This is a genomic window from Streptomyces sp. NBC_00028, from assembly GCF_045041065.1.
In the GTDB taxonomy this organism is placed as follows: Bacteria; Actinomycetota; Actinomycetes; order Streptomycetales; family Streptomycetaceae; genus Streptomyces.
Genome location: NZ_CP108293.1, coordinates 171,765 through 229,010 on the forward strand (window position 1 = coordinate 171,765; position 57,246 = coordinate 229,010).

52 protein-coding genes and 5 pseudogenes (2 of these 57 running past the window's edge) are annotated in these 57,246 nt (G+C 68.8%); 39 read left to right on the forward strand and 18 right to left on the reverse strand.

Going from position 1 to position 57,246, the window contains the following annotated elements:
- From OG885_RS00820 to OG885_RS00830, 3 genes are all read left to right on the forward strand, one after another.
- Nucleotides 1-838, forward strand: partial view of a hypothetical protein gene (locus OG885_RS00820; RefSeq protein WP_405724444.1) — the final stretch only. Its footprint begins 1,424 nt before the window's first position; 838 of the gene's 2,262 nt are visible here — the last part of the coding sequence; its start codon lies off the left edge, out of view; its stop codon occupies nt 836-838.
- A gap of 2 nt (nt 839-840) precedes the next feature.
- Nucleotides 841-2,262, forward strand: a complete 1,422-nt coding sequence (locus OG885_RS00825; protein ID WP_405724446.1) for an OmpA family protein — start codon at nt 841-843, stop codon at nt 2,260-2,262.
- Nucleotides 2,263-2,661: 399 nt separating this feature from the next.
- On the forward strand, nt 2,662-2,811 hold the full coding sequence (locus OG885_RS00830) for a hypothetical protein (protein WP_405743189.1): 150 nt from the start codon (nt 2,662-2,664) through the stop codon (nt 2,809-2,811).
- Here the strand turns inward: OG885_RS00830 and OG885_RS00835 are convergent.
- Nucleotides 2,769-2,959 (reverse strand): annotated as a pseudogene (locus OG885_RS00835) (IS5/IS1182 family transposase); the annotation flags it as partial. The gene OG885_RS00830 and the pseudogene OG885_RS00835 sit on opposite strands and share 43 nt — an antisense overlap.
- Before the next feature lie 259 nt (nt 2,960-3,218).
- On the opposite strand from OG885_RS00835, the gene OG885_RS00840 reads away from it, so the two are divergent.
- Nucleotides 3,219-3,911: a response regulator transcription factor gene (locus OG885_RS00840; RefSeq protein ID WP_405724448.1), complete on the forward strand. Its 693-nt coding sequence runs from the start codon at nt 3,219-3,221 to the stop codon at nt 3,909-3,911.
- Nucleotides 3,908-5,356 carry an ATP-binding protein gene (locus tag OG885_RS00845; protein WP_405724450.1) on the forward strand — a complete coding sequence of 483 codons (1,449 nt, stop codon included), beginning with the start codon at nt 3,908-3,910 and terminating at the stop codon, nt 5,354-5,356. The genes OG885_RS00840 and OG885_RS00845 overlap by 4 nt, the downstream gene beginning before the upstream one ends.
- A 220-nt stretch (nt 5,357-5,576) precedes the next feature.
- Here the strand turns inward: OG885_RS00845 and OG885_RS00850 are convergent, their stop codons facing one another.
- Both OG885_RS00850 and OG885_RS00855 read right to left on the reverse strand, forming a co-directional pair.
- A complete protein-coding gene (locus OG885_RS00850) occupies nt 5,577-7,727 on the reverse strand; it encodes an MMPL family transporter (RefSeq protein WP_405724452.1) in 2,151 nt (716 codons plus the stop codon).
- A gap of 86 nt (nt 7,728-7,813) precedes the next feature.
- Entirely contained in the window at nt 7,814-8,053 is a 240-nt protein-coding gene (locus tag OG885_RS00855; protein ID WP_405724454.1) for a hypothetical protein, read from the reverse strand.
- Here OG885_RS00855 and OG885_RS00860 point away from each other — a divergent pair.
- Nucleotides 8,052-8,315 carry a hypothetical protein gene (locus tag OG885_RS00860; RefSeq protein WP_405724456.1) on the forward strand — a complete coding sequence of 88 codons (264 nt, stop codon included), beginning with the start codon at nt 8,052-8,054 and terminating at the stop codon, nt 8,313-8,315. The two genes, OG885_RS00855 and OG885_RS00860, sit on opposite strands and share 2 nt — an antisense overlap.
- Nucleotides 8,222-8,662, forward strand: a complete 441-nt coding sequence (locus tag OG885_RS00865) for an MBL fold metallo-hydrolase (RefSeq protein WP_405724458.1) — start codon at nt 8,222-8,224, stop codon at nt 8,660-8,662. The genes OG885_RS00860 and OG885_RS00865 overlap by 94 nt, the downstream gene beginning before the upstream one ends.
- 884 nt (nt 8,663-9,546) lie before the next feature.
- Here the strand turns inward: OG885_RS00865 and OG885_RS00870 are convergent.
- Entirely contained in the window at nt 9,547-9,921 is a 375-nt protein-coding gene (locus OG885_RS00870) for a VOC family protein (RefSeq protein WP_405724460.1), read from the reverse strand.
- A gap of 562 nt (nt 9,922-10,483) precedes the next feature.
- On the opposite strand from OG885_RS00870, the gene OG885_RS00875 reads away from it, so the two are divergent.
- A complete protein-coding gene (locus tag OG885_RS00875) occupies nt 10,484-11,257 on the forward strand; it encodes a hypothetical protein (RefSeq protein ID WP_405724462.1) in 774 nt (257 codons plus the stop codon).
- 176 nt (nt 11,258-11,433) lie between these two features.
- Here the strand turns inward: OG885_RS00875 and OG885_RS00880 are convergent, their stop codons facing one another.
- Entirely contained in the window at nt 11,434-12,171 is a 738-nt protein-coding gene (locus tag OG885_RS00880) for an SDR family oxidoreductase (protein WP_405724464.1), read from the reverse strand.
- Between the two features lie 92 nt (nt 12,172-12,263).
- Here OG885_RS00880 and OG885_RS00885 point away from each other — a divergent pair, with 92 nt between their 5' ends.
- Nucleotides 12,264-13,124 (forward strand): LysR family transcriptional regulator, encoded by an 861-nt coding sequence (locus OG885_RS00885; protein WP_405724466.1) that lies wholly within the window; start codon nt 12,264-12,266, stop codon nt 13,122-13,124.
- Nucleotides 13,125-13,238: 114 nt separating this feature from the next.
- On the opposite strand, the gene OG885_RS00890 is transcribed toward OG885_RS00885, so the two are convergent.
- Entirely contained in the window at nt 13,239-13,478 is a 240-nt protein-coding gene (locus OG885_RS00890) for a transposase (protein ID WP_405724468.1), read from the reverse strand.
- Between the two features lie 102 nt (nt 13,479-13,580).
- Here OG885_RS00890 and OG885_RS00895 point away from each other — a divergent pair, with 102 nt between their 5' ends.
- Nucleotides 13,581-13,919, forward strand: a complete 339-nt coding sequence (locus tag OG885_RS00895) for a hypothetical protein (protein ID WP_405724470.1) — start codon at nt 13,581-13,583, stop codon at nt 13,917-13,919.
- A gap of 210 nt (nt 13,920-14,129) precedes the next feature.
- On the opposite strand, the gene OG885_RS00900 is transcribed toward OG885_RS00895, so the two are convergent.
- Together OG885_RS00900 and OG885_RS00905 are read right to left on the reverse strand one after the other, a co-directional pair.
- Complete coding sequence (locus OG885_RS00900; RefSeq protein ID WP_405742520.1) at nt 14,130-14,885, reverse strand: class I SAM-dependent methyltransferase; 756 nt, start codon at nt 14,883-14,885, stop codon at nt 14,130-14,132.
- Between the two features lie 273 nt (nt 14,886-15,158).
- Complete coding sequence (locus OG885_RS00905; protein ID WP_405724472.1) at nt 15,159-15,929, reverse strand: alpha/beta hydrolase; 771 nt, start codon at nt 15,927-15,929, stop codon at nt 15,159-15,161.
- A 448-nt stretch (nt 15,930-16,377) separates the two neighbouring features.
- Between OG885_RS00905 and OG885_RS00910 the strand changes: the two genes are divergently transcribed.
- Entirely contained in the window at nt 16,378-17,316 is a 939-nt protein-coding gene (locus OG885_RS00910) for a hypothetical protein (protein ID WP_405724474.1), read from the forward strand.
- A gap of 153 nt (nt 17,317-17,469) precedes the next feature.
- Nucleotides 17,470-18,348 (forward strand): LysR family transcriptional regulator, encoded by an 879-nt coding sequence (locus OG885_RS00915; protein WP_405724476.1) that lies wholly within the window; start codon nt 17,470-17,472, stop codon nt 18,346-18,348.
- A 1,470-nt stretch (nt 18,349-19,818) separates the two neighbouring features.
- Here OG885_RS00915 and OG885_RS00920 read toward each other — a convergent pair.
- Entirely contained in the window at nt 19,819-20,235 is a 417-nt protein-coding gene (locus tag OG885_RS00920; protein ID WP_405724478.1) for a PASTA domain-containing protein, read from the reverse strand.
- Nucleotides 20,236-20,803: 568 nt separating this feature from the next.
- Here OG885_RS00920 and OG885_RS00925 point away from each other — a divergent pair.
- The 3 genes and pseudogenes from OG885_RS00925 to OG885_RS00935 all read left to right on the forward strand — a co-directional run.
- Nucleotides 20,804-21,727, forward strand: coding sequence for a restriction endonuclease (locus tag OG885_RS00925; RefSeq protein WP_405724480.1), 924 nt, complete (start codon nt 20,804-20,806; stop codon nt 21,725-21,727).
- A 539-nt stretch (nt 21,728-22,266) separates the two neighbouring features.
- Nucleotides 22,267-23,157 (forward strand): annotated as a pseudogene (locus OG885_RS00930) (IS110 family transposase); the annotation flags it as partial.
- Between the two features lie 8 nt (nt 23,158-23,165).
- A pseudogene (locus OG885_RS00935) lies at nt 23,166-23,445 on the forward strand (transposase); the annotation flags it as partial.
- A gap of 28 nt (nt 23,446-23,473) precedes the next feature.
- On the opposite strand, the gene OG885_RS00940 reads toward OG885_RS00935, so the two are convergent.
- On the reverse strand, nt 23,474-24,349 hold the full coding sequence (locus tag OG885_RS00940) for an SDR family oxidoreductase (protein ID WP_405724482.1): 876 nt from the start codon (nt 24,347-24,349) through the stop codon (nt 23,474-23,476).
- A gap of 145 nt (nt 24,350-24,494) precedes the next feature.
- Here OG885_RS00940 and OG885_RS00945 point away from each other — a divergent pair, with 145 nt between their 5' ends.
- Complete coding sequence (locus OG885_RS00945; protein ID WP_405724484.1) at nt 24,495-24,899, forward strand: winged helix-turn-helix transcriptional regulator; 405 nt, start codon at nt 24,495-24,497, stop codon at nt 24,897-24,899.
- Nucleotides 24,900-25,125: 226 nt separating this feature from the next.
- On the opposite strand, the gene OG885_RS00950 is transcribed toward OG885_RS00945, so the two are convergent.
- Together OG885_RS00950 and OG885_RS00955 are read right to left on the reverse strand one after the other, a co-directional pair.
- Entirely contained in the window at nt 25,126-25,728 is a 603-nt protein-coding gene (locus OG885_RS00950; RefSeq protein WP_405724485.1) for a gamma carbonic anhydrase family protein, read from the reverse strand.
- A 51-nt stretch (nt 25,729-25,779) separates the two neighbouring features.
- Nucleotides 25,780-26,517, reverse strand: coding sequence for an SCO6745 family protein (locus OG885_RS00955; protein WP_405724487.1), 738 nt, complete (start codon nt 26,515-26,517; stop codon nt 25,780-25,782).
- A gap of 79 nt (nt 26,518-26,596) precedes the next feature.
- Between OG885_RS00955 and OG885_RS00960 the strand changes: the two genes are divergently transcribed.
- On the forward strand, nt 26,597-27,529 hold the full coding sequence (locus tag OG885_RS00960; RefSeq protein ID WP_405724489.1) for a LysR substrate-binding domain-containing protein: 933 nt from the start codon (nt 26,597-26,599) through the stop codon (nt 27,527-27,529).
- A gap of 312 nt (nt 27,530-27,841) precedes the next feature.
- Entirely contained in the window at nt 27,842-28,420 is a 579-nt protein-coding gene (locus OG885_RS00965; RefSeq protein ID WP_405724491.1) for a dihydrofolate reductase family protein, read from the forward strand.
- A 15-nt stretch (nt 28,421-28,435) separates the two neighbouring features.
- On the opposite strand, the pseudogene OG885_RS00970 reads toward OG885_RS00965, so the two are convergent.
- A pseudogene (locus OG885_RS00970) lies at nt 28,436-28,639 on the reverse strand (transcriptional regulator); the annotation flags it as partial.
- A 327-nt stretch (nt 28,640-28,966) separates the two neighbouring features.
- Nucleotides 28,967-31,810, reverse strand: coding sequence for an AfsR/SARP family transcriptional regulator (locus OG885_RS00975; RefSeq protein WP_405724493.1), 2,844 nt, complete (start codon nt 31,808-31,810; stop codon nt 28,967-28,969).
- 188 nt (nt 31,811-31,998) lie between these two features.
- Here OG885_RS00975 and OG885_RS00980 point away from each other — a divergent pair, with 188 nt between their 5' ends.
- Both OG885_RS00980 and OG885_RS00985 read left to right on the forward strand, forming a co-directional pair.
- Complete coding sequence (locus tag OG885_RS00980) at nt 31,999-32,928, forward strand: hypothetical protein (protein WP_405724495.1); 930 nt, start codon at nt 31,999-32,001, stop codon at nt 32,926-32,928.
- 72 nt (nt 32,929-33,000) lie between these two features.
- Complete coding sequence (locus OG885_RS00985; protein ID WP_405724497.1) at nt 33,001-33,483, forward strand: hypothetical protein; 483 nt, start codon at nt 33,001-33,003, stop codon at nt 33,481-33,483.
- 570 nt (nt 33,484-34,053) lie between these two features.
- Here the strand turns inward: OG885_RS00985 and OG885_RS00990 are convergent.
- From OG885_RS00990 to OG885_RS01000, 3 genes and pseudogenes are all read right to left on the reverse strand, one after another.
- Nucleotides 34,054-34,308, reverse strand: coding sequence for a hypothetical protein (locus tag OG885_RS00990; RefSeq protein WP_405724499.1), 255 nt, complete (start codon nt 34,306-34,308; stop codon nt 34,054-34,056).
- The gene (locus tag OG885_RS00995; RefSeq protein ID WP_405742522.1) at nt 34,278-34,652 is read right to left on the reverse strand and encodes a hypothetical protein; all 375 of its coding nucleotides are present in this window, start codon (nt 34,650-34,652) and stop codon (nt 34,278-34,280) included. Before OG885_RS00995 ends, OG885_RS00990 begins: the two co-directional genes overlap by 31 nt.
- A gap of 195 nt (nt 34,653-34,847) precedes the next feature.
- Nucleotides 34,848-35,459, reverse strand: a pseudogene (locus OG885_RS01000) (transposase); the annotation flags it as partial.
- Nucleotides 35,460-35,811: 352 nt separating this feature from the next.
- On the opposite strand from OG885_RS01000, the gene OG885_RS01005 reads away from it, so the two are divergent.
- From OG885_RS01005 to OG885_RS01025, 5 genes are all read left to right on the forward strand, one after another.
- Complete coding sequence (locus OG885_RS01005) at nt 35,812-36,816, forward strand: sugar ABC transporter substrate-binding protein (RefSeq protein ID WP_405724501.1); 1,005 nt, start codon at nt 35,812-35,814, stop codon at nt 36,814-36,816.
- Entirely contained in the window at nt 36,816-37,895 is a 1,080-nt protein-coding gene (locus OG885_RS01010) for an ABC transporter permease (protein ID WP_405724503.1), read from the forward strand. The genes OG885_RS01005 and OG885_RS01010 overlap by 1 nt, the downstream gene beginning before the upstream one ends.
- 29 nt (nt 37,896-37,924) lie before the next feature.
- Nucleotides 37,925-38,794 carry an ATP-binding cassette domain-containing protein gene (locus tag OG885_RS01015; protein ID WP_405724505.1) on the forward strand — a complete coding sequence of 290 codons (870 nt, stop codon included), beginning with the start codon at nt 37,925-37,927 and terminating at the stop codon, nt 38,792-38,794.
- A gap of 178 nt (nt 38,795-38,972) precedes the next feature.
- Nucleotides 38,973-39,971, forward strand: coding sequence for a Gfo/Idh/MocA family oxidoreductase (locus OG885_RS01020; RefSeq protein ID WP_405724507.1), 999 nt, complete (start codon nt 38,973-38,975; stop codon nt 39,969-39,971).
- Nucleotides 39,972-39,973: 2 nt separating this feature from the next.
- Complete coding sequence (locus tag OG885_RS01025) at nt 39,974-41,011, forward strand: Gfo/Idh/MocA family protein (protein WP_405724509.1); 1,038 nt, start codon at nt 39,974-39,976, stop codon at nt 41,009-41,011.
- A gap of 28 nt (nt 41,012-41,039) precedes the next feature.
- Here OG885_RS01025 and OG885_RS01030 read toward each other — a convergent pair whose 3' ends face one another.
- Nucleotides 41,040-42,035 carry a LacI family DNA-binding transcriptional regulator gene (locus OG885_RS01030; protein WP_405724511.1) on the reverse strand — a complete coding sequence of 332 codons (996 nt, stop codon included), beginning with the start codon at nt 42,033-42,035 and terminating at the stop codon, nt 41,040-41,042.
- Between the two features lie 212 nt (nt 42,036-42,247).
- Between OG885_RS01030 and iolC the strand changes: the two genes are divergently transcribed.
- The 14 genes from iolC to OG885_RS01100 all read left to right on the forward strand — a co-directional run.
- Entirely contained in the window at nt 42,248-43,237 is a 990-nt protein-coding gene (iolC, locus tag OG885_RS01035; RefSeq protein WP_405742524.1) for a 5-dehydro-2-deoxygluconokinase, read from the forward strand.
- A 7-nt stretch (nt 43,238-43,244) separates the two neighbouring features.
- Nucleotides 43,245-44,114, forward strand: a complete 870-nt coding sequence (locus OG885_RS01040) for an aldolase (RefSeq protein WP_405724513.1) — start codon at nt 43,245-43,247, stop codon at nt 44,112-44,114.
- Nucleotides 44,111-44,986, forward strand: a complete 876-nt coding sequence (iolB, locus tag OG885_RS01045; protein ID WP_405724515.1) for a 5-deoxy-glucuronate isomerase — start codon at nt 44,111-44,113, stop codon at nt 44,984-44,986. The genes OG885_RS01040 and iolB overlap by 4 nt, the downstream gene beginning before the upstream one ends.
- Nucleotides 44,983-46,866, forward strand: coding sequence for a 3D-(3,5/4)-trihydroxycyclohexane-1,2-dione acylhydrolase (decyclizing) (gene iolD, locus OG885_RS01050; protein WP_405724517.1), 1,884 nt, complete (start codon nt 44,983-44,985; stop codon nt 46,864-46,866). Before iolB ends, iolD begins: the two co-directional genes overlap by 4 nt.
- A gap of 12 nt (nt 46,867-46,878) precedes the next feature.
- Nucleotides 46,879-48,381: a CoA-acylating methylmalonate-semialdehyde dehydrogenase gene (locus OG885_RS01055; RefSeq protein WP_405724519.1), complete on the forward strand. Its 1,503-nt coding sequence runs from the start codon at nt 46,879-46,881 to the stop codon at nt 48,379-48,381.
- A 24-nt stretch (nt 48,382-48,405) separates the two neighbouring features.
- A complete protein-coding gene (locus tag OG885_RS01060) occupies nt 48,406-49,353 on the forward strand; it encodes a TIM barrel protein (protein WP_405724521.1) in 948 nt (315 codons plus the stop codon).
- An 8-nt stretch (nt 49,354-49,361) separates the two neighbouring features.
- Nucleotides 49,362-50,777 (forward strand): sugar porter family MFS transporter, encoded by a 1,416-nt coding sequence (locus OG885_RS01065; protein WP_405724523.1) that lies wholly within the window; start codon nt 49,362-49,364, stop codon nt 50,775-50,777.
- Between the two features lie 27 nt (nt 50,778-50,804).
- A complete protein-coding gene (locus OG885_RS01070; RefSeq protein ID WP_405724525.1) occupies nt 50,805-51,821 on the forward strand; it encodes a Gfo/Idh/MocA family protein in 1,017 nt (338 codons plus the stop codon).
- The gene (locus OG885_RS01075; RefSeq protein WP_405724527.1) at nt 51,818-52,684 is read left to right on the forward strand and encodes a sugar phosphate isomerase/epimerase family protein; all 867 of its coding nucleotides are present in this window, start codon (nt 51,818-51,820) and stop codon (nt 52,682-52,684) included. The genes OG885_RS01070 and OG885_RS01075 overlap by 4 nt, the downstream gene beginning before the upstream one ends.
- Nucleotides 52,685-53,088: 404 nt before the next feature.
- A complete protein-coding gene (locus OG885_RS01080; protein ID WP_405724529.1) occupies nt 53,089-53,400 on the forward strand; it encodes a DUF6207 family protein in 312 nt (103 codons plus the stop codon).
- Between the two features lie 62 nt (nt 53,401-53,462).
- Entirely contained in the window at nt 53,463-54,392 is a 930-nt protein-coding gene (locus tag OG885_RS01085; protein ID WP_405724531.1) for an ABC transporter ATP-binding protein, read from the forward strand.
- Nucleotides 54,392-55,270: an ABC transporter permease gene (locus OG885_RS01090; RefSeq protein WP_405724533.1), complete on the forward strand. Its 879-nt coding sequence runs from the start codon at nt 54,392-54,394 to the stop codon at nt 55,268-55,270. Before OG885_RS01085 ends, OG885_RS01090 begins: the two co-directional genes overlap by 1 nt.
- A gap of 25 nt (nt 55,271-55,295) precedes the next feature.
- Complete coding sequence (locus tag OG885_RS01095; RefSeq protein WP_405724535.1) at nt 55,296-56,675, forward strand: sensor histidine kinase; 1,380 nt, start codon at nt 55,296-55,298, stop codon at nt 56,673-56,675.
- Nucleotides 56,672-57,246: the 5' portion of a response regulator gene (locus OG885_RS01100; RefSeq protein ID WP_405724537.1), read on the forward strand. It continues 94 nt past the right edge of the window; the window shows 575 of its 669 coding nt (coding positions 1-575); it begins with the start codon at nt 56,672-56,674; its stop codon lies off the right edge, out of view. The genes OG885_RS01095 and OG885_RS01100 overlap by 4 nt, the downstream gene beginning before the upstream one ends.

Below are 57,246 nucleotides of genomic sequence, written 5' to 3' on the forward strand. Positions count from 1 at the left end.
GGCCCACGACGACTCGGTCGGCACGGCCGTGTACTGGCAGATCCAGGCCATCGTGTTCAGCACGATCACGCATGAGCTGATCAGCTCATTCGCGGTGACCGCGGTCATCAAGGCCAACACAGGCAACCTCGACACCTACGACGACCGCGGGCTGCTCGGCGCGATCGGCGCCTTCACCGTCGCCTACGACGCGTGGGCCAAGGCACAGGCCGAGGAGCGGCTGCGCGATGAGAAGCGGGCGGAGCTGGCCCGCATCGCGCGGGAGGAGCGGCAGCTGCGCGTTCTCGAGTCCTATGGCCTGCGTGAGACCGCCGACGCCGAAGAGCGGCTCCAGGCTCTGCTGGACCACCTCAACGACGAGCGGAACATCGACCACTACCGGTTCGCGGTGTGGAACGAGCGCTCCGGCGGCGCCGACGACGCGGTCATCGCGCTGGCACTCGGCGGACTGATCGACCCGACACCGGTCGGTATCGTCGGTGACCAACTGGCTGTCCCGGTGCGCCTTGAGCGGGAGCCGCGGCTGCAGGCCTTCTTCACCGACAGTGTCGCCGACCTGATCGAGGCGACCGTTCGCGACGAGCGGCGGCACATCCTGCCCACAGCCGCGCTGTACGCCGAGGCGGTGGTCGGCCAGTGCTGCGCCTGCGAGAAGGAGACCCGCGACCGCCGCACCGAGGAGAACCGCCGACTCGTGCTGGACAACCGGCTACTCGCCCTGGAGGCCGACCGGCTCGAGGCGCGTCTAGCGGCACACCCACCGCTGTTGGACAAAGACCTGCCGCCGGCCGCGCGCATCGACGTCACGGTGGGCGACCCGCCCGCCGGCACCGCCTGACCATGGTCAGCGACGAACAGGCCTGGGCCCGCGCGCACCCTGAGTCTCAGGTCGACGGCGGCGGCGACCGGCTGGTGCTGTGGAACTACCCCGTTGCCCGGGCGGACCTGGCCGCTGTGCACGAAGCGGCTGTCCGGCGCTTCGCCGCTGTCGGCATGCTCGCGCCGGGGCTTGCCTCCATCGAGTTCTCGGTACGTGGGCACGCCAGCGTCACCGGTGCGGAGGCCGCAAACGCCCAGCTGTCGCAGCGGCGGGCGGAGGGCGTTGGCGCATACCTGCGGGCGCTGGGGTTCAGTGCCGTCGAAGTCAGCTCGGCCGGATCGGCCGAGCCCGCGGATCCCGCGCCGACTGGCCAGTCCTTTGCCCGCAACCGCCGGGTCGAACTCACGAAGTTCGTGTCACGCCCGCCAGACCCAGTGGCCCCTCCGCTAACCCTCGGCGGCCAGCAGCCCTCCCCATCTCCGTTCGGCGGCGCACCGCCGGGCAACGGAGCGTCCGCCGCGTTCGAGGGCGCGTTCTCTGCCGACCTCGGCACCCTGACCACTGCGACAGTCGTTGTCGGAGTCAAGATCGAGGGCACGCTGAAGGGCAAAGTGTCATCGGGCCATGGCGCCGTGGGCTCGACCGCTGTGCTCAAAGACGGCAAGTGGAGCGTCAAGCTCGAGGAGAAGCTCAAGGGCGACCTCAAGGCCAAGCTCGGCGTGGACCCGGCGTCCGGCGGGAAGCCCGCGAGGATCAAGCTCGGCGTGCAGGCCGAGAAGTGGCTACTCGAACCCGAGGTGGGAGTGCAATCCGACCCGAAGTTCGTGTACTTCACGTTCACGCTGCTCAAGGCAAAGCTTCCGGACGTAAAATACGATGACCTCACCGTGACGCTCGAGTTCACCGGAAAGCTGAAGCTGGAGGTCGGCCCCTCCCCTGCGCTGGCCGCGCGCCTCGCCCCGCTGGTCGCACCGGCTGTCGAGGTGGTCGCCACCGGTGCCGCCGCCACCGCCGCGGTCGCCGGCGTCCTGGTGGTCGCCGCGGTTGTCATCGGCGGCACCATCTACGCGTCCGACGAGGCGGCGAGGGCCGGCCTCCTCTACGCGCAAGTACTCGCCCGCCGCGATGGTGCAGCGAGCCGGGCGGCGCTCGAGGCGCTCGGCACCGGCTCGCTTGCCGCCTTCAAAGAGCGCCAGTTGGAATGGCGCAAGCAGAATGCGGACTCGGGTGCCGCATTCGCCGCCGGAACAGCCGTGGTGGAGAGCCTACTGCGCGCGCTTGGCCCCGACGAGCGCAAGGCCCGCGCCGCCGCCTGGGCCGCCACCTATGCGAAGTCTGCCGGTGCCGACAGCTTCATCGTGGTCCGCGAGCGCATCTTTCCGCGGCTCGGAGGTTACGACCAGCAGGAGCACGATCTGATCGCCGAAGTCGGCCGGCTGTAACCCGAAATGGGCAGGTCCTGGCAGCCTGACCCTTCACCCCACGACTACGCGGGCCAGGTAGTCCTCGGCCATGCTGTCGCCGAGATGCTGCCGCACGGCGTCACCAACGTGCCCGAACAGCACATTTAGAGCCTGTCCGATGGGTCGCATGAGCTGGTCAGGGACGTGCCCTACTGTTCGCTGAACGAGGGGGCCGCATGGCACGCGATACAGCTGAGGCAGAGGCGGGGATGAACGGGATCACGTTTCCTGCCTGGCACGGAAAGCACTACGTGACGCTGGCTGAGCTTCTGGTTCGCCTCGGCAGCTTCGGCCTTGACCTTAACTGGCGCATCGAGTTCGACGAGATCGTCGACCCTCGCTGCGTCGAGCTGAAGAAACGGTCCAGCCGACGCCGGCATGGACACGTTGACTCTGTTGTCGCTGACGACCCCCTTCCTCCAGTTGATCGACGCCGAAGCACGTAGGTTCGCAGGGAACGAACTGGTGCTCGTCCTGACCGAGTTCGACAGTTCCTCCTGGGACGTCAGGGCTGCCGATGACGCCTGAAGGGCGAGCACGTGGATCTGCTGGGCTATCCCGAGCTGAGCCCAGTACTTGACGCGGCGTCCGATCACGCGGTCCGAGCAGGGCCGGCGATGCGTTCGTAACCGAACCCGTGCACCAGGGCGGCGATGACATGACCGAAGACGACCCGTCCCACACCCATTCGAGCTCGCATGACGGCAGGACAGGCACGAGCACCCTGGTAATCACTGACCGTAGACAACTCCATGCCCGCCAGGGCCCGTGCTTACCCGGTCTCCAGGGCGCCCGATGGACCACTCAACACGCCTGCTCCCGGCCGCCCTTAGATATCCGTAAAAGCGCGGTCCCCAGCGACGCTCTAAGTCTCGCCTCAGGTTGATCGGAGACAATGAGCGGCAAAAACATCGACTGGAAGGGGGCGGGCCGGCGTGCGGATCATGATCGCGGATGATGAAGCGGCCATCCGTGACTCGCTGGAGCGAGTTCTCCAAGTCGAGGGTTACGACACCAGCACCGTCGCCAACGGTCTCGCCGTGCTCGACGGGATCGTTGGGGCCGACGGCGACACGCTGGATCTGCTGATCCTCGACGTGATGATGCCCCGCCTCGGCGGGTTGGAGACGTGCCGGCGGTTGCGGGCCGCGGGCCGGGATCTGCCGGTGCTGATGCTGACCGCCCGTGACCAGGTCTCCGACCGGGTCACGGGGCTGGACGCGGGCGCCGACGACTATCTGCCCAAGCCGTTCGCCACCGAGGAGTTGCTGGCCCGGGTGCGGGCCCTGCTGCGCCGGCGCACGCCGTCCGACGAGGAGTCGCAGATCCTGTCGTTCGCCGACGTCCGGCTCGATCCCGACAGGTTCGAGGCGTGGCGGGGCGGCCGGCCGCTGCGCCTGACCCGGACCGAGTTCTCCCTCCTGCAGGTCCTCATGAGCAACGCGACCCGGGTCCTGACCCGCGACGCGCTGTTCGAGGCGATCTGGGGCTTCGACATGAGCGCCACCGCCAACAACCTCCAGGTATACGTGAGTTACCTGCGCCGCAAGATGGAGGCCGAGGGTGAGCCGCGATTGATCTACACGCTGCGCGGCCTGGGTTATGTGCTGCGGGAGACTCCTCCGTGAGCAGGCCCGCCGGCCGAGAACCGCGCCGGCTGACCCGATGGTGGCGCCAACGGTCCCTGCGGAGCAGGCTGACGGTGATCGCGGCGACGGCCATCGCGCTCAGCGTGTTCGTGGCCTTCCAGGTGGCCAGCGAACTACTGGGCTGGGAGCTGCGGGACGCCGCCGAGAACCAGCTGCGCGCCGACTCCCGCGTCCTGGCGACCAACGCCGAGCGCGCCGGTCTGGCGCAGGTCCAACTACCGCCGTATCCCGGATCCGGTCGGCTGGTGCGGGTCATCCTGCCCGACGGCTCGACCCGGACGCCGGCCGGCCAACCCGCGCTGCCCCCTGTCAGCGAGCACGCCGGGCGCGTGGCGCAGGGCGCGTCGGCCGACCTGATGGAGTCGAACGACAGCGAGGAGGGCTACCTCGTCTACACGCTGCGGGCGGGCGACGGTGCGGTCCAGGTGGCCCAGCTCGCCGACGACAGCCCGATCAACCAGTTCGGGTTCGGCATGCTGCTGATCGGGCTGCTCTGCGTGGTCGGCGGCGCCCTTGTAGGGCGGGCCGTGGCGCGGACCGGGCTGGCACCGATCGACCGGCTGACCGCCGCGGCGGTACGTGTCGCGCAGACCCGGGATCTCGACGCCGACATCCCGGATGAGGGCGGTGGGGAGATCCGGCGGCTGATCCAGTCGATCAACGACATGCTCGCCGCGCTCCGGGACTCCCGGCGGGCCCAGCGGCTGCTCGCCGAGGACGCCGCCCACGAGCTCAAGACCCCGCTCACCAGCCTGCGCCTCAACGCCGAGCTGCTGATCCGGCTCGATCGACGCGGCACCCTGGACAGCGCACTGCCGGCGGAGAGCCGGACCCGGCTGCTCAACGATCTCGGCGCCCAGGTGGCCGAGTTGGGCACCCTTGTCGCCGAACTGACCGACCTGGCGCGCGGTGACGTCAGCGACGAGAACACCGAGGTGCTCGACCTCGCCGACGTGGTGGCGGCCGCTGCGACCCGGGCACGTTCCCGCGCGCCCGACATCGAGGTCGCGCTCGACGTGACCTCCGCGTGGGTGAGCGGGCGTCCCGCCGCGCTCGAGCGGGCGGTGCTCAACCTCATCGACAACGCCGGCAAGTGGTCCCCCGCGGACCAGCCGGTCCAGGTCCGCCTCTGTGCCGAGGACGCCTCGGTGGTGCTTGAGGTCGACGACGCCGGGCCGGGCATCGACGCCGCCGACGTACCGCGGGTGTTCGACCGGTTCTACCGTGCCGACAGCGCCCGGGCGTTGCCGGGATCCGGTCTGGGGCTGTCGATCGTGCAGCGGGTCGTCGACGCCCACGGCGGCCGGGCCACCGTCGCCCGCTCCGCACGCGGTGGCGCGCTGCTTCGGGTCGACCTTCCGGCCGCGGCCCCGCCCGCCCCGACCTCCCAGCCCACCGCCGGGGAGGACACCGCGGCGTCCTGACCCGCCCGGCGGCGCGGCGCATGAGAAGGGACGGCAGCCCTCGGGCACGGCCCCGCGCGGCTCACCGTCAAGGCAGGACACCGTCAAGGCAGGACACCGCAATGCGCGGGCCCCAGTCCCGGCCGCACGGCGCAGGACCAAGGGGCCGCCGCCGTCGGACCCATGAAAAAGATCCGGGACGGGCCTGTGCCCGTCCCGGATCTCGTTGGTGCCGCCGCGCTCACCGTTGCAGCGCGGGCTCCTCGTCGTCGGCGCGCGGCTGTTGACCGTCCGGCAGCTGCGCCGCAGGACGGGACAGTCGGCTCGGCCACCAGATCCGCCGGCCGATCAGCAAGGTGAGGGCGGGCACCAGGACCGACCGCACCAGCAAGGCGTCGAGCAGCACGCCGAAGGCGACCAGGAACCCGACCTCGACCAGCATCACCAGCGGAAGTGTGGCGAGGACCGCGAACGTGGCCGCCAGGACCAGGCCTGCCGAGGTGATGACGCCACCGGTGGCGGAGAGTGCTTTGAGCATGCCCTCTCTGGTGCCCAGACGCACGGTCTCCTCCCGGGCCCGGCTGGCCAGGAAGATGTTGTAGTCGACGCCGAGCGCCACCAGGAACAGGAAGGCCAGCAGCGGCACCGAAGAATCGATGCCCTTGAACCCGAGGATGGTGTCGAAGACGAACACGCTGCCGCCGAAGGCTGCGGCGAACGAGACGATCACGGTGGCCATCAGGACCAGCGGGGCCGCGATGGCGCGCAGCAGCAGCCCGAGGATGATCAGGACGACGGCGAGCACCAGCGGGATCACCAGCTTCTCGTCGCGCTTGGTGGTCACCTCGGTGTCGAGGTTCTCCGCACTCGGCCCACCGACGACCGCCTCCGCCCCGCTCACCGCGTGCACGGCGGTGCGCACCCGCCTGATCGTGTCGTACTCCGCGGCGGTGTCCGGCGCGTCCTTCGGGAACACCGAGATGTTGGCCCAGCCACCGCTGGTCTGCTCCGGGACGGCCAGGGCCACACCGGGCGTGTCCTTGACCATGTCGAGCACCCGCTCCTGGTGCGCCGGCCGCGTGAAGACCGTCATCGGCTGGCCGCCGAGCTCCGGAAAGTGCTGGCGCAGAACGGTGAAACCGGTGACCGACTCCGGCGCGGACAGGAACTGGTCCTGCTCCCGCAGGGCGCCGGTGTTACCCGCCAGCCCGAGGGCGAGCACGCCGAGGACTCCGAGTGAGCCGAGCGTCGCCACCCACCGGCGGCGGCTGATGGCGGCGCCGAGCCGTCCCCACAGCCCCGGCTTCTCCTGCACGGCCGTGCTGAACCGCGGGATGGCCGGCCAGAAGATCCGCCTGCCGAGCACCACGAGCACCGCCGGGAACAGCGTCAGCATGGCCACCAGCGCGCACAGGATGCCGGCCGCACCGATCGGGCCCAGCCCGCTGGTGCTGTTCAGGTCCGCGACGAGCAGGCAGAGCAGGCCGGCGACCACGGTGGCCGCGGACGCGACGATGGCCGGCGCCGCGCCGCGTAGCGCGTGGACCATCGCGACCCGGACGTTCTCATGGTGGTGCAGTGCCTCGCGATATCGAGCGATGAGCAACAGCGCGTAGTCCGTGCCGACGCCGAAGACCAGGATCGTCAGCAGCGCCGAGTTCTGGTCGTTGACCACGATGCCGAAGCCCTTGACGAGCAGGTAGACGGTCGCCATCGCGGTCAGTGCGGCCGCGCCCACGGCCAGCAGCGGGATGATCCACAACACCGGGCTGCGGTACGTGAGGATGAGCAGGAGCGTGACGACGACGATCGTGGTGAGGAGGACCTGCACGTCGATGCCGTCGAAGACGGCGTCCATGTCGCCGTCGATCGCGCCCGGGCCGGTCACGTCGAGTTCCAGGCCGGAGGGGCGGTCCTTCGCGGCGTCACGCAACGGGCCGACGATGTCCTCCGGTGCGCCGTAGTCCGTGCCCACCTCTAGGGTGAACATCATCGCCTTGCCGTCGGTGGACGGGCTCACCGGTGAGCCCTCGTCGTCCTCACCGGCCGCCGCCGTCGCCTTCGGCGGGTACCGCTTGGCAAGGGTGTCGTAGTGGCGCTCGACCGTCGCGCGGTCGGCGTCGGTGATGCCGCCGGCGCGGTGGTACACGAAGACGAACGTGTTGCTGTCACCACCGGGGAGACGGTCGTCCAGAACCGCCACCTTGGTGGACTCGGCACTGGCCGGCAGGGTGTCCACGGCGCTGTCGGTGGTGACCGAGCTCAACTTTCCGCTCAGCGGCACCATGCCCGCCGCCAGCACCAGCCATAGGCCAATCACCAACCAGGGCACCCACCGGCCCGCCAACCGACCGGCCGGCGCTCTCCCGGACGGCGCTGAGTTGACTGCCATCACTAGCCTCCTACATACGGATTGCATCGCTTGTCTGGATGCCGACTTCCTACGGAGCGAACCTGAGACGACTGTTAATGCGCTGCTCAGGCCGGTTGGCTGAACCATGTGCCCGGCACACGCACCAGCGTGGTGGCACCGAAGTCCCGCCCGGTGGGCCATGCCCCGGCGACAAGGCCGTCGGGTCGAATGAGCAACGCGTCGACGTCCTGCCGGTCCGTGCGGGCGGTGACGGCGTGGACCCGTGCGGTCCACGCGGCCGCGGCATCACGGGCCTTGGCACGGCCGGCAAGGTCGAGCAGGAGCCCACGACGCTCACGCAGCATGTCCGCCGACCCCTGGGTCCGCAAGCACGTCGGCGACCACGTCCTGCTGGCCTCCATCAGCGGCAACACCGACGGCCGGGTCCTGGTCGAGACCGGGCTCGGCCTGGCCGACGTCCGCGACCCGATCGGCACGCTGGGCTCGGCGCGCTCGGCGCCGAATGGTTCGGGATGGCGCAGCCCGCGCTCGCCGAGCAGGAGACGGCCGTACGGCAGGTCACCCGGTTCGGGTATGTGCCGTCCGACGTCCGCCACATCCTCGTGACCCACCGGGATGTCGACCACTGCGGCGGCCTTCCCGACTTCCCCGAGGGCCATGTCCATGTGATCGCCGCCGAACTCCACGTGGCGCACGCGGAGTCGCCCAGTTTCCGCCACCGCGCGGCTCACTGGGCACACGAACCCCGCCGGGTCACCATGAAGGATGGTTGGGCTTCACTGCCGTACAACCGAAAGGACTGCCACCGCAGTTCAAACTGGCCCCCTGGGCGGTCACACCCGCAGGCCACACCGCCATCGCCGTGCACACCGGCGACCGATGGCTCCTTAACTGCGGCGACGCCTACTACTACCACCGCGAAGTCGAGGACGCGAAGGAACCGCACCCACTGACAGACCTCGTCCAGACAGGCGCCGAGGTCCATCGCGATCTGCGCCTGGCCACCCAGGCCCGACCCCTGAACTGCTCCGCGGTCACGGCGACCAGGTCGAGACCTTCTGCGCCCACGACCCGTGAGAGCTCGCCCGCTGCCAGGGCGCCGAGAGGGCTTCCGATCCCGATCGTTCCGTCTGGCGTCCGCCGGACTTCGGTGTGAGGACGATGTCGGGCAGGGACGGAGCGGGGAAGAAGGTGACGTCGTCGCCAAGAAAGGTACTACCAGTGCTGATCTTGGCGGTCAGTTCACTCGTCTTGAGCGGTGACCCGACGAAGAGCGCCTCCAGGAGACCATCACAGGCGCTGGCGTCGGCCGAGACGCACTCCTTCGGCGAGCGCGTGCGTGCGCCGACCGGCCGTCGATGCGCAGTTCGCTGCGCTTCCTCGACTCCATGATGTAGCTGTGCTGCACTTCCGTGGCAGCCGACGACGTATCGGACGGACGGTATGTGATTCTCCCGTACTGGACCTGGACGGTGGCCCGGTCGCACAGAGGGCCGCCCAGTCCGGACGTCGACTTCCCGAACAGGACCTCTCCTCGGGATTTGGCCACGAGAGTACGTGAGGCGGCAAAGGCGAGTGACGGTCGGGCCGGACTCCGGTGCAGAGGCGGACGCGGATGCAGAGGGAGCGGCCGGGTCGCCCTCACCCGAGCAGCCGGCGATGGCGAGGGCCGCCGCGGCAAGCTCGGCCGCACGGTGAGGCCGACGCGTGGGAATGGGATCCGTCTTGTGTGCCGTAGTCATTCGGCCGACTCTCCCCGCCCGGTCCAACATCCCGATGTTCAGGGCGGGTTGCCCTCCGGCCACTATGGACAACACACATCCCAACCCAAATGCCCCTACGCCCCCTCCCCTGGCTCGGCGGCAGGCTGCCACAGTTCGATCCGATGACCCTCGGGATCGGTGACCCACCCGAACCGTCCGACACCGTCCATGTCCTGAGTCTCCGCAGCCACATCCGCTCCCTTGGCGCGCAGCTGCGCGAGCATCGCATCCAGGTCGCGGACCCGGAAGTTGAGCATGGACTGCTGAGCGCGGGTCCCGAAGTAGTCGGTCTCGGAGTCGAACGCCGCGAACACCGTCGGCCCGGCTTCCGGATGCCACAGCCCGTGCTCGTCGGTGTCCAGGCCCAGACAGTCGCGGTACCACGCACTCAGGGCCGCCGGGTCGGCGGCGCGCCTGAAGTATCCGCCGATTCCAAGTACACGTTCCATGCGGCCATGGTGGCAGGACCGGCATCGAGCGGACCGGTGCGACGCGCTCGCCCGGTCACCGGTGCTCGCCGGGTCGGGTAATATTGATCACGAGCTGGCCGCCGCAACTCGGGGTGGTTGTTCACGCGTTGGTGGTCCAAGGAAAGACGCCCCACTTCCCGTGGGGAAATGCAGGTGCAAGGCCTGCCCAGCGCTCCGATGGGGGCCTGTCCGCACAGCCGGACAGGCCCCTACGTGTTTTCTCGGCTCACCCCAACCGTGGCGTGACAGCTCTGTCGCAGAGTCGTGGGTTCTGGCACAGATCTTGGTAGCTGTCGCCGAGTGTCACCGGGGCAGCACGAGTTGGGTCAGCCCGGTCGGGGACAGACGCTCGCATCCCTCATGCTGTTCGCACGGAAGTACATCTTGGCGAGACCTTCGGCGGGGATCCACGACAGCTACTGCCGGACAGGCACATGCACCGGATCCGTTCGTCGTTCACACCCTGCCTCAAAGACGATGCGGGGCATCCGGGGGTATGCGCTAACGTCCCTCCAGCGCACTTGATCAACGGGGGGCCGCCGTGCAGCAACCGAACTGGTGGAGCCAGACACCACGCCAGATCCAGCTCTTCACCTACGTTCTCGTCCCCGTCGGCATCACTCTCTTCGCCCTCGGCCTGGTGCTTGATTACACGGGCTGGTGGGACGGGCACGAATTCCTCCTCAATGTCGTCTCCAGCCTCACCGGTCTGTGCTTCGGCGGCCCCACCGCCGTCCTCCTGTTCAACCACCTCGCCCACACTCAGAACGAGGCTCGCCAGAACGCCCAGACCCGTCAGCGCGCCGCCGAGGAAGTCGCCGTTTTCGAGCAGGCCCTGCTGTCCCCCTTCACCTCGCCCACCCTCGCCGATCTGACCGTCGACGCAACCGAACTCCTCGACAAGGCCAACGCCATCCACCTCCTGCGCCCGGATGACGCACGCGACCAGGCCGTCGCGGACTTCATGGATTCCCTCCGAACACTGTTGGTGCCAGCCTCCGGCCGACCCCTCACTACGCTCCGCTCCCTGAGCCGCTTCAGCGACGAACTCGCCATGGCCAAAAGGTGGCGGGCGCAGATCGTGAACAGTTGGTCCACTCTTCATGACCAGGTACGCCGCGGTCTGCCGACCGGCGATTGGATCGCCACGGGGCCGGACAGCGCAGGCCACATAGCCGTCGACCAGCTCCTGAAGCCGGGCCGAAACCCCTGGTTGATCCGCCAGGGCGATGGCCATGCCGACATGAGGTACTTCCTGCAGGACCTCACCGGACTGTGCGAAGCCGCGACGGCCCTGAAGACCGCCTTCCAATGAACATGGACGCGTCACCGGACGAAATTCGTGACCGGACCATCGAGCCGCCGTCTCACCAGAGATCCCAGGCGATCCGATCCTGGTCGCAGCACGCCTCCTGCTGTCTCATCCGATCCGGTCTGTCCGCGCCGTTTCGTGGACGCGCCGGGGTTTCGGCAGCCCAGGACAGGTCGTAATCACCAGGGGACGACGCCGTCGTCCTCGAAGAACGAACCGCTCGGGCCGCCGTCGGGCAGTGTGGCGAGCCGGATCGCTGTGGCGGCGCCCTGTTCGGGGGTGCGAGGTCCGTGGAAGCCTGTGAAATCGGTGGCTACCAGGCCCGGGCAGGCGGCATTGATCAGGATGTTCGTGCCGGTGAACTGCCGGGCGTACTGGACGGTGAGGGCGTTGAGGAACGACTTCGACGGCGCGTAGGCCGCCATGATCGGGCCGATGTCGGTGTCGGGGTCCGCCTGCCGGGCCAGGGAACCGACGCTGCTGGAGACGTTGACGATGCGTGGCGAGGCCGAGCGGCGCAGCAGCGGCAGCATCGCGTTGGTGACCCGGACGACACCCAGGACGTTGGTGTCCACGACCGTGCGCAGCACCTCCAGGTCGAGCGCGGTCGGGTCCTGTTCCCACCCCGGGCTCATCTCGCCCGAGATGCCGGCGTTGTTGACCAGGGCGTCCAGGCGCCCGGCGAGCCGTTCGACGAGCTCCGCGGCATCGGTGACGCTTTGGTCGTCGGTCACGTCAAGCGGTACCCCGAACACGTCCACGCCCAGGGCGCGCAGTTTCCCTACGGCGGTTTCGCGTCGGGTCTCGTCGCGGGCTCCAACACCCACGCGGTAGCCGAGGCTGCCCAGTCCGGCCGCGATCTCGTACCCGATGCCCTTGTTCGCGCCGGTCACCAGCGCGATCTTCGTTTCGCTCATGCCGATGATGGTGGCCCTGACACGAGTGGCGCGGCCAACACCGATCCGGTGCCCTGTCATACCCGTCGGGTATCACCGCGTATGCTGCGGCCGTGGACACCCTCGAAACCCGCGAGTTGAGGTACTTCGTCGCCGTCGCCGAGGAACTGCACTTCGGACGTGCTGCCGAGCGCCTGGGCATGGCCCAACCGCCGCTGTCGCGGGCAATCCAGCAGCTCGAACGCCGCCTCGGGACCTGCCTACTTCAGCGCAACCGCCGTGGAGTGCGCCTGACCGGTGCCGGAGAGGTACTGCTCGTCGAGGGCCGGGCCGCCCTCGACGCCACCCTCGCCGCCGCCCGCCGAACCCGGCGCGCCGGCGGCGACAGCCCCGACGGCCCCCGCAAGCAACTGGTCCTCGCGGTCAAGGCCGCCGCCTCCCACGAACTGCTGCGCAACCTCCTCGACGCCTACGCGGCCCAGCCCGACAGCGCCGAGATCGAAGTCCTGCCGTGCGGCCTGTGCGAGCAAGAAGAGCTGCTGCGCGACGGACGTGCCGACGTTGCCCTCATGCACACACCGTGGAACTCCCTCGCCGGCTTCGACAGCGAGGCACTCACAGCCGAGGGGCAGGTCGCCGTTCTCCCCGCCGGGCACCCCCTCACCACCCGCGAAACCCTGTCCCTGGCCGACGTCAGAGACATCCCCGACCTGCCACTCGCCCGCTGGCCCACCCGCGGCGTCTACGCGCCCGGTCCCGGACCCGAGATCCACAACACCACGCAACTGGCCCAGCTGATCGCCCTCGGACGCACCGTGGCCATCGTCCCCGACTCCGCCCGCTCCTGGCTATGGACCGAGCACACGGCCATCCCCCTGACCGACGCACCCACCGTCGTCACCCACATCGTCTGGCCCGCCCACAGCCACTCCCCTACTCTGGCCCGCCTGGTCCACACCGCCACACAGCTATGACCAAAGGAAACCGATCATCCAGCCAACAGTGCGCCAGCCGATAGCAACAGCCCCACCACGGGACCTACCAGGGACCTGAGCTTGACTCTGTCGGGGATCTTGTAGCCACCGAGGTCAACTACCCAGGGTTCGCCAGGACTTCGGGCAAGGGATCACGCGCTGGTCGAGGTAGTTCTGGAAAGCAGTCGGTCGGCGGGGCGTGGGGACTTCCTCGGCCGGTGACAGTCCGCTGAGGCGCTCGATGTTGACGGCGATGGCCGTCAGGACGTGCTGGACGTGAGCCTTTCCCTGTCCTCGGTAGCGGCAGCGCCGCATGCCGTGTCCGTGGGCGAACTCGTTGACCGTGCCCTCCACTCCGGAGCGGACCGCGTACCCTGAGGCCAGTTCCGGCGTGCCCGGAAACAATCACTCCGAGTCAGGCATGATGCCCCCTCAACACCATTTCCAGGGGGGAACATGCGCTCCAAGCACCTTGCGGCCCTAGCTTTCGCCGCTCTCGCCCTCACCGCCTGCCGCAGCAGAAGCGACGAGGAGCGAGCCGACCCGAGCAAACTCGACGACGCGGCTTCGCTCGCCTGCGACGACTTCGCGAACAGCTACAAGGCCGCCCACACCACCGACGCCCGCGTCGACCTCGCCAACAAGGTCAACGAGTGGGCCCAGTCCAGCAAAACCAAAGGCATCGCCGAGGGAGCCACCATCCTCACTCGCGGTTCCGACGGCGGCGAAAACGCCTGGCAACTGGCAACCTATACGTTCGCGCAGTCGTGCCTGGACGCCGGCTGGAAAGCCTGACCGACCCTCACTGATCGACGAAATCCTGCTCGTTGAACTGGACGCGACCAGGAAGCAGCGCCACACCGCCACCCCGGAGCTACCGCAGCCTGATCGACGAGCACTCCTCGTCCAAGGCATTGCGTTGACCACTTGAACCCGCACCGATGAGAGGGCGCAAGCGTCCTGCGGGCAACCGCGCGGTCAGGCCAGGGACTGAGAGTCCGGTGTTCATACCTTCCTCGCGACCACCATGTAGTTCTCGGCCTCAAGATCGAACGTGCTCAGTTCCGTCTGGAGTCCGACCCGGTGCAGTTCGACTTCGAGTTCCTCGTACCGGTAGGGCCAGCAGGACAGCAGTTCCGAGCGGACAAGAACCAACCCGGTCGCATCAACTTGCGCGATCGCAATCTCGATGTGGTGCTCCTCCTCCCAATGCGGCGCGATCTCCCAGCGGTAGACCACGACGGCATCGCGACCGTTCCGGCGCACGAGTCGGTCACTGATCTCCAGCCGGGAACCTCTGGCCCTCACGCGTTCCCAGGTGCGGGATGTGAGTACCAGACGCCCGCCGGGGCGCAGAATCCGTGACATCGACTCCAGAGCAGCACCCCTGCCTTTCGCACCCGTGGCATGGTGAAGCGAGTTGCCAACGCAGAACACCATGTCGAACGTGTTGTCCTGGAAATGGTCGGGCAACTCTTCCCAGTTCGCCCGTACGGCCCGGACGGATGCCCCGAACTCCTCAGACAACTCTGCAGTCCGGCGAACCATCGCCTCGCTGGCGTCAGTTGCGAAAACCTGCATGCCACGACCAGCGAGGCCAACCGCCAACTGCCCGGTTCCGCACGAACAGTCGAGGACGTGAGCGTTCGACGGCAGGAGATTGAGGACGTCGTCGAACGACGCGGCGAACTCGGCTGGAGCCAACTTTGCATCAGAGATGAGCCATTCGTACACCTCGGCAAGCTCGCCATAACCCGTCACAACTACTACCTCCGTCACACGGCAGACTCACGGCAGGACGTCAGTCCATCAGCGGAGCAAGCCGGGCACCAATGCTTTTCGCACGGATGGCTCTGACTGCGTTTGCGGGTTGTCAGTTGTGCAGGGCCTGCAAATGCGGTCAGGACGAGGCCTGTCCCTTCGACCTCGGTCCAGACAAAGCCCGTCGGGCCCCTGATCATTGCCCGGCGGGCGCGGGGTGTGCGACGCCGTGGGTGGGGCGCCCCGGTACGGGCCGCCCCACCGCGAGGTCGATCAGTGCACGGAGTCGGTGGCGGCGACGATGGCGCGATTGACTGCTTCCGGGCTGATCGAGGGAACATCGTGTCCCGAGCGGGTGTAGATGAGGTGGGCGCCCACCCGGTTGGCCTCGAACGTCTGGGCGGCCGTCGGTACAGCGTGGTCCTCGGTCGCGATGACCGCCCACTTCGGCGTCTTGGCCGGCGGATTCACCGTGGCCTTGTCGGTGAAGGCCGAGAGGGCGACCGGCTCCTGAGTCACCGAAGCGACACGGATGTCCGACTTCGACAGCCCGTTGCCGTACACGGTCCCGTACTTGTCGGCCTTGAGGTACACGTCGGTGTCACCTCCTGGCAGGGGAACGGTGCGGAAGTTCTCCGAGACAAGCTGCGACCCGGGGAACTGTCCGATCAGAGAGCCGGCGGTCTCTCCCGCCTTGGGGATGAGAGCCGCCACGTACACGAGGGCCTTTACCTTCGACGTCTTTGCGGCGACCTGGCTGACGATTTCTCCCGCGTAGGAGTGGCCGACCAACACCACGGGACCCTTGATGGTCTTGAGCTGAGCCTCGACATAAGCGCTGTCGAAGGCCAGGCCGCGCAGCGGGGTGTCGACCGCATAGACCGGGTAGCCGTGCCGTCGCAGGTAGCCGATCTCGCTGTTCCAGCTGGAGGAGTCGGCGAACGCCCCGTGGACCAGGACCACCGTCGGCTTCGCACGGTGTCCCGTCTGCGAGGCGACGGCGTGCTCGTTCGTCTTGGTCGTGACGGCGCTCGCGTTCGTCACGACCAGCGACGCTATGGCCGCGCCACTCACGAGCCCGACAGTCGCCAGGCCTTTGATTCGAGCGGTGGACTTCATGGTGTTGTTCCCCTCGGGTTGTTCAGTCGAATCGGTGTGGGAAGCGGAGCGGCCCGCATGGACCAGAAATACGTATGTGTTGCGGTCTGCTGCGCTTCCCGAAATCGACTGTGGCGGACGGATCTTCGGTCCGCCAATGCCGATCCTGCTTCCCTCCATGCCGATCCCGTATGAGCCGGTCGGCACCGTCAGTGGCCGACACACTGTGCCGTCATGCCGGTTCGGCATGACGGCAAGGACAATCGGCATTGGCGTGACGAGTCGTGGGCCGCGATGCTCGGCAGAGGACGGAACTCGGCTCAGCGGCGCCGGTGCCGTCCTGTAACTGTCTTCTGTCTGGCAGAAGGCCCGCACACCAGGAGGGTTTTGTCCTGTGCCGAGCACTCAATGGCGCGAAGTGTTTCTGTCCGACGAGAGCACCCAGCATGCGGAACAGGCGCATGTTTTCAGTGAACTACAACGTAAGCGTCTGAAAAAGCACGGCCACGGGAGAGCCCTGCACCGCAATCAAGTGGCAGCTCTGAAGGCCGTCCTCGTGGTGGAAGAAGGCCTTCCTGATTATGCGAGGCAGGGAATTTTTTCCGCTCCCGCTGTTTTTGAGGCGCATGTTCGGCTGTCCAACGGAAACTTCTCCGCCGACCGGGCTCCTGACATCCGCGGGTTCGCGATCAAGGTGCTCGGAGCCTCGACGCCGTCGTCCGCCCATGTCGAGCAGAACTTCACGCTGGTCAGTCAGGAGACCTTGAAGGTCAGCGGCAGCGCGGACGTCGTCGGAATCGTCGCTCTCTCCACGAGCGCGCCCGTTGCTGCGCTTCGCAAGGCAGCAACAAATCCCCAGCTCACACGCAGCGCGGTTGCGAACTTGCGGGACATGGTCAAGCCGTTCAGCGGATTCGCCACGCATGACTTCTTCAGCATCATGCCTGTCACGTTCGGCGATTACGCGGCCCGGTTGAAGCTGTGCGCCGCCTCGGCGGCGATCAACAAAGAAGCGCGCAAGGATCTGGCCGCCGACATCTATACACGACTCGCCGACGACGACCTGGAGTTCCTTTTCCAGGCCCAGTTCTTCGAGGACGAGAGTCGTACGCCGATCGAGGACTCCACGGTCCGCTGGGATGCGCCTTGGCTCACCGTGGGGCGACTGCGTGTGCCTCGGCAGGCGCCGGACGGGGCATTGGCCGAGACCGTCGAGAAGAGCAGCTTCAACCCCTGGATCGCGGCAACGGAGCATCGGCCTCTCGGAGAGTTGATGCGTGCTCGCCAGGCAGCCTATGCGCTCAGCCGGCGCAACCGCGAAGGTGCTCCCTGACAGGCAGAACGGACGCGGCCGCCGGGGCGGGTCCACGCCTTGCCGAGGGTGCAACTCTCCTGACGGGCAAGGCTGTTGCGGCGGCGCTTCAGCCGGACCTCGGCCGCCGCCGTTTCGGCATATGCCGACGCGGGCGTGGCTACGATGAGCCCCATGGACCTCGACCTGCGCCGGGTGCGCTACTTCGTGGCCGTGGCCGAGGAGTGCAGCTTCGTGCGAGCGGCAAGCCGTCTCTACATGACCCAGCCGGCGCTCAGCCGTCAGATCCGGGCGTTGGAGGAGGATCTGGGCGTGGTCCTCTTCCTGCGGGACCGGCAGGGCACTGTGCTGACGCGGGCGGGACACCAGTTGCTGGAGGACGCCCGGCCGATGCTGGCGATGTCGCAGGGTGTGCAGCAGCGGGTGCGGATGGCGAACCGGGAGGTGAACCGCTTCGCCATCGGGTTCATGCCGGGCATCGTCGTCACCCCCATCGTGCGGGAGTTCGCCGCGATGGCGCCGCAACTCGACATCGAGGTCGTGCACACGTCGATCACCGACCAGGTCGACTTCCTGATCGATGGCCGGGTCGACATCTGCTACGTCCGACTACCGCTGCCGGAGGGCATGTTCGAGGTGATCCCGCTCTTCCCGGAGCCCCGTGTGGTGGCGCTGCCGAGTGGGCATCCGTTCGCAGAGCTCAAGGCGGTGCATGTCGAGGACCTGCGGGACATGGTCCTGTTGCAGGACCCGCAGGACGTACCGGAATGGCGCGGCCGTCTGCCCCGTCAACCCCTCGCACCGCAGATGGACGCCGGGCGGTTTCCGGTGACCATCGAGGAGAGCCTGGAAGGTGTCGCTTCCGGGGCCGGCTGTTTTGTCATGCCGGCCGGTATGGCCGGCTTCTATCGCCGTGACGATGTCGCCTACCTGACGCTGGAGGGCGTCGCGCCGCGCATGGTCGCCCTGGCCTACAGCAAGCACCGGACCATGCCCGAGCTGAACCAGTTCGCCGAACTCTCCTGCCGCATGCTCGGCCCGGGCCCGGACTGACATCCGGCGCCGACTGCCCGGCGAGTGCATGAGGCAGGTCTGCCGGAGGAAGCCCGCGAGGTTCCAGTAGTCGCGGTTCCCGGTGGTGAGGGTCACGCCGGAGCACGCGAACTTCTTGCTCCCCCGCCCTGGAAGAGGCCGCCGAAGGCAGTGTCGACGACCTCGATGACGTCGCTCATCATGTCGACGGCTGCCTGTGAGTCGTGGCTGTTGCAGGCATCGACATACCTCGTCACCCAGGCGGGCGAAGTTCGACCAGTACCACGGGCCCCTGATCGTTCCCGGGCTCAGGGCCGTGTTGCGTGAGGTTGGCCCGCGACCTCTTCAGGTTCGGCCAGACGCCCGCCACGGGGTCGGGTTCGGGGGCATACGGCGGCAGCTGGTGGACGGTCAGCCATGATCGGGCGGCGATCAGCTCACGCATGGTGCGACTGACGGGCGTAGTCGGTCTCGGTGAAGCCCTTGCGACGGCCCTTGGCGGGACCGTTTCTCGGCCGTCAAACCGCCGCCACCGGGGATACCTCATCCTCCCGGCATAGCGCAGCCCACGCCATCCGTCACGACCCGATGTAACCCGCACCTTCAAAGATCTCTAAGGGTGAAGTCGCCAGATCAGAGCCGTGATCAATTGAATCGCCACGGCCGCGCCACCCATAGCCGGATTTCGCCAGGGAGACGCTAGTGCCCCCAGCCCTGATGATGGACTGCGAACCCCTCTGGTTTCGGCAGAGGCCGCACAGCAGAGTGGCCGGGGTTCTGGTTGCCTCCAGAACCCCGGCCATGTGCGGGCGTTGAGACGGGGCCGGCCGATCACGTTCCGGTCGGGCCCGTTTCACGCGGGCTCGACTTTCCGTCCGGGCGCCTCATCCGACCGTGCTTATCGCGCGATCTGTCCCACACATCCTGCAACCGCGGAGACCGCACCGAGCGCGGCAATGATCACCTGAGCTCGGACGGACGGGGCGAGCCGTTTCCGCTGGCCCGACCGCTTCTTCCGGTTGTGCATCTTCACCCCCTCTCTGAAGACGGGGCGCGCCCAGAATGTGCACTGGGCGTCCGGGTCTATCTGACCCCAGGCCCTGGGGAGCAGACCATCTGGCGCACCCTGGCGAACCGTGGCGAATAGTCACCCAGGAACAACGAGCTTGGCCTGTCCCCGCAAAGAGCAGATCTCGACGCCGTCTTGGTCCTCTGGCTCGTCGTCGGCTACCGCATCACCTCACAAGTGCAGCCGGGACAGGCACCTCGTACCGGCGCACGGGCTGTCCGGTGGCCCGGTCCAGGGTTGCCTGCCTGCTCGCCGTGGCGAGCAGGATGGCGCGGCGCATGGTTCCCCCCGGGCTGATCGGTGTACGGATCGGCATCATGCGAATGCGTGCGCATCGAGTGAAGGCGGCGTCTCCGAGTTGTGAACTCTGATGCCGGGCCCCCGGCGTGCGGACGCTAGCCGGGCCAGGAAGCGGTGCGCCGTCAGCAGCTCTCGTCGTCTTTCACCGCGTACAACGTCACCGGCGTGTCCGTCGCGTACGTGCCGGCCTCCGGGTCCTGGCTGCACACGGTCCAGTTCCGGTCGTAGATCTGGAGGCGGCCCTGGCCGCTGGCGTCCTGATCGTCGAGGACGTAGAACCCGGCGGCCTGTGCTTCGTCCTGGGCGGCCTGGAGGTCCAAGCCGACAAGGTCGGGCAATGTCGCGCTCTCCGCCTCGTCCTCAGCCGCTGGGGCGGACGTGTCGGTTGCCGCAGTGTCGACGTCCCCCGTCGCACTGCTGCCGGTGTCCTGGGCGCTGCTCTCTGGCGTGCGGGGACTGGGGTCGTCGCCGCTGTCGCAGGCCGTGAGCGTGAGCAGTGCTGCGACAGCGAGTGCTGCCGCGGTGGTGCGCGTGCGCATGTGGTCCCCACCGGTGGTGCGTGATCTGAGGGAGCATCATGCGATGTACGGAGCAGACAAGGACACAGAGTCATGTTGCTGTAACACGAACGGGTGTCGAGCACTGTCGGAACCTGGCCATCACTCGAGTCATCGGACTCCCAACTGGGCCCGGCTAGGGACGTAGCCCGCAGTAGTGCCACTCCGCGTCGTGCGGCGCAGCCCCGAACATGTGCAGCACATAATGGGCGCCTTCGATCTCCAGCGCTCCCTGCGGCCGGCCGAAGCTCGCCAGCCCACGGGTTCTCGCAAGGCGCGTACCTCACCCCCCGGCTCCACGGCTGGTCGTTCACCGCGTCACCCACCGCGTGGGGCAGGCCCCTACGTCCCCCCACGCGGACCACAGCGTCGCCGAGTTCGCACTGGACTTTCTCACCCGCCTCCCTCCCGGCCCCGCGGACGCGTGCTGAGACCACCACATACCATGGGGCGAATCGGCGTCCACCTGCGCTTTCTCCGTCAGCGGGGCTGTCTCGCTCTGCCCCACGCAGGGAGTGCCGAACCGAACGTGCGTACCTGAGGGGGGAACGTGCCCGACACACCGCAAAGGACGGTGCCGCCGCGGCCGACGCAGATCTCGTCGTGGCAGCAGGCCGAACTCAACGCGGCCCGCTGGATGCGGCACTGGGGGTACACCGATGCCACCGCGAGCCCTGGAGGCCCGGACTCGGGTATCGATGTCCGGGCCGGGCGCGCCCTCGGACAGGTCAAGTACCAGGCCGCCCAGGTCGGGCGACCGGAACTGCAACGCTTCGTCGGTGCGCGCCCCAACGGGTCGACCGCGCAGCTGATCTTCTTCACCGGCAGCGAATACACGACCACCGCCGCGGCCTACGCCAGGGAGCGGGACATCGCGCTCTTCACGTACCGCCTGGACGGCACGATGACTCCGGTCAACGACACCGCTCGGCGTATCCACCGAGCCGCTCCCTCCCCCGCTCCCGCCCCCGCCACGGTCCGCAGCCCCGAAACGCATGGGGCACCCACGTTCTGGCGGCGGAACTGGGGTGTGGTCGTGGGCGTTTCCCTGCTCATGGCTCCGCTGGGGTCGATCGGGGACGACAGGACCTACACCGGGCCGCTCGCCCTGGACATCGTGAAATTCATCGGCATCCTTGTCGGATGCTGGTCGGTCGGCGCACTTCTGCTGGCCGCGCGGTTCGGGCGCCGGCTCTCCCTTCGGACCAGGCCCTTCCGGGTGGCCCTCGTACCCCGGCCGGGGACGGACCCGTCAGTTGCTGCGGCGCGGGCACATGTGCCGCGCCCCGCGCGCGACGGGGACGCGGCAGCCTCCGGGTCCTCGCGGGAGGACCAGGTCGCCGAGGCCGCGCGGCTGCTCCGCTCCGGCAGCAAGCCGCATCACGTCGACCGGATCCTCAAGGACCGCGGTGTCGGATTCCTGGACCGAGGCCACATCCTCAACGAGGCAAAGAAGCGCAACAAGCGTTCCTGAGGACCGGTCCACACACAGCGTCCACCCGTGGGTTTGCTCGATTGCATCGTCGGAGGGTTGGTGCCGCAGTACGCCTTCTCCTGGCGCGACTATCGTCCTCCTCTGGGACAACTGTGAGACTCAGGGTGCGCTGTCCGGGGCCAGGGTCTGACCCGTGGGACAACTGGCCCAGGCTGCCTTGTTCAGGATCTGTCGGCCCGTGGTTCCGGGCGGTACTTGCTGTCGTCGGACCGGTGATCGTGTCCCGATCGGGGCCTTGCCGCACAAGGCACCGTCACAGTTCTGACCGGTCACCGGTGCGACGTCGGCCACAGCCCCGTGCCGATCGAGGAGCCGCGTGACCATCACCAGCATGCCCCAGCCGACTCTGCCCGCGCAGTCTGAAGAAGCGCTGGCCGAGGACGTGATTCTGGGCGTGGACACTCACAAGGACGTGCATGTCGCCGCGGTAGTCACGGTGCTCGGGGCGTTCCTGGCCCCACCAGGAGTTCCCGGTCACCGCCACCGGATACCGCCAACTTCTCTCCTGGGCTCGCTCGTTCGGGGTTCTCCGGCGAGCAGGAGTGGAGTGCATTGGCTCCTACGGAGCGGCACTGACACGCTTCTTGAGCCGGGAGAACATCCAGGTCATCGAGGTCAATCAGCCAGACCGCGCCCTGCGCCGCAAGCGCGGCAAGACCGACGCCGTCGATGCGGAGGCCGCAGCCCGCGCGGTGCTGTCCGGACGTGCCGACGTCACACCCAAGACCGGCCAGGGGCCAGCCGCCGACATGCGTGTGCTCAGGCTGGCGAAGGAGTCGGCCGTCAAGGCCCGCACACAGGCGAAGAACCAGCTCAAGGCCGTACTGCTCTGCATCGATCCCGAGCTGCGTGAGGCGCTGTCCAACCTCACCAACACGGCCCTGATCGCCACGTGCGCCGACCTTCCCGATGCCGACGACGCAGCCGTCTTCACACTGCGGCTGCTGGCCCGGCGCATCCAGCAGCTGACGGTCGAGGTGAAGGAACTCGCCCGGCGGGTCACCAAGGCCGTGCGTCGCTGTCGGCCGCAGCTTCTGGACATCGTCGGCGTAGGGCCCGACAGCGCCGCTGCCCTGTTGATCGCCGCTGGCGACAATCCCGAACGACTGGCCAGCGAGGCGTCGTTCGCGGCTCTGTGTGGCGTCAGCCCTGTCGAGCAGTCGTCTGGAAAGACCCAGCGTCGCAGGCTAAACCGTGGTGGAAACCGGCAAGCCAACGCCGCCCTCTACCGCATCGTCGTGACCCGCCTCCGCCGTGACGCTCGAACACGTATCTACCTCGAACGACGCACAAAACAGGGCATGTCGAAACGCGAAATAATCCGCTGTCTCAAACGCTACGTTGCCCGAGAGATCTACAGCCACATTCAGCCGGCCCGAGCCTTCGCCGCCCCGCCTGCTGCCGCTTGACGCAACATAGGGGCATCCTCAACGTCCACAAGGCCGGTCGACCTGCAAAAATTCGCGGAGGCCCGGGACTGGCTGACCATCTACTATCTGCCGCCCTACGTACCCGGCCTCAACCCAGTCGAGGCGTTTTGGCCCCTCCTGCGACGCGGCTGGCTCTCCAACGTCGCCTCCAGTACCCCCCGAACACCTCGTCCAGCACATCCGGCGCGCCTACGGCACATCCAGTACCGCAGCGAACTCATAGACGGCTGCCCAGCCGAGACCGGCCTGACAATCAGACCCACCTGAGCAATCCGGCCACATCACGAGTTCAACCTCAATAATGCAGAGCGGCGACCGCGAGTGCCTCGGCCAGGGTCACGGGCGGGCGGCCGATCAGGCGGCGCAAGTCGCCAGAGTCGGTGTACATCTCGCCGCGGTTCATGCCGCGGTCAGCGTCAGCGAGGACCTCCGCCAGCTCGGCGGGTAGGCCCGCGGCGGCCAGTGCCTGGGCGAATTCGGCCACCGGGAGGTCAGCGTAGGAAACATGCTTTCCGGCCGCAGCGGAGATCGCGGCGGCGAGCTCAGTCAGGGTGAAGGATTCGTCGCCGCCGAGCTCGTACACGGCGCCGGTGTGGCCGTCGGCGGTGAGGACGACCGCTGCGGCCTCGGCGTAGTCGGCGCGGGACGCGGCGCTGATCCGCCCCTCACCTGCGGCGCCGACGACGGCGCCGTTCTGCAGGATCTGCGGCAGTTGTCCGGTGTAGTTCTCCAGGTACCAGCCGTTGCGCAGCAGCACGCTGGGGATTCCGCGGTCCCGCAGATACGCCTCGGTCTCGCCGTGCGTGGCACCGATGACGGTGGTGGCCGTGTCCGCGTGCGTCGTGCTCGTGTACACCACCAGCGACACCCCTGCGGCCGCTGCGGCGTCGATGACGCGGCGGTGGTTGGCGACCCGCTCGCCCACAGGGACCGAGGCCGAAATCAGCAGCAGCCTGTCCGCCCCCGTGAATGCCTCGGCCAGACCCTCCGTGTCCGCGAAGTCGGCGCGGCGTACCGTGATGCCCCGGTCGGCCAGGTCCTTGATCCTGGTGATGTCCCGGCCGGTCGCGATGATGTCCGCGGCCGGGATCCCGCGCCGCAGCAGTGCCTCGACGGTGAGCCTGCCCAGCTGGCCGGTGGCTCCGGTGACGACGATCGACATGATGATCATTCCTTCCTTCCCGCGCGTGCCTCGCACGCCTTCCGCGGTCCGTCCGCGGCGGGATGGAACACAGAATGACCTGGACACTCTCTGATGGGGAGTAGCCACTTCTTGGTAGGGTACTTACCGGAATGAAAGCTTTGAGGTGAGCCGTATGGCTGCTGTCGAGAACGTGACCGGGCCCGTACCGTCATTCGATCCGTACGAGCGCGGCTGCCCGTCGCGGGACCTGCTTGACCAGATCGGCAGCAAGTGGGCTGTCCTCGTGCTGGGTGAACTCGGCCGGAACGGGACCTCCCGGTTCGGCCGGCTTCGGCTGGCGCTGGCGGGCGTGAGCGAGAAGATGCTCACCCAGACGCTGCGCACCCTCGAACGCGACGGGCTGGTCAGCCGAACCGTCTACCCAGCGGTGCCGCCGCACGTGGAGTATGAGCTGACCGCGCTCGGCCAGACACTGCGGGAACCGTTGAAGGCGCTCACGGAGTGGTCCGTGCTGCACATCGAAGAAGTCATCACCGCCCGCGAAGAGTACGACGACCGCACTGAGCGCACCAGGTAATCGGCGGCGCGGCGGTCTGGTCATAGACGGCGGCCTCGCCGAGACCGGCCCGACAATCAGACTCACCGAAGCCACCCGGCGACATCACGAGTTCGATCTCAGTAACAGCTCTTCCGCTGTCTTAGGTCGACGGCACAGCCGCTCAGTCTCACGAACGTGGTACTTCCTCGTGGTGTCTGCCACCGGGTGTTCTTCAACCGTGGACTCACACGCTCCAAGCGGGGGCTCAGATCGGGTGGTCGTCGCTGTGGCGGCCGAGGCTGCGGCCGAAGCGTTCGGAGATGGCCGGCATCAGGCTCCGGCCTTCGCCGGGCCGGTCCAGGCCGAAGACGTAGCCGGGGAAGTCGAGCTCCTTCTGCACTTCCCAGATCCCGTTGTGGTCCTCCGGCGGGAGGATGCGCGCTGGGTCGCCGACGGCGACCCAGCCGATCGGCACCGTTGCGTCGGCGGGCAGGATCGTGCGCAGGTGCACGATGCCGTTGATCCGTACCTCGGAGCGGGTTCCGATCCGTGCTCCGTTGAAGACACGGCTGCCGGTGGCCAGGAAGACCTCGTCCTCGACCCGGCAGCCGGTCAGGTAGGAGGTGGGGCCCACCAGGACCTGTCGCCCCAGGGCCAGCGGATCCCGTCGGGTGCCCCGCAGGACCGCGTTCTCCATGACGATGCAGCCTTCGCCCAGTTCCACCGGTCCGCCCTCGGCGGTGAGCACCGCGCCGAACAGCACCCGGCACCCGGCCCCCACGCGCACGTCCCCGCACAGCGTGGCGTTCGGAGCGACGTAGGCCGTGGGGTGGACGGAGGGCGAATGGCCTTCATGAGTGAGAAGCATGGCGGCGATCAGCCGTCCTTTCGTGTATCTGCCGGTGTCTGCGACGTACGGTCATGCCGTCTGGGTGCTGGTCAACTCGTCGACCAGCTGGGCGAACTCGGCACGCTGCCGAGCGGTCAGCGTGGCGTAGAGCGGCGCCTGCAGCTCGTCGGTGAGCTGCTCGGCGCGCTGCCATGGGGGGATCAGGGCCGCGGCGGCCGGGCGCGGCTCGCGCCAGCCGTAGTGGGTCGCCTGCTCGACTCCGAGGTTGACGACCATGGCCTCCCGGGCGCTCAGACCGGACAGCCGAACCGCCGCGAGATGGCAGGCGCCGCGGTGTTCCCGCAGGACGTGGATGCGCTGCATGGCCGCGCCGACCGGGTCGTTGGCGGGTATGGGCTGCGCGCGCCAGCCGGCGAAGAGGGGCAGTGAGTCGGCGTCGGCGGTGTCGATCAGCTGCTGCGCCAGGCGGTTGAAGTGCTCCACGTCGACGTCGGCGGGGATGCGGGCGCGCCCCCACGTCCGGACGGCCTCTGCGTAACAGGCGGCGGCCTCCTCCGCCGGCATCACTGCCCGGCCGGCCCGCCAGCCGGTGGCGACGAGATCGGGGCCGAGGAAGCCCTGTACCGCTTGGACCACAGCGGCCGGTGCCTCGCCGAGCACCCCGAACCGGCCGCGGCAGTAGAAGCCGCGCCCGGGGGCGAACCCAGCGCGCAGGCCGATGGCGGCGGTCGCGTCGTCGGACATGAACTCGTCGCCGAAGTCGTGGACCGGCCTGGCCACGGCGGCGATGCAGTCGAAGATCTCCATGCGCAGAAGGTCGCGCACCACAACTCGGCAGGTCAAGGGGGTGATTTCTGATGGAACCCTTTAGGTAATCTATCGAGTCATGCTGGATATCCGCCGTCTGCACATGCTGAAGACCGTCGCCGCCCGCGGCTCCATCACCGCGGCCGCCCAGTCCCTGGCACTGTCCGCCGGTGCCGTATCCCAGCAGCTCGCCGCACTGAGACACGACGTCGGGGTTGATCTCCTGCGTCCCGACGGGCGAACCGTCGCCCTCACGGAGGCCGGCCGCATCCTCCTCGAACACGCCGACCGGATCCTCGCCGCCATGGAGGAAGCCGAGTGCGCCGTCGCGGCAGCCAAGGGCACCGTCGGCGCCACCACCACGCTCGCCGCGCTGCCATCGACCGTTGCCCGGATCGTGGCCCCCGCGCTGACCGCGCTGGGCGCGGACCATCCACAGCTCGCCGTGACCTGTCTCGTTACCGACCAGGCACAACTGCGCGAACTCACGCTCGGCACCGTCGACGTGGTGCTGGGGCAGCGCTACCACCACGTGCCGCAGACCATGCCCAAGAACATCGCGGTCTCGCCGCTGCTCGACGACCCGCTGCTCGTCGTCACCGCCGACGACAGATCGGCCGAACGGCCCTTCGGCCTGCGCGAACTGGCCACGCACCACCTCGTCGTGCCACCGGCGACCACGGACTGCGGACAGGCCATCCTGCACGCCTGCCAGCAGGTCGGCTTCACCCCCACCACGCGCTACGTCACCGCCGACATAGCAGCCCAGATCGCCCTCGCTCGGGCCGGCCTCGCCACCGCGCTCGTCCCCCAGACGGCCCTCGACCCGGCCACACCCGGAATCAGCGCGGCCCCCATCGAGGACCACCCGATCCAACGCCTCCTGTTCGCAGCGACCCGCCACACCGAAACGACCAACCCGACGACCGCGGCCGTCATCGCAGCGCTCGGCACAGCAGCAGGGCCGGACCACACCACGTACCTCCCACCAGCGTCAACGACCCGGGACTGAAGTTCCCGGGCTTGCACAACGCCCTGGCTTCAGGCTGCGGCTGACATCCCCGGCCAGCCGCAAGCAGGTGGTGAGGTCACTGTGGTCACGGGTGGTGCAGTGAAGAATAGTCAAGACCTGTGGATCAGCGCGGCACGCACTTCGTCCCCCGCCGCGTCGTCGACCACTCTGACCACGCCATCGTCCTGGCCGCGGTCAAGCCCTGGGGCCGCGTCCGGGGGCGGCCAGGCTCCAGAGTCCAGCGGCGATGAGTTTCGTCGTCGTTCCCGGTCTGTCTCTTCAACCTGATCAGCCGCACTCGAGGAGAGCAAAGTGACCGCTACCTACACCTTCGACGTCTTTTCGACCCTCGACGGCTACGGCGCTCACATCGGCAACTGGGGCGGCTACTGGGGCAAGCAAGGTCCCGAGTTCCTCAACCGACGCCTCGCCTTGTACGACCAGGAGCAGCGGATGGTCTTCGGGGCCAACACGTATCGTGCGCACACACAGATGCTGGCCTCGGGCATTGAGGAGTCCGAGCTGAGTGACCCATGGGTCACCCGGATGAGAAACCTGCCGGCAACGGTGGTGTCAACCACGCTGAAAGAACCCCTCGACTGGCCGGACGCGACCGTCGTGAGCGGTGACCCTGTCGAGGTCGTCGCGCGGCTCAAGGAGGAGTCCGAGGTGCCGTTGCGCTCGCACGGCAGCCTGTCGCTGAACCGGGCCCTGCTGGCCGCCGGTCTGGTCGACCGCGTGCAGGTAACGCTCTTCCCCGTGATCAACGGCCAGACCGGGGTAGACCCTGTCTTCCAGAGTGCGGCCGACTTCGATCTCGAGCTGATCGAGAGCCGGACGCTCGACGGCCACACCCAAGAGCTCATCTACCGGCCGACCTTGCATGTCTGAGTCCACTTGGCGGACGCTGCCAACCCGGTGCTGAGTGGCGAGGTTCCAGTCCTGGAACAGGTCCTGTTCGGCAGGATCGAGGAAGAGATCCCGCTGCCGGTTCGACCCCGTGGTGAGCCGTGGCGACAGCGCGGTTGCGAGCGGATTCGCGGCTGGCAGATCAAGGTGGCGGCCTTCCACGAACGCTGGCACATTGAGGCCGGGCGCCGGCTTTGCCATGCCGGACGGGACGATTTCACTGGCGGTCAGCCGCCTGCGTCTGCGTCGGTCTGCCGCCAGGGGGAGCAGTTGACCTCCCCTTTCCTCATCCAACAGCAGTCTCTCCGGCGTTGTCCGGCGTAGTGCTGTCTGGAGATGTGGCGCCGCTCGTGTTAGGCGTCGAGATTCTCCAGCTCGTCGAGGTCTACCACACGCTCGTCCTCAGTCGCCGAGCCGTGCTCGGCCTGCTGCCAGTCGACCGCCCGGGAGATCCTCGGCGATCGTCACGGCTACCTTCTTCGTCCCCATGCAACAGACCCTGTTCCGCGGATCGGCCCGCATACGCTCTCAACCGTCGACGATGCGGCCGAGTCTGGCGCGCAGTTCGTCGGTGCCGGGCTGGTCGAACCCTTCGAGGATGTCCAGCGCGGCCCGCCAGGCGACGGCGGCGGCCTCGGGCTCGTCGGTGGCGTGGTGGGTGTCGCCCAGATGGGTGAGGGTTGCGACCTCGCCGAAGCGGTCGCCCACCTCTCGGAACAATTCCAGGGCCCGGCGATAGCAGTCGAGAGCCTGGTTGTGGTGGCCGAGCTGCTGGTGGGCGTAGCCGTAGGTGTCCCAGGCGGCCGCCTGCAGCATGCCGTCCCCGGTGTCTTCGAGCAGGCTCAGTGCCTCTGCGCATCGGGGGAGCGCCCGGGGGTCGCGTTGCGTGGCGTAGTACCAGCCGAAGTTGTTCAGCACCCGGGCCTGCCCGCCCTGGTGCCCGGCGGTCCGGAAGTCCTCGAGAGCCTGCACCAGATGGTCCCTGGTGTCGTAGTGGCCCTCCAGGGAGTGCGCGGCAGCGATCGTGGCCCGGGTGTCGCCCTGGCCGACGAGGTCGTGGGTACGGCTGAACAGCTCCAGGGCCTGGTCGAGGTGGGAGTGGGCCTCGTCCAGGCGCCGCAGTCTGATGTGGGCGTGGGCGAGTCCGACGTGGGCGTGGGCCTGGCCGGTTTCGTCGGACGAGCGGCGGGCGGCGGCCAGGCCGATGTGCTGACTGGTCAGGAAGTCCTGCGCCGTGCCGCGCCGCTGAAGGTAGGTGGCGAGGCCCCGCGCCAACTGCCAGGCATGCGTGTCCATTTCCGTGTCGGCTGCCTGGCGCAGGACGGCGAGAAGGACGGGGAGTTCCGCGGCGAACCAGGCAAGGGCGTCAGCCCAGTCGGTGAACCGCACGCCGCGTACTCCTGGCCCGGTCGCGAGCCGGACGATGCGCGGACGGTACGGTTCGAGCACTTGATCAGCGGTGTGGGCGGTGGAGACGTAATGGTCGAGCAACCGGTGTACGGCAGGCCGTTGCTCGCCGTCCGCGTCGAGGGTGCTTGCCAGTTCGGCGGCGTAGGCACGTAACAGATCGTGCAGGGCGTAGCGGTCGGGGAAGCACTCGGTGACGAGGTGTGCGCGGCTGAGTTCCGCCAGCGCGTCCCGCACCTCGTCGGGGCCGAGTCCACCGAGGCTGGCGGCGGCTGGGGTGGAGATTTCGGGTCCGGGGTGCAGGCCCAGCAGGGCGAACAGCCGGGCGGCGCCCGGACCGAGTGCGTCGTAGGACCAGGAGAACACCCGACGTACGTCCGCGGCTGCGTCGTCGCCGTCGCCCGCGAGCGCCGCGAGGCTGCCGCGGGCGGCGGCCAGGTCGGCGGCGAGTCGGGTGAGGGAGAGCGTTGGCCGGATCGTGGCGCGGGCGGCGGTGACGGCCAGGGCTAGCGGGAGGCGGGCACAGCGGGTGGCGATCTCCGTGACCGCGTCCGGTTCGGCTGTCAGCCGGTGTTCGCCGATGCGGCGGGCCAGCATCTCGCGGGCCTCGGCCGGTGAGAGCAGGCCCAGGGCGATGGGGTGGGCGCCCTCGGTGGCGACCAGGCCGGTGAGCCGGTTCCGGCTGGTGACCATGGCAAGGCAACCCGCTGAGCCGGGCAGCAACGCCCTGACCTGGTCGGCGTCGGCGGCATTGTCCAGCACGACCAGGACGCGCCGCCGGGCCAGCAGACTGCGGTAGAGGCCCACCCGCGCCTCGAAGTCGACCGGGATGCCCTCAGCCGGTATACCCATCGCCTCAAGGAACCCGCGCACCGCCCGGTCGGGGGTGACGGCGGCCCCCGAGGGATCGAAGCCGCGCAGATTCACATACAGCTGGCCGTCCGGGAAGCGGTCGGTCACACCATGGGCCCAGTGCACGGCCAGGGCTGTCTTTCCCACGCCCGCCGTCCCCCAGACGACGGCGACGACCGCTGCCGCCGACGGCTCCGTGGTTGCGGTCAACAGGTTGTCCAAAAACGCCAGTTCCGTGTTCCGACCGGTGAACGCCGCTGTCCTCAAGGGCAATTGAGCCGGGACCGTGTGATACAGGGCTGCTTCGGCCACGCCTTCGACGAGCGCGGCTGCGGATCGGGCGGGCAGGACGGGAGCGTCGCGCAGGATCGCTTGATGCGCCTGCTGTGCCTCGGACCCCGGATCCGTGCCCAGCTCCTCGGCCAGCCGCTTCTGGAGCACGGTGTACAGGGTCAGGGCTTCAGGCCCGCGCCCGGCGAGCTGCAGTGCCCGCATCAGCGCCACCGTGAGGGGCTCGACCAGCGGATACTCGGCGACCTGGCCGGTGAGCGTCCCGATCACCTCCGCCGGACGGCCGAGCCGTAACTCGGCATCGGCCCAGACCCGGGTGGCCTCAATCCGCTCCTGCACCCAGCTGCCGCGGGTGCGCTCCGCCCAGGCTCCGGCCAGCCCCGCCAGCGGCTCACCGCGCCAAAGCCCGAGTGCCGCACGCAACATCACGACCCGTTCGGCGTCCGTACGGTCCTGGACCCGGGCCTGTTCGACTAGTTGACGGAAGCGAAGCAAATCGACGTCGGCGGGCGGAACGTCGAGCACGTACCCGCCGGGTCCCCGCCGCAGCTGCGGCACGGTGTCGGTGCCGGCACCGCCGGAAGGGACCAGACCTTTCAACGTCCTGCGGATCCGCGAGATGTACGCATAGAGAGAGGGCCGCGCCTGAGCGGGCACGTCCTCCCCCCAGACCCGGTCGATCAGCGTCGACATCGACACCCAGCGACCGGCGTCCACCACCAGCGCCGCGAGGACCGCGCGTTGTCTGCCTGGCCCGGGATCCGCGCACGCGCCGTCGGCGCCACGGATCTCAACCGGGCCCAGCAACAGAAATCCCGACATGCGCTTCCCCCGAAAGCCACTCCCCCGTGCCCGTCCCCCGGCGGTGGTCCACGCCGGCCGACGTCGCTGACCAGTAAAGCAAGGTTCGAGCAAGGTTCCCGCCCACATTCGAGCCACACCGTAGGGACAGCACTTGGGAGATCGACCGGACCGGCAGGAGCCAGTCGTCCGTTCAAAAGGGGGAATGCATGGTGCGTTGCCAAAGTGTTGCTGTCGCCGGGATCACTGGGCTTGCGGCGCTCGTCACGGCCGTCACGGTGCTGACGGGGTGCCTCGCGGACACCGGCGCCGACACCGCGGGTCCGGTACCGGGGCGGGAGCTCACACGGGCCGAGGAGCGTCGGCTGGAGCAGGCCGAACACCTCCTGATCCAGCAATGCATGGCACGAAAGGGCTTCGAGTACCACGTATGGCCCCAGGTAGACCCCGACACGGACCGCGCCTTCAGATATCGCGTCGTGCAGGACGACATCGCATGGGCGCACGAGCACGGATACGGCGAACAACTCCGGCGGGCGTTCTTCAGGATGAAGAAGCACAACGAACGCCTCGCCGCCCAGGACACCCTGACTCCCGCCCAGCACGAGCGCTACACCACGGCACTTCTGGGCAGCCCCAGCACACCGATGCTCACGGTACGACTGCCGTCCGGCGGAACTGTGCGCAGCCCGAACGGCGGCTGCACGGGCACCGCACGCACGCAACTGTACGCCGATGCCAAGGCCTACTACGAGGCCGACAGGGTCGCCACCGACCTCGCCACGGCATACGTACCGAAGGTCATGCGCGACCCCCGGTACACCGCCGCGCTGCGGGCCTGGTCCGGATGCATGCGCAAGGAGACGCAAGGTGCCTACGCCGACCCGGACGCGGCCCGCGCCGACGTGAGGAAACGGGCCAAGGGACTCAGCCCCTCACGAGCCCACGAGCTCGAAGTGGAAGTCGCCGTCGCGGAGGCCACATGCGCCCACAGGACATCACTGCGCTCCACCCTGACCGGGCTCGACCGAGAGTACGGAGCCCCTTGGCGCAAGCGGTACGCCGACGAGATCACGACGAGCAACCGCTTGAAGCTGGCCGCGCTGCGCCGGGCCGACGATCTCGCCCCTGGAACCTGATCCATGTTCGCCCCCAGACCTCGGCCAGCCAATCGGGACTCGGCCGACCACCAAAGAGAACAAGGAGGCACCATGCACAAGATCCGCGTCCTTCTCGCGGCAGCATCCGTGACCGCGGCAGCAGGCACCCTGCTCGCGGGCCCTGCCCAGGCAGCCCAGGACAGTGTCACGGGCACACACTGCGACAGCCTGTACCGCTCCTACAGCGGTGACGGCTACGTGCGGGCTTACGACGCGGTGGACTGCTATGAGCAGCTCGGCGCGGCCCAGGGCGACGACATCAACTGGAACGATGTCTCCGGACCGTTCCGAAGCCCGTCCAACGACAAGGCGACATCGCTGCTGAACACCGGCACCTACGCCGGCGGCGTCAACAACGTGCAGTTCTGGGAGAACGCGGGTCCCGGAGGACACACGGGTTGCCTGCGCTGGGGCGAACTGTACGTCGATGACCTCCGGGACAACGCCCTGGTGTCGGGCAGCAGCGTGATCAACGCCAACAACAAGATCAGCGCCCACCGCTGGTCATCGGGTTGCACCAATCCCTTGACCTGACCCCATCATTAAACTCACGCGACCACACCAGAGGGCCATCCGCAATTCCACGGATGGCCCTCTGACCAGCGACGGGGTGGCCAGCAGGCATCGTGGGGCCGGTGCCGACGCGGACGTCGATGCCAAGGCGAGACAGGGCCCGGATCCGCAGGATCTCCCCAAGCGGCGTGTGCCGGTGCCGTGACGGCGCAGCGCGCCCTTCGGCTCGACCAGAGCCACGGTCGGCGGCACGGCCTGCACCACCGGCGAGAAGTCCGCCAGCACGTTGTCGAACAGGGATCGTCTGGTGCGCGGTTGAACTGTCCGCGGGATGGAGTACAGCGCCATGGGGATCACTCGCGCGCGTGCCACGAGGAGGCGGTGTACACGTGTTGACGGGGCCGCTCGGGTTCCCGGCAGCAGCTTGCTGCTCGTGCTGTCGCTCGGATTGGACTTTGCCGGAGGGCGGCGGTCGTTCCGTAAGGGGGCGGTGGTCTTTTCGTCGATGCGTTGCAACTGCCCGGTGTGCCTGACCCGTAGGGAGCGGGACAGTGGGTGGGGCGTGTTCGCGTGGGCGAGCCTGTCGGGGCTTCAGGATGCGGGTGGGCGGTTTGCGCTGGTGCCGGAGCGGGGTGTGAGTGTTGACGGTGCGGCTTGGTGCGGCTGGTCAGCCTGCTCTGTCACGTGGGGGTGGGTTGCTGCGAGGCTGGCCAGGAGCTTGAGGCGGTCTTCGGAGGGGCTGCCGGGTTCGGCGGTGTAGAGGGCCAGGTCGTGCATGGCCCGGTGGGACAGGGTCAGGTCCAGGGACTGGTAGGTCAGCTCCAGGTCACCGACCTCGGGTGCCACAGTCGTTTGATGCCGTCGTGGCGGATGCGGACGTCGTGGGCGGCCCATTGGCGGCGGAAGTCGGGGCTGAGGGTGGACAGTTCGCCGATGAGTTCGCGCAGGTCCCGGTCGTGGGGCTCGCGTCCGGCTTCCGCGCGCAGCAGTGCGGCGGTGACGGAGGCGGCGGCGTCCCAGTCGACGAAGAACTGCTGGGAGCCGGGGTCGAGGAAGGTGTAGCGGGCGGCGTTGGGCCGGCTGTGCTTGTCGGTGGTCTCGCTTGCGAAGAGCGGCGCGTGCAGGGCTCGGGCCAGCGAGTTGCTGGCGACGACGTCCTGGCGGCCGTTGCGTACGAAGGCGGAGGACATCGTCGTGGAGTCGAGCAGCCACTGGACGCGGGGCGAGCATCCCTGCGGCGTGACGGGGTGCGGCGGGCGGTCGGCGCGGGCCAGGTCGAACAGGTAGGTGTGTTCGTCGTCGTCCAGCTCCAGGGCATCGTCGCCGTCGGCTCCAGCTTCACGCTGTTGCTGGCGGCACGGTTCCTGACCGCGATCGCCGTGTTTCTGGAGGCAGTGGTGGAGCTGACCGATCATACGATTTAAGAGGTTGCGCTGAGCGGCCGCGTGCCAGTCTCCGTGTTCGTCACGCCGCCGCCGGTAGGGCGCGTTGGCGCCGGGTGAGGCGGTCATGGTGGAGAACGCCCAGAGGTAGCCGACGTGGTTGAGCCGATCGTTCCTGACCCCATCGGCGTGTGACGCTCGACTTCTTTCCGAAGGCCCGGGTGATGGATGATGAACCCGCATACGCCTTCAGGCCGCGACCGTCCGCGAACCGTGTGCGGTCGTCCCCGATCTCGGCACCCGGGCGCCGAGCTGGGTGCCAAGCCCGGGGAAGCTCAGGATCACGTCAGCTTCCGGGTGCCGAGGGAACACCTCCTCCACCGCCCTGGCAAGGTCGTCGGTGGCCACGCAGGCGACCTCCAGTTGGCCCAGAAGGGCGAGCATCTGCTGGCCGAGCGCGTCCTCGAGCAGGGGCAGCTGGTGGGCGACGTCGCCGCGGAAGACTTCATGGATCCGCTCGGCCTCGGCCTCGATGCCGCGTTTGGGGCCGGCTCGCTTGAGTGCGCTGACAATCTGCGTCCGGGTAAGTTTCGCGGCCCTACCCGGGGTAGGCGCGGGGGCCCGGACCCAGCACAGGGAGTCTTCCTCACCTACCGGTGCGGGCGCCCATGCGTGAGCCGCCCGAACGGCGGACGGGAGAGGTCGCGGCGACGGTGGCTCCAGCAGGGCCTCCGGCAACCTTGTCGATACGTCCTGACAAAGCTATTGACATCACCCCGAGGCCATTTCATAGTACCTGCACTAGCGCGCGCTAGTAACGCGCTCTAGACAGTCAGCAAGGCGGCATCACCCACCGCTGCCTCGGACAACCTTCTCTTCTGCCGCACAGGTCACCCCGAACCCCACTGCCCGACCAGCAAGGCAGCGACCCCGATTCCCACCATGCGCACAGTGAGGTGCAAGGGACATGCACAGATACCACCGAGCCGCCGCTCTCACCGCCGCCGTACTGGCCGGCACCCTGTTCGCCGCCGGCTGTTCCAGCAGCTCCGGCGGCAAGAAGTCCGAGGAGAGCGCCGCCGGCGTCTCGGCGGGCAAGGCGAGCACTCCCCAGATGACCGTCGCCATGGTCACCCACGCCTCTCCCGGCGACACCTTCTGGGACCTCATCCGCAAGGGCGCCCAGGCCGCCGCCGCCAAGGACAACATCAAGCTCGTCTACTCCAGCGACCCCAGCGCCGGAAGCCAGGCCAACCTGGTCCAGAACGCCATCGACCAGAAGGTCGACGGCATCGCCCTCACCGCCGCCAAGCCCGACGCCATGAAGGACGTCGTCGCCAAGGCCAACGCCGCCGGCATCCCCGTCGTCGGCTTCAACTCCGGTGTCGACGACTGGAAGAAGCTCGGCATGCTCGAGTACTTCGGCCAGGACGAGAACATCGCCGGCCAGGCCTTCGGCGCACGCCTCAACACCCTCGGCGCCAAGCACGCCCTCTGCGTCATCCAGGAACAGGGCCAGGTCGCCCTGGAGGCCCGCTGCGCCGGTCTGAAGAAGGGCTTCAGCGGCAAGACCGACATCCTGTACGTCAACGGCACCGACATGCCGTCGGTGAAGTCGACCATCACCGCCAAGCTCAGCGCCGACTCCTCCATCGACCAGGTCGTCACCCTCGGCGCCCCGATTGCGCTGACCGCCGTCCAGTCGCTCTCCGACGCGGGCAGCAAGGCGAAGATCGCCACCTTCGACCTCAACAAGGAACTCGTCAAGGCCGTTCAGGACGGCACCATCGAGTTCGCCGTCGACCAGCAGCCCTACCTCCAGGGCTACCTCGCCGTCGACTCCCTCTGGCTGTACAAGACCAACGGCAACGTCAGCGGCGGCAGCACCGCCCCGGTCCTGACCGGCCCCGCCTTCATCACCAAGGACAACGCCGACTCCGTCGCCGCCTTCGCCGCCAAGGGAACCCGGTGATGAGCACGGCCCAGCACGCCGAGCCGGCGGTGACCACACCGCCGGCCCCCGGCCCCGCCAAGGAAACCGACGGGCGGACCCGGCAGCGCCCCCTGGCCGTCCGCCTCCTCGCTCGCCCCGAGGTGGGGGTCTTCGTCGGCGCCGTCGCCGTGTTCGTCTTCTTCCTGATCGCCGCGCCCCCGGTCCGGGACGGCAGCTCGATGGCGAACGTCCTGTACCAGTCGTCGACCATCGGGATCATGGCGTTGCCGGTCGCGCTGCTGATGATCGGCGGCGAGTTCGACCTGTCGTCCGGTGTCGCGGTGGTCACCTCGGCACTGACCGCGAGCATGCTCGCCTACCAGCTGAGCATGAACATCTGGGTCGGTGTGATCGCCGCCCTGATCGTGTCCCTCGCCATCGGGTTCCTCAACGGCTGGCTGGTGGTCAAGACCGGACTGCCCAGCTTCCTGATCACCCTGGGCACCTTCCTGATCCTGCAGGGCGTCAACCTCGCGATCACCAAACTCGTCACCGGCAACGTCGCCACCGACGACATCAGCGACATGGACGGCTTCGGCCAGGCCAAGTCACTCTTCGCATCCTCCTTCGACATCGGCGGCGTCGATGTGAAGGTCACCGTGGTGTGGTGGCTCGGCTTCGCCCTGCTCGCCACCTGGGTTCTGCTCCGTACCAGGTACGGCAACTGGGTCTTCGCGGTCGGCGGCAACAAGGACAGCGCCCGGGCCGTCGGTGTCCCGGTGACCTTCACGAAAATCTCGCTGTTCATGCTGGTCGGCTTCGGCGCCTGGTTCGTCGGCATGCACCAGCTGTTCTCCTTCAACACCGTGCAGTCCGGCGAGGGCGTGGGCCAGGAGCTGATCTACATCTCGGCCGCGGTGATCGGCGGCTGCCTGCTGACCGGCGGCGCCGGTTCGGCGATCGGGCCGGTGTTCGGGGCGTTCATGTTCGGCATGGTGCAGCAGGGCATCGTGTACGCCGGCTGGAACCCGGACTGGTTCAAGGCCTTCCTCGGCGTGATGCTCCTCGGCGCCGTCCTGATCAATCTGTGGATCCAGCGCTCGGCGACCCGGAGGTGACCGATCCGATGACAACCACCAACGAAACCATGCGCGACGAAACCACACCGAAGGACCCGGCACCTCAGGACGCCAGGCCAGTCGTCGAATTGAAGGGCACCGGCAAGTCGTACGGCAACATCCGGGCGCTGCATGGCGTCGACCTCAAGGTCTCCCCCGGCCGCGTCAGCTGTGTGCTCGGCGACAACGGCGCCGGCAAGTCGACCCTGATCAAAATCATCTCCGGACTGCACCAGCACACCGAGGGCGAGTTCCTCGTCGACGGCGCCCCGGTACGCTTCTCCACCCCGCGCGAGGCCCTCGACAAGGGCATCGCCACCGTGTACCAGGACCTCGCCGTGGTCCCGCTCATGCCGGTGTGGCGCAACTTCTTCCTCGGCTCCGAGATCACCAAGGGCCGCTGGCCCCTGCGGCGCCTGGACATCGAGAAAATGAAGGAGACCGCCGACCACGAACTGCGCGAAATGGGCATCGTCCTCGACAACATGGAACAGCCCATCGGCACGCTCTCGGGCGGCCAGCGCCAGTGCGTCGCCATCGCCCGCGCCGTCTACTTCGGCGCCCGGGTACTGATCCTGGACGAGCCGACCGCCGCCCTCGGCGTCAAGCAGTCCGGCGTGGTGCTGAAGTACATCGCCGCCGCCCGCGACCGCGGCCTCGGCGTCATCTTCATCACCCACAACCCCCACCACGCCTACATGGTCGGCGACCACTTCAGCGTCCTGCGCCTCGGCACCATGGAGCTCAGCGCATCCCGCGACGAGGTCGGCCTGGAGGAGCTGACCAACCACATGGCCGGCGGCGCGGAACTCGCCTCGCTCAAGCACGAGTTGGCGCAGGTGCGCGGAGTGGATGTGGAAGGGCTGCCGGAGGAGGAGGACCTGACCGCATCCAAGTGAAGCGCGGGCGACACTGCGGGCTGATGACAGCGGGCACCTCAGCCCATCGCCCGGAGGTGCCCTGACCTGGGTGGTCCACGGCGATCAGAGAGTCATCGAGGTGAACCGGGCCTTGCGGTCGCCCGCCACGCCGTGGCCCGTCCGGCCGTTCGCACACAACAAGAAAGGTAGGTCCGGCTTGAGCACAGTACGAATCGGAGTGATCGGCGCGGGCAACATGGGCGCCGACCATGTGCGGAACCTGCACCGCCATGTCTCCGGCGCGGTCGTCACCATGGTCGCCGACATCGACGCCGACCGGGCGGCCGCCGTGGCGGGCGAGGTCCCCGGCGCGCGTGCCACCAGCGATCCGTACGCCGTGATCGATGATCCGGAGGTCGACGCCGTCGTCGTCGCCTCGCACGACAGCACCCACGCCGATCTGTGCGTCGCAGCGATACGGGCCGACAAGCCCGTCCTGTGCGAGAAGCCTCTCGCCCCGACACTGGGCGAGTGCGTCCGCGTCGCACAGGAGGAGCTGCGGGCAGGCCGCCAGTTGATCTCGCTGGGCTTCATGCGCCGCTTCGACCCCGCCTACCTGGAGCTGAAAGAGACTCTGAGCGCCGGTCTCCACGGGGCGCCGCTGCTGCTCCACTGTGTCAGCCGCGGCGTCTCCTCCGCTCCTGGGGCCACCGACGAGTCGAGCGTCACCGGGTCGGCCGTCCACGAGTTCGACACGGTCGCCTGGTTGCTCAACTCGCCGATCACCGAGGTCGGTTGGCACGCGCCGCGCGCCACGAGGGCGGTGACCGGCTTGCGGGATCCGCAGCTGATGCTGTTGCGCACCGCAGACGGGGCACTGACCACCGTCGAGGTGTTCCTCAACGCCGGCTACGGCTACGACATCCGCTGCGAAGTGGCCTGCGAGCACGGCACCCTGGCCCTCGCCAACCCCGCCCGCCTGGTCACCGACTCGGCCCGAGCCCGCTTTGTCGGCTACCCGGCCGACTGGCGCCCTCGGTTCGCCGACGCCTACCGCCTCGAACTGCAGGCCTGGACTGACGCCGTAGCGGCTGCCAGTCCTTCGCCGCTGGCCACCGCCCACCAGGGACTGATCGCGAGCGCCGTGGCCGATGCCGTCATCACGTCCATGCGGAGCGGGGGCCGGACCGTCGCCGTCCAGGTTCCGGAGGTCTGAACATGCCCGCCTTCCCCACCGCCCTGCCCGCCCCTCGCACCCCGGACCCGATGGAGGCTCCCGCACTGCGCTGGGGGGTCCTGGGCACCGGCTGGATCGCCGAGCGCTTCGTGCGTTCCGTGCAATGCCACACCCGCCAGCGCTTCACTGCTGTCGCCTCCCGCGATGCCTCCCGTGCCAAGGATTTCGCGGACCGGTTCGGTGTCCCGCACGCGTACGGTTCCTACCAGGAGCTGGCCGCGGCCGCCGACGTGGATGTCGTCTACGTCGCCACCGAGCACACCGCCCACCTCGACTGCGCCCGGATCGCCCTCGACGGCGGCAAGCACACACTGGTGGAGAAACCGCTCGCGCTCAACGCCTCCCAGGCGACCGAGATCGCCCGGCTCGCGGCGGAACGCGGCCTGTTCTGCGCCGAGGCCCTGTGGACGTACTTCCTTCCCAGGTTCGACGTCGTGAGGCAGATCCTCGACTCCGGCGTCCTCGGCGACGTACGTACCGTCCTGGCCGAACACGGCGAGCACTTCACCGGTGACCATCGCATCCTCCGCCCCGACCTGGCCGGCGGCCCGCTCCTCGACCTCGGCACCTACCCCTTGTCCCTCGCCGTGGGGATCCTTGGCGCTCCCGCGGAGGTGCTGGCATACGCCGAGCCGCATCCCGCCGGCGTCACGGGCCAGGTGTCCGCCCTTCTGCGGGCCGCCGACGGCGGGCAGGGCGTCGTCCACACCACTTTGTTCAGCGACACCCCCACCGCGGCCACGATCGCCGGCAGCCGGGCCACGCTGAGCCTGCCCGGCCCCTTCTACCAGCCCGGCGAGGTGGTGCTCACTCCGGTGGGTGGCGGCACACCGCTGACCCGCACCGAGCCGCACACCGCGCACGAGGCGCTGCACTACGAAGCCGCGGAGGTGGCCCGCTGTGTCAGCGCGGGCCTTCTCCAGTCACCGCTGCGCCCCTTGGTGGACTCCGTGAATACGCTGCGCGCGATGGACGAGATCCGTCGGCAGTGCGGCATCGCCTTTCCCGAAGAGACCTGACGGCGTCATGCCGCCGCCGGAGTGGCGCTCATTCCTTCGGCGGTGGTCCGCTGGTTCCGCGCACGACCAGTTCCGGCTCCAACACCGCCTCCTGCGGCTCCCGTTCGCGGTCCTCCAGCCGCTCCACCGCGAAGCGCACAGCGTGCTCGGCCATGCGCGCCGCGTCCTGGCGCACGGTGGTCAGACCGATCGGCATCAGATGGGAGAGATGGCTGTCGTCGTATCCGATCACCGACATGTCGCGGGGGACCTCGACGCCGGCCCGGGTCAGCGACATCAACAGGCCCATTGCGCTGCGGTCGTTGCCGGCCAGGACGGCGGTCGGCAGTGGCCGCCCCTCGTCGTGCTCCGCCACCAGGAGACGGCCGGTCTCGATGCCGGACGCTTCCGTGTGCTCACCGGGGATGACCCGCTCTTCGGCCATGAGTCCGTGTCGGCGCATCGCCGCCCGGTATGCGCGTCGCCGTTCCGCCGAACCGGGCCCCCGGCCGCCGTCGATGTGGACGATCCTGCGGTGCCCCAGCCCGACGAGGTGGTCCATCGCCTGGTGGACTCCCCTGGCTTCGGCGGAGTGCACGAAGTCGACATGGGCGTGAGGGACCCGCCGGCTCACCGAGACGGCGACTGTGCGGCGCCCCAGTTCGCCGAGGAAGGACGGCTTGGCGAAGGAGCCGAGCACGATCACCGACTCGCAACGGTGGCTGAGCAGCGCTTCGACGGCCTTCTCCTCACTGCGGCTCTGCGCGGCGCCGGACAGCAGGACCTCGTAACCGAGGCGTTCGGCCTCCGGATAGATGGCCTCGATGAGGTTGGTGTGGAAGGTCTGTTGCAGGGTGAACATCACGCCGAGGGTGCGGCTGCGGCCGCGCGCCAGCAGCCGGGCGGCACTGTCGGGCCGGTAGCCGATCTCGTCGGCGACCCGCAGTACCCGCCGTCGTGTCTCCTCGCCGGCGCCCACCTCACCGCGGAACACGATCGAGACAAGTGCCCGCGAGACGCCCGCCTTCTCGGCGACGTCCGCCATCGTGGGCCGCTGCTTGCCCGATGCACCCACTGAACCCGCCCTTCCAATGCGCCCGCCCCGGCGGCGAGCTCGAAATCTTCCAGCAACAAGGTATTGACAGGACATTTGGACTGGAGTCATCGTACTCGAACTAGAGCGCGCTAGTAGAGCGCGGCAGGGACTCGTTCGTACGGGCTCCCACCCATCCTCCGAAGCGAAGGGGCACCAGCGTGATGCCGTTCGAAGTGCTGACCATCGGCCGTGTGGGCGTGGATGTGTATCCGCTCCAGACCGGTGTGGCGCTGGCGGAAGTCACCTCGTTCGGCAAGTACCTCGGCGGCAGCCCGACGAACGTCGCGGTGGCAGCGGCGCGGTACGGCCGCTCGGCGGCTGTGATCACCAAGACGGGGCGCGACCCGTTCGGCGCGTTCGTGCGCACCGCCCTTGAGGGCTACGGCGTCGACAGCCGGTACGTGGGAACGTCGGACATCGCGCCGACGCCGGTGACATTCTGCGAGATCTTCCCCCCGGACGACTTCCCGCTCTACTTCTACCGGCTACCCAAGGCCCCCGACCTGGACATCCGGCCCGACGAACTGGACCTGGACGCGGTGCGGGACACGGCGATCTTCTGGTTCACGGGCACAGGACTGAGCGAGGAACCGAGCCGTTCGGCGACCCTGGCCGCGCTGGCACATCGGGCGAAGTCCGGCCCGACGGTCTTCGACCTCGACTGGCGGCCGATGTTCTGGAGTGGCACAGCCGACCCGGCCACGGCGCGTGCCTGCTACGCAGAGGCGCTCCGGCACGCCACGGTCGCGGTCGGCAACCTCGACGAGTGCGAGATCGCGACCGGTGAGCGGGAGCCGTACGCGGCCGCGAAGGCGCTGCTGGCGGCAGGTGTGGAGCTGGCCCTGGTCAAGCAGGGCCCGAACGGCGTGCTGGCCATGGACCGGGACGGCTCGACCGCCGAGATCCCGCCCGTCCCGGTGGACGTGGTCAACGGACTGGGTGCCGGCGACGCCTTCGGCGGGGCGCTCTGCCACGGGCTGCTGTCCGGCTGGGACACCCACCGCATGGTCACCTTCGCCAATGCCGCCGGCGCCATCGTCGCGTCCCGGCTGTCCTGCTCCGACGCCATGCCCACCCAGGCCGAGGTCGACGCCAAGCTCCGCGAGGCATCTGCCGGCCCCGTCGACGCCCGCACGCAACGAAAGGCCTGACGACCAGATGTCCGACCACCTCAGCCGGATCGTGGCCGCCCGGGTCAACGACCCCGGCGCCATCACGGCCGCCGCCGCGCGACGTGTCAAAGCCACCTCACCGCTGGGCGAGCACGGCAAGGCCATGATCGTCGCCGCCGACCACCCCGCACGCGGCGCCAACCGCGTCGGCGCCGACCCGTCCGCCATGGCCGACCGCTCCCGCCTGCTCGACCGGCTGTGCATCGCACTGGACCGCCCCGGCGTGACCGGCGTACTCGCCACCGCCGACATCCTCGAAGACCTGCTCCTGCTGGGCGTCCTCGACGGCAAGAGCGTCTTCGGCTCCATGAACCGCGCCGGCCTCGCAGGCTCCGTCTTCGAGATCGACGACCGTTTCACCGGTTACGACGCCGCCACCATCGCCGCGATGGGCTTCGACGGCGGCAAGATGCTCACCCGCATCGCCCTGCAGGACCCCATCACCCCGTCCGTGCTCGAGAACACCGCCCGCGCGGTCGACGAACTCAACGACCGTCAACTCATCGCGATGGTCGAGCCGTTCATCTCGGTATGGCAGGACGGCAGGATCCGCAACGACCTGTCCACCGACGCCGTCGTCACATCGGTCACCATCACTTCGGGACTCGGCCGCCGCACCGCCTACACCTGGCTGAAGCTGCCGGTCGTCGACGACATGGAGCGTGTCCTCGCCTCCTCCAGTCTCCCGGCGCTGCTGCTCGGCGGCGAGGTCAAGGACGCCGACGCGGCCTTCGCGTCCTGGGGCAAGGCACTGAAACAGCCCACCGCACAGGGCCTGGTCGTCGGCCGTTCCCTGCTCTACCCCTCGAACGGCGATGTCGCCGGCGCCGTGGACCGGGCGGTGAGCCTGCTGTGAGCGACACCGGCACGTACCACCTGCCGAAGGGGACCTCGGCCGAGGGGCCCTACGACCTCCAGGTCACGCCGGAGTCGGCGGGCTGGGGATACTCCGGCCTCAGGATCCTGACCCTGGAGCCGGGCGGCGAGCACGTTCTGTCCACCGGGGAGAGCGAGTTCCTGGTCCTGCCGCTGGCGGGCTCCTGCACCGTCACCACGGACGGCACGGCCTTCGAACTCGCCGGTCGGGCAGACGTGTTCGCCTCGGTCACCGACTTCGCCTATGTTCCCCGCGCGTCGCAGGCCCTGATCAGCAGCGTGCACGGAGGTCGTTTCGCGCTGCCCTCCGCCCGTACCGAGCAGGGAGGTCACTCGGCTCGGTACGGGCGCAAGGAGGACGTTCCCGTCGAACTGCGGGGTGCCGGCCCCTGCTCCCGGCAGGTCAACAACTACTGCCTGCCCGGGACCTTCGACGCCGAGCAGCTGCTGGTGTGCGAGGTGCTCACCCCCGGTGGCAACTGGTCCTCCTATCCCCCGCACAAGCACGACGAGGCCCGGCCCGGTGTGGAGTCGCAGCTGGAGGAGATCTACTACTTCGAGATCTCCGGCGGCGAGAACGGCTTCGGATATCAGCGGGTCTACGGCACGCCCGAACGACCCATGGACGTGCTCGCCGAGATCCGCTCCGGCGACACCGTGCTGATCCCGCACGGCTGGCACGGCCCCTCCATCGCCGCGCCCGGTTACGACCTCTACTACCTCAACGTCATGGCGGGGCCCGGCCAGGACCGGGCCTGGCTGATCTGCGACGACCCCGCCCACGGCTGGGTGCGCGCCACCTGGGACACGCAGGACGTCGACGACCGCCTGCCCTTCGGAGAGAACCCATGAACACCGTACGACTGACCACCGCGCAGGCCCTGGTGCGGTTCCTCGCCCACCAGTACAGCGAGCGGGACGGCCAGGAGCAGCGCCTGATCCCCGGCGTGTGGGGCATCTTCGGACACGGCAACGTGGCCGGAATCGGCCAGGCACTCCTCCAGGCCGCCGTCACCCGCGAGGCGGACCTGCCGTACTACCTCGCCCGCAACGAACAGGGCATGGTGCACGCCTCGGTCGCCTACGCGAAGATGCGCGACCGGCTGGCGACCTTCGCCTGCACCGCCTCCACCGGACCCGGCTCCACCAACATGATCACGGGTGCGGCACTGGCCACCACCAACCGCATCCCGGTGCTGCTGCTGCCCTCCGACATGTTCGCCACCCGGGCCGCCGACCCGGTGCTCCAGCAGCTGGAGGACACCCGAGGCGGCGACGTCACGGTCAACGACGCCTTCCGGGCCGTATCGAAGTACTTCGACCGCATCCAGCGGCCCGAGCAGCTGATCCCGGCCGCACTGGCGGCCATGCGGGTACTGACCGACCCGGTGGAGACCGGGGCCGTCACCCTGGCACTGCCGCAGGACGTACAGGCCGAAGCACACGACTGGCCCCTCTCCTTCTTCCGGCGCCGGGTGTGGCATGTCGGCCGCCCGGTACCGGAGACAGCCGCCGTCGCACGGGCCGCGGCCCTCCTCAAGAACGCCAGGAAGCCGCTGATCGTCGCCGGCGGCGGCACCGTCTACTCGGGTGCGGAGACCGCGCTGCGCGCGTTCGCCGACGCCACCGGCATCCCGGTCGCCGACACGCACGCGGGCAAGGGCGCGGTCCCCTGGGACCACCCCTGCGCGGTGGGCGGCATCGGCTCCACCGGCTCCTACGCGGCCAACGAACTGGCTCGTGAGGCCGATGTCGTCCTCGGAATCGGGACCCGGTACTCCGACTTCACCACCGCCAGCCACACCGTGTTCGGTGACCCCGACGTCACCTTCGTCAACCTCAACGTCGCCCGCCTGGACGCCGTCAAGCACTCTGCGGAGCCACTGGTGGCCGATGCCCGGCTCGGCATCGAAACCCTCGCAGCCGCGCTGGAGGGCTGGGAGGTGACTCCGGAGTACCGGACACGCACACGTGAACTCATCGCCCGCACCCGCGAGATCGAGGAGACCTGCTTCGCCCCGGACCGCAACACCGGTGAACTGCCCGCCCAGACACAGATCCTCGGCGCGCTCAACGACGTCCTGGACGACCGCGCGGTCGTCATCAACGCGGCCGGTTCCATGCCAGGTGACCTGCAGCAGCTGTGGCGGGCCCGCGACCCCAAGGCCTACCACGTCGAATACGCCTACTCCTGCATGGGCTACGAGGTCGCGGCCGGCGTCGGCACCAAGATGGCCGACCCCACCCGCGAAGTCGTCGTCCTCGTCGGTGACGGCTCGTACCTGATGATGGCCCAGGAGATCGTGACCATGGTCTCCGAGGGGCTGAAAGTCATCGTCGTCCTCGTACAGAACCACGGCTTCGCCTCCATCGGCTCACTGTCGGAGTCCTTGGGCTCACAGCGGTTCGGCACCAAGTACCGCTTCCGCGGCGACGATTCCGGCCTTCTCGACGGCGAGGTCCTGCCCGTCGACCTCGCGGCCAACGCCTCCAGCCTCGGCGCGGACGTCCTGCACGCCACCAGCGTCGAGGAGTTCCGCTCGGCCATCGAGAAGGCGAAGGCGGCCACCCGCACCACCGTCGTCCACGTCGAGACCGACCTGTACGGGCCCAACCCGCCCGACCACGGCTGGTGGGACGTCCCGGTCAGCGAGGTCTCCGCACTCGACAGCACGCAGACCGCCTACGACACCTATGCCGCCCACAAGCAGGCCCAGCGCCACTACCTCTAAGGACCCCGCTCCGTGAACACCATTGCCCACTGGATCAACGGCTCCCCCACCCAGGGGTCCGCCACCGCGACCCAGCCCGTCTTCAACCCCGCCACCGGAGCCGAGCAGGCCCGGGTCGTGCTGGGTGACGCCGCCGACGTGGACGCGGCCGTCACCGCAGCAGCCGCCGCCTTCGAGACGTGGTCGGAATCCTCCCTCAGCCAGCGCACCCAGGTGATGTTCGCCTTCCGCCAACTGCTGGTCGAGCACGAGGAGGAACTGGGCCGGATCATCTCGGCCGAGCACGGCAAGACCGTCGACGACGCCCGCGGCGAGATCACCCGCGGCCGCGAGGTCGTCGAGTTCGCCTGCGGCCTCGGCGACGTACTGAAGGGGGCCTTCTCCGACCAGGTCTCCCGCGGCGTGGACGTGCACAACTTCCGCCAGCCGCTCGGCGTCGTCGCCGGCATCACCCCGTTCAACTTCCCGGCCATGGTGCCCCTGTGGATGCACCCCATCGCCATCGCGACCGGCAACACGTTCCTGTTGAAGCCCAGCGAGCGCGACCCCTCCGCGGCCAACTTCGTCGCCGAGCTGTACAAGAAGGCAGGTCTGCCGGACGGCGTCTTCAACGTCGTCCACGGCGGCAAGGACGCGGTCGACGCCATCCTCACCCACCCCGGCATCGAGGCCGTCTCCTTCGTCGGCTCCACCCCCATCGCCAAGTACGTCCACGAGCGGGCCACTTCGCACGGCAAGCGCGTCCAGGCCCTCGGCGGCGCGAAGAACCACGCCGTCGTCCTCCCGGACGCGGACCTGGAGTTCGCCGCCAACCACATCACCGCCGGGGCCTACGGCTCGGCCGGCGAGCGATGCATGGCCGTGTCGGTGGCGGTCGCCGTGGGCGACGCGGCGGACGAGCTGGTGGACATCCTCCGGCGCAAGGCGAACGAGGTGAAGGTCGGCCCCGGTGACGCCGTCGGCACCGACATGGGACCGCTGGTCACCAAGGCCGCCCAGGAGCGCGTCGAGAACGCCGTCGGCACCGCGCAGACCCAGGGCGCCACCGTCGTCGTCGACGGCCGCGGCCTGAAGATCGACGACCCCACGTACGCCGACGGCTACTTCACCGGCCCCTCCCTCCTGGACCACGTCACCACCGAGATGGAGGCGTACCAGGAGGAGCTGTTCGGCCCGGTCCTCGCCGTTGTCCGCGCAGACTCCCTCGACCAGGCCATCGACCTGGTCAACGCCAACCCCTACGGCAACGGCACCGCCCTGTTCACCGCCTCCGGCGAAGCCGCCCGCACCTTCCAGCGCCGGATCAAGGTCGGCATGATCGGCATCAACGTGCCGGTGCCCGTCCCGATGTCCTACTACTCCTTCGGCGGCTGGAAGGACTCCCTCATCGGCGACTCCCCCATCCACGGCCCCGAGGGCATCCGCTTCTACACCCGCCCCAAGGTCGTCACCACACGCTGGCCCCAGCAGACCCAGCACATCACCGCCGGCTTCACCTTCCCCACCTCCAACTGAGTCCCCCTCCCCGAAGGACACACCATGGCAACGGCGCCAACCCCCGTGCGCACCACCGTCGGCAACCTCTGCCTGGGCTCCGCGCCCGACTCCTGGGGCGTGTGGTTCCCCGAGGACGAGCACCAGGTGCCCCACACCCGCTTCCTCGACGAGCTCGCCCGGGCCGGATACGAGTGGCTGGAACTCGGCCCGTACGGCTATCTGCCCACCGACCCGCAGCGACTGAAGGAGGAACTGGACGCCAGGGGCCTGAAGGTCTCCGGGGGCACCGCGTTCGGCGCCCTGCACCGGCCCGAGGCCTGGGACGACATGCTGGCCCATGTCCGCCAGGTGGCCGCCCTGACCGCCGCGGCCGGCGCACACCATCTCGTCCTGATCCCGCCCATGTACCGGGACGAGAAGACCGGCGCCTTCACCGAGTCCCCCGAGCTGACCGCCGAGCAGTGGGCGGGCTTCGGCAAGAACGCCGACCGGCTCGGCAGGCTCCTGCTGGACGAGTACGACGTACGTCTCGTCGTCCATCCGCACGCCGACAGCCACATCCAGACCCAGCCACAGATCGAGCGGCTGCTGAACGAGTCCGACGCCCGCTACACCAACCTGTGCCTGGACACCGGGCATGTGGCCTACGGCGGCGGCGACAACCTCGATCTGATCCGCCGGTTCGGCGAGCGCGTCGGCTATGTCCACATCAAGCAGATGGACCCCGAGATCCTCGCCCAGGTCGCCGCCGAGAACCTGGGCTTCGGCGAAGCCGTCAAGCGCGGGGTGTGTGTCTCACCGCCCGCGGGGGTCCCGGACCCGGCCGCCGTAGTGGCCGAACTGGCCACACTGGATGCCGAGTTGTTCGTGATCGTCGAGCAGGATCTGTATCCGTGTGCGCCCGAGGTGCCGCTGCCCATCGCGATCAGCACCCGTGAGCACCTGGCCGACTGCGGGCTGACGGGTACCCGCCGCCCGAAGCTCGGTTAGGGGGCACGATGGACGTCAAGCTCGGCACCACCCCGGTCACGGAACACGCACCCCCCGCGGTGGTCTCCCGCCGACTGCGGCTCATCACAGTCGTCGCCACCTTCGGCGGGCTCCTCTTCGGCTACGACACCGGCGTCATCAACGGCGCCCTGCCGTACATGACCGACGACCTCGGCCTCACGCCCTTCACCGAGGGCATGGTCACCAGCTCCCTCCTGCTGGGCGCCGCACTCGGCGCGGTGGTCGCGGGACGGCTCTCCGACGCACGCGGTCGGCGCCGCAGCATCCTCACGCTGGCCGTGCTGTTCTTCGTCGGCGCGCTGGCCGCCACCCTCGCCCCGAACACCGAAGTCATGGTCGTGGCCAGGTTCGTGCTCGGTCTCGCGGTCGGCGGCGCGTCGGTCACGGTCCCGGTGTACCTCGCGGAGATCTCCCCCGCAGAGCGGCGGGGCGCACTGGTCACCCGTAACGAACTCATGATCGTCACCGGTCAGCTGACCGCGTTCACCTGCAACGCGGTCATCGCACGGGTGGGTGACGAGTCCGGCGGCGTGTGGCGCTGGATGCTGGTCCTGGCGACCCTGCCGGCCGTGGCTCTCTGGTTCGGCGTCCTGGTCATGCCGGAGAGTCCCCGATGGCTGGCTTCGAAGAGCCGCTTCAACGAGGCCCTGGACGTCCTCAAGCAGGTCCGCACCCGACAGCGGGCCGAGGCCGAGCTCAAGGAGGTGGCCGCGCTCGCCGTCAAGGACGCCGAACAGCAACTCGGAGGCTGGACGGACATCAAGGCCACGCCATGGATCCGCAGGCTGATGTTCGTGGGCTTCGGCATCGCGATCGTGCAACAGGTCACCGGTGTCAACACGATCATGTACTACGGCACCCAGATCCTCACCGACGCCGGTTTCACCTCCGACAGCGCGCTGACCGCCAACATCGCCAACGGCGTCATCTCCGTACTCGCCACCTTCGTCGGGATCTGGCTGCTCGGCCGCGCGCCCCGCCGCCCGATGCTGATGACGGGCCAGCTCGGAACCACCGCCGCCCTGGTGCTGATCGGCGTCTTCTCGCTGGTCCTGCCGTCCGGCGATGCCCGGGCATACCTCGTGCTCGCGATGACCGTCACCTTCCTCGCCTTCCAGCAGGGCGCGATCTCACCGGTGACCTGGCTGATGCTCTCGGAGATCTTCCCCATGCGAATGCGCGCGTTCGGGATGGGCATGGCCGCCGTCGTGCTCTGGCTCACCAACTTCGCCATCGGACTCGCCTTCCCCTCCCTGGTCGACGCGGTGGGCGTGTCCAACACCTTCTTCCTCTTCGCGGTGCTGGGCGTCCTCGCCATCGTCTTCGTGAAGCTCTGCGTACCCGAGACCAAGGGGCGCTCCCTCGAAACCCTCGAAGCCGAACTCCGCACGCGCTTCTCCTAGTTCACGAACAGGCAGGAATCAATCCACATGACCGTACGCGTAGGCGTCATCGGCGCCGGCTGGATCGGCACAGAGCACATCCGCCGTCTCACCCACACCGTCACCGGCGCCCAGGTCACCGCCGTCACCGACATCGACCCCGCCCGCGCCCAGGACGCGGCGGCCCCAATCAACGCTCAAGTACTGACCGACGGCGCCGCCGTGATCGCTTCCGAGGAGGTGGACGCCGTCCTCGTGACCTCGTGGGGCCCCACCCACGCCGAGCACGTGCTGGCCGCGGTCGCCGCCGGCAAGCCGGTGTTCTGCGAGAAGCCCCTCGCCACCACCGCCGAGGACTGCCTCAGGATCGTCGAGGCCGAGCAGGCCCACGGCAGCCGGCTGGTCCAGGTCGGCTTCATGCGCCGCTACGACACCGGCTACCGGCAGATGAAGGAGGTCATCGACGCCGGCCGGATCGGTGAGCCGCTGATCGTGCACTGCGCCCACCGCAACCCGACCGTCCCTCAGTCGTACACCTCCTCCATGGCGGCCCTGGACACCGCCGTGCACGAGGTGGACGTACTGCGCTGGCTCCTCGACGACGAGATCGTCTCCACCCAGGTGCTCACCCCACGCGCCACGAGCAGGCGGTTCGCCCATCTCAAGGACCCGCAGATCATGCTCTTCGAGACGGCGAAGGGCGTCCGCATCGACCTGGAGGTCTTCGTCAACTGCCAGTACGGATACGACATCCAGTGCGAGGCAGTCGGTGAACAAGGCCTCGTAAGGCTGCCCGACCCGGCCACCGTGGGGGTGCGGACCGCCGCCTCGCACAGCACCGAGGTGCTCACCGACTGGGTCGGCCGCTTCCGGGACGCCTTCGACACCGAGTTCCGGGAGTGGATCGCGGGCATCGCCGCCGGAGACGAGCCCACGGGACCGTCCGCCTGGGACGGATACGCCGCCACCGTCATCACCGCCGCGACCGTCGAGGCCCTGGAGTCCGGCCGCGTCGTCGCCACGGACCTCAAGCCCCGTCCCGCCTTCTACGGAGGTGCCGCGTGAAGATCGCCCTCGACCCCTACATGTTCCGCGCCTTGCCGATCGACGCCATGGTGCGCACGGTCGCCGAACTCGGCTACGAATACATCGAGTTGTCACCGCGCGACGACTTCATGCCGTTCTTCCTGCACCCGCGCGCGGACGACGAGCGGATCGCCGAGCTGAAGAACTCCCTGCGTACCCACGGCGTCAAGCTCTCCTCCGTGCTGCCTCTGTACAAGTGGTCCTCACCCGACGAGAGCGAGCGGCAGGCCGCCGTACGCTACTGGAAGCGGATGATCGAGATCACCGCGGATCTCGAATGCCCTTTGATGAACTCGGAGTTCAACGGCCGCCCCGAGCGCGCCGCCGAGAGCGAGGCCGCGTTCTGGCGCTCTCTGGAGGAGTTGCTCCCGCTGTTCGAGCGCGAAGGCATCGCGTTGAACCTGGAGGCCCACCCGGACGACTTCTGCGAGGAGAACGCCCCCGCGGTCGATCTGGTCCGGGCCATCAACAAACCATGGGTCAACTACCTGTACTGCGCCCCGCACTCCTTCCACCTGTCCGGGGCGGACCCGAAGGCCGACATCGCGGCGATGATGCGCTACGCCGGTGACAGGCTCCAGCACGTGCACATCGCGGACTCCTTCAACCACAAGGGCTCCAGTGGCCTGCGGTACATCCTCAACCCGCCCGGCACCACGGCCCGCATCCACCAGCACCTGGACATCGGCCAGGGCGAGGTCGACTGGGACGCCTTCTTCTCCACCCTGCGCGAGCTGGACTTCGACGGCGTGGCCACCGCGTGTGTCTTCGCCTGGGAGGAGCGGGCCCGCGAGTCCTCAGCCTTCATGCTGGACCGCATCACCAAAGAACTCGCCGGATAGCCGACCAGGTACATGATCGAAGGCGTGGCGAACCGCCTCGCCGGTGTGGCCGGCGGTCTGGGCGTGCCGAGAGCAGGACCTTGCTGCACAGCGGCCGTACGGTGCCGGTGCACGCAGCCGGTCCGAGGCTTTGTTCGCCCTGGCCGCCGTCGCCATTCCGGTCACGGCTCTCGCCGGGGAACGGTTACGCCCGACATGGATGACCCCGCAGGAGGTCACCGTGAGCTGCCGTCGACGAGACGGACAACCCCCGAGGCGCTGGCCGAGCGGCTGACCGGCGCCACGGACCACGCGGCCGCGCTCCGGCCGGTGTCGCGGATCTTCGCCGCAGCACCGTTACTGACGTGGTCGCCGTTGAGTCGTCACGGTGAGACCGGTTCGGCGCGACATCCGTCGATGAGTATGTGGGCACCTCGCCCGCCGAGCGCACCACCACACTGGAGGCCGGCCAGCCCGGCGTGCGACTGCGGACCTATACCGATCTGCGGCGTCCCGAGGATCGGGTGCACTTGCGGAACCCCCGGACCTGCTCCTCGACGGCCTCGAGCAGGCCAGATACACGCCGTCCGAGGTACCCGGAGAGCATCACGGGCCCGCGTGATCACGGAGAGACATCGCGCGAGTCGTCGGCGCAACCGGTCCCGGTGTACCGCGGTACCACTCGGACTCCGAAGACTCCCCCGTGGTCCCAGGGTTCACGCCTGCCACGCCTCTAGCTTCGAAGGCAGGCACCGCGGCGCATCCGCGGCCGAGTTCCAGGCAGGAAAGGCCCATCACCATGATCGAAGCACGTGAGCTGACGAAGCGGTACGGCGACAAGACGGTCGTCGACAACCTGAGCTTCACCGTGAGGCCCGGCGAGGTGACCGGCTTCCTGGGTCCCAACGGCGCGGGCAAGTCAACGACCATGCGCATGATCGTCGGCCTGGACTCCCCCACCAAGGGCTCGGTCACCATCGCCGGCCGTTCCTACGCCGACCAGGCCGCACCGCTGCACGAGATCGGCTCCCTGCTGGAGGCCAAGTCCGTCCACCCCGGGCGCAGCGCGTTCAACCACCTGATGGCGCTCGCCCACACCCACGGGATTCCACGTCGCCGGGTGGACGAGGTCATCGAGCTGGCCGGACTGACCAGCGTGGCCGGCAAGCGAGTGGGCGCCTTCTCGCTCGGCATGGGCCAGCGGCTCGGCATCGCCGCCGCCCTCCTCGGCGACCCGGCGATCGTCATGCTCGACGAACCGGTCAACGGCCTCGACCCCGAAGGCGTGCTGTGGGTGCGCAACCTCCTGCGCTCGCTGGCCGACGAGGGTCGGGCCGTGATGCTCTCCTCGCACCTGATGAGCGAGACCGCGCTGATCGCCGACCACCTGGTCATCATCGGACGCGGCCGGCTGCTCGCCGACACCACGGTCGACGACTTCACCCGTGAGGCGAGCGGCGGCGGTGTGAAGGTCGCCTCCGCCGAGGCCACGAGGCTGCGCTCGCTGCTGGCCGGCCCCGACATCACCATCACCTCCTCCTCCGGCGAGGAACTGCTGGTCACCGGACGCGACGCCCGCGAGATCGGGACGATCGCCGCACGGCACGGGATCGCGCTGTACGAACTCACCCCGCAGGCCGTCTCCCTGGAGGCGGCGTTCATGGAACTCACCCGCGACGTCGTCGAGTACCAGAGCGCTCCGGCCGACACCGAACGAAAGGCCGCCTGATGCCCACCTCCGCACTGCACGGCGCCCAGCGCCCCGGCAAGCACGCCGGCCTCTCCACGGCACCCGATCCCCACACGTCCGCCCCGCGATACAAGGTGACCGGCATCCGGGTGCTGCGTTCGGAGTGGGCCAAGTTCTGGTCGCTGCGCTCCAGTTGGATCACCCTGGGCGTGGCCGTGTTCCTGCTGGTTCTCTTCGGTGCGATCGCTTCCTACACCTACAGTCCCGACGCCACCGCGACCGCCGGCCCGCCCGGAGGCGGCAGCGGCGACAGCGACGCGGTGAGCCTGGCCCTGACCGGAGTGACCTTCGCGTCGCTGGCCGTGGGCGTGCTCGGAGTGCTGCTCGCCGCGGGCGAGTACAGCACCGGCATGATCCGCTCCACCCTCACCGCGGTACCGCGCCGACTGCCCGTCCTGTGGTCCAAGGCCGCCGTGATCGGGCCGATCGTCCTGGCCCTCACCATGATCGGCGCGCTGGCCGCCTTCCTGCTGGGGGCCCCGGGCCTGGACGGCGAGAAGATCGCCCTGTCCCTGGGCGACGACGGCGTGCTGCGCAGCCTGGCCGGCGCGGGTGTCTACCTCGGCCTGGTGGCCGTGTTCGGCGTGGCACTGGGCATACTGATCCGCTCCTCCGCCGGAGCGATCGCGGTCCTCGTCGGCACCCTGCTCATCCTTCCCGGCCTGGCCTCGCTGCTGCCCGACTCGCTCTACGACACCATCAACCCCTACTTCCCCAGCAACGCGGGCTCGGCGGTCTACGCCCTGCACCAGTCCTCCGACGCCCTCTCACCCGGGGCGGGGCTCGCGGTCTTCGCCGGGTGGGTGGCACTGACCCTCGCCGGCGCGGCCTACCGGCTGCGCAAGTCCGACGCCTGACCCGGGCACGAGGACACTGGTGGTCATGAGCCCGCACCGAACGTCGGCCGACGGGGACACCGCCCGGGAGACGGCATCAGTCCCGCCGTCCCCCGGGTTCGACGCCGCCTGGGCGCACCCGCTCCTGGGCCGCCTGCTGCGCGACCAGAGCCGCCTCCAGCGACTGGACCGCCGGCATCCGTGGCTGTTCGACACCGCGGTGATGCTGGCCGTCCTCCTGATCAGCCTACCCGCCCTGCTCGGCGGCGACGGACACTCCCCTTTCGGGGACGGCGACGCCCATGACCAGTCGTCGTCCGCCATCCTGATCGTCTTCGTCGTCGCCCTCGTCGTTCCGCTGTGGTGGCGCCGCAAAGCCCCGGCCGTCACGTACTTCGTGATCGCGTCGGTATCTCTCGCCCAGTGGTCCATGGGTATCTGGCTGCCGACAGGCGTCAGCGCGCTGCTCGCGCTCTACACCCTGGCCCGCAGCGGTTCGCTGCGTGTACTGGGCTGGGCCGCCGTGCTGACCGTCGGTCAGGTGGTACTGGCCGTCTTCGTCCTGGTCCCGACCGCACACCCTGTCATCGGCGGCTTCTTCATACTGGGCACGGCGACGGCGGCCATCACCGCGGGTCTGACGCTGCGGATCCGACAGATGTACCTGGCGGCACTGGAGGACCGCGCCCGGCGGCTGGAGATCGAGCACGACCAACGCGTCCAACTCACCGCGGCCGCCGAGCGCTCCCGGGTCGCCCGCGAGATGCACGACATCGTCGGCCACAACCTCTCCGTCATGGTCAGCGTCGCCGACGGCGCCGCGACCCTGGCCGCCAACCGGAACGAGCAGTCCACCGAGGCCCTTCGCATCCTCGGCGACACCGGCCGCCAGGCCATGAACGAACTGCGCCGGGTACTGGGCGTCCTGCGCGACGAGCAGGACACCGAACACATGCTCAGCCCACAGCCTGGCATCGCCGATCTGGACCTCCTGCTGGAGCGGGTGCGCGCGGCAGGCCTGCGAGTGACCTACCGCGTCGTCGGCGACCTCGCTTCCCTGGACAGCGGCGTACAACTCACCGTGTACCGCGTCGTGCAGGAGTCACTGACCAACACCCTCAAGCACGCGGGTACCGGCACCTCCGCCGAGGTCACCATCACCGTCGAGGCCGGAGAGGTACGCATTCGGGTCTCCGATACCGGCACACCGCCAGGGACACCTGCGCGAGCGAAGCCGGAAACGTGCCATGAGGACGATTCCGGCCACGGCCTGGTCGGCATCCGCCAGCGGGCCGCCATGTACGGCGGCACCGTCATCATCGGACCGCGCGACACCGGCCACGGCTGGCTCGTCGACGTCATACTCGACGCGGCTTCCGCACCTGCCCCGCCGACACCGCAAGCACCAGGAGAACCCCTGCCATGACCACCGTGCTGATCGCCGACGACCAGCCCCTCCAACGCATGGGCGTCCGCATGCTCCTGGAGGGCACCCCTGGCCTGGAACCGGTCGGCGAGGCCGAGCACGGCGCCGAGGCAGTCCGCCTGGCCGCCGAGCTCCGCCCCGATGTCGCCCTCATGGACATCCGCATGCCCGGCATGGACGGAATCGAGGCCACTCGCCGCATCGTCGCCACCGGTGGCCGCACCCGCGTCCTCATCGTCACCACCTTCGACCTCGACGAGTACGCCTACGAAGGCCTGCGGGCCGGCGCCAGCGGCTTCCTGCTCAAGGACGCCCGACCCGAGGAACTCGTGGCAGGCATCCGCGCGGTCGCGACAGGCGACGCCGTCGTGGCCCCCCGCCTGACCCGGCGCCTGCTGGACTCCTACGCCCACCAGGTCCTCGCCCCGGCCGGCACCGCAGCCCAGGAGGACCCCCGGCTCAAGACCCTCAGCGACCGCGAGCGCGAGGTCCTCGTCGCCATCGGCCATGGCTGGACGAACACCGAGATCGGCGAACGGCTCCACCTCACCGAGTCCACCGTGAAGAAGCA

Coding starts and splice junctions, on each gene's coding strand:
- OG885_RS00870 (WP_405724460.1), bottom strand. CDS start 9,921: ATGGAACGTGTACTTGGAATCGGCGGATACTTCAGGCGCGCCGCCGAC.
- OG885_RS00950 (WP_405724485.1), bottom strand. CDS start 25,728: ATGCTTCTCACTCATGAAGGCCATTCGCCCTCCGTCCACCCCACGGCC.
- OG885_RS00955 (WP_405724487.1), bottom strand. CDS start 26,517: ATGGAGATCTTCGACTGCATCGCCGCCGTGGCCAGGCCGGTCCACGAC.
- OG885_RS00920 (WP_405724478.1), bottom strand. CDS start 20,235: ATGCGCACGCGCACCACCGCGGCAGCACTCGCTGTCGCAGCACTGCTC.
- OG885_RS00880 (WP_405724464.1), bottom strand. CDS start 12,171: ATGAGCGAAACGAAGATCGCGCTGGTGACCGGCGCGAACAAGGGCATC.
- iolC (WP_405742524.1), top strand. CDS start 42,248: ATGCCGTTCGAAGTGCTGACCATCGGCCGTGTGGGCGTGGATGTGTAT.
- OG885_RS00980 (WP_405724495.1), top strand. CDS start 31,999: ATGGTGCGTTGCCAAAGTGTTGCTGTCGCCGGGATCACTGGGCTTGCG.
- OG885_RS01005 (WP_405724501.1), top strand. CDS start 35,812: ATGCACAGATACCACCGAGCCGCCGCTCTCACCGCCGCCGTACTGGCC.
- OG885_RS01040 (WP_405724513.1), top strand. CDS start 43,245: ATGTCCGACCACCTCAGCCGGATCGTGGCCGCCCGGGTCAACGACCCC.
- OG885_RS00985 (WP_405724497.1), top strand. CDS start 33,001: ATGCACAAGATCCGCGTCCTTCTCGCGGCAGCATCCGTGACCGCGGCA.
- OG885_RS00860 (WP_405724456.1), top strand. CDS start 8,052: ATGTCCGCCGACCCCTGGGTCCGCAAGCACGTCGGCGACCACGTCCTG.
- OG885_RS00960 (WP_405724489.1), top strand. CDS start 26,597: ATGCTGGATATCCGCCGTCTGCACATGCTGAAGACCGTCGCCGCCCGC.
- OG885_RS01030 (WP_405724511.1), bottom strand. CDS start 42,035: ATGGCGGACGTCGCCGAGAAGGCGGGCGTCTCGCGGGCACTTGTCTCG.
- OG885_RS00855 (WP_405724454.1), bottom strand. CDS start 8,053: ATGCTGCGTGAGCGTCGTGGGCTCCTGCTCGACCTTGCCGGCCGTGCC.
- OG885_RS00825 (WP_405724446.1), top strand. CDS start 841: ATGGTCAGCGACGAACAGGCCTGGGCCCGCGCGCACCCTGAGTCTCAG.
- OG885_RS00850 (WP_405724452.1), bottom strand. CDS start 7,727: ATGGCAGTCAACTCAGCGCCGTCCGGGAGAGCGCCGGCCGGTCGGTTG.
- OG885_RS01060 (WP_405724521.1), top strand. CDS start 48,406: ATGGCAACGGCGCCAACCCCCGTGCGCACCACCGTCGGCAACCTCTGC.
- OG885_RS00865 (WP_405724458.1), top strand. CDS start 8,222: ATGGCGCAGCCCGCGCTCGCCGAGCAGGAGACGGCCGTACGGCAGGTC.
- OG885_RS01015 (WP_405724505.1), top strand. CDS start 37,925: ATGCGCGACGAAACCACACCGAAGGACCCGGCACCTCAGGACGCCAGG.
- iolD (WP_405724517.1), top strand. CDS start 44,983: ATGAACACCGTACGACTGACCACCGCGCAGGCCCTGGTGCGGTTCCTC.
- OG885_RS00940 (WP_405724482.1), bottom strand. CDS start 24,349: ATGATCATCATGTCGATCGTCGTCACCGGAGCCACCGGCCAGCTGGGC.
- OG885_RS01025 (WP_405724509.1), top strand. CDS start 39,974: ATGCCCGCCTTCCCCACCGCCCTGCCCGCCCCTCGCACCCCGGACCCG.
- OG885_RS00895 (WP_405724470.1), top strand. CDS start 13,581: ATGCGCTCCAAGCACCTTGCGGCCCTAGCTTTCGCCGCTCTCGCCCTC.
- OG885_RS01095 (WP_405724535.1), top strand. CDS start 55,296: ATGAGCCCGCACCGAACGTCGGCCGACGGGGACACCGCCCGGGAGACG.
- OG885_RS01070 (WP_405724525.1), top strand. CDS start 50,805: ATGACCGTACGCGTAGGCGTCATCGGCGCCGGCTGGATCGGCACAGAG.
- OG885_RS01010 (WP_405724503.1), top strand. CDS start 36,816: ATGAGCACGGCCCAGCACGCCGAGCCGGCGGTGACCACACCGCCGGCC.
- OG885_RS00995 (WP_405742522.1), bottom strand. CDS start 34,652: ATGTCCTCCGCCTTCGTACGCAACGGCCGCCAGGACGTCGTCGCCAGC.
- OG885_RS01090 (WP_405724533.1), top strand. CDS start 54,392: ATGCCCACCTCCGCACTGCACGGCGCCCAGCGCCCCGGCAAGCACGCC.
- OG885_RS01065 (WP_405724523.1), top strand. CDS start 49,362: ATGGACGTCAAGCTCGGCACCACCCCGGTCACGGAACACGCACCCCCC.
- OG885_RS00945 (WP_405724484.1), top strand. CDS start 24,495: ATGGCTGCTGTCGAGAACGTGACCGGGCCCGTACCGTCATTCGATCCG.
- OG885_RS01085 (WP_405724531.1), top strand. CDS start 53,463: ATGATCGAAGCACGTGAGCTGACGAAGCGGTACGGCGACAAGACGGTC.
- OG885_RS00830 (WP_405743189.1), top strand. CDS start 2,662: ATGGACACGTTGACTCTGTTGTCGCTGACGACCCCCTTCCTCCAGTTG.
- OG885_RS00915 (WP_405724476.1), top strand. CDS start 17,470: ATGGACCTCGACCTGCGCCGGGTGCGCTACTTCGTGGCCGTGGCCGAG.
- OG885_RS00975 (WP_405724493.1), bottom strand. CDS start 31,810: ATGTCGGGATTTCTGTTGCTGGGCCCGGTTGAGATCCGTGGCGCCGAC.